62 protein-coding genes, 1 other RNA gene and 1 riboswitch (2 of these 64 cut by a window edge) are annotated in these 56,483 nt (G+C 54.8%); of the genes, 58 read left to right on the top strand and 5 right to left on the bottom strand.

Features of this window, described 5'->3' with window-relative positions:
* The 8 genes from H7U36_RS08900 to H7U36_RS08865 form a co-directional block, all read left to right on the top strand.
* Positions 1-423, top strand: partial view of a DNA polymerase Y family protein gene (locus H7U36_RS08900; RefSeq protein ID WP_205156033.1) — the 3' end only. 954 nt of this gene lie to the left of the window's left edge; 423 of the gene's 1,377 nt are visible here — the last part of the coding sequence; its start codon lies beyond the left edge, outside the window; its stop codon occupies positions 421-423.
* A complete protein-coding gene (locus H7U36_RS08895) occupies positions 410-1,006 on the top strand; it encodes a HipA domain-containing protein (protein ID WP_205156032.1) in 597 nt (198 codons plus the stop codon). Before H7U36_RS08900 ends, H7U36_RS08895 begins: the two co-directional genes overlap by 14 nt.
* Before the next feature lie 134 nt (positions 1,007-1,140).
* On the top strand, positions 1,141-2,010 hold the full coding sequence (locus H7U36_RS08890; protein ID WP_033126393.1) for a YitT family protein: 870 nt from the start codon (positions 1,141-1,143) through the stop codon (positions 2,008-2,010).
* Positions 2,011-2,143: 133 nt separating this feature from the next.
* Positions 2,144-3,355, top strand: a complete 1,212-nt coding sequence (locus tag H7U36_RS08885) for a carboxylate--amine ligase (RefSeq protein ID WP_205156031.1) — start codon at positions 2,144-2,146, stop codon at positions 3,353-3,355.
* 28 nt (positions 3,356-3,383) lie between these two features.
* On the top strand, positions 3,384-4,100 hold the full coding sequence (gene cuyB, locus H7U36_RS08880; protein ID WP_033126391.1) for a cysteate racemase: 717 nt from the start codon (positions 3,384-3,386) through the stop codon (positions 4,098-4,100).
* A gap of 44 nt (positions 4,101-4,144) precedes the next feature.
* On the top strand, positions 4,145-5,677 hold the full coding sequence (locus H7U36_RS08875; RefSeq protein ID WP_243127164.1) for a Mur ligase family protein: 1,533 nt from the start codon (positions 4,145-4,147) through the stop codon (positions 5,675-5,677).
* 39 nt (positions 5,678-5,716) lie between these two features.
* A complete protein-coding gene (locus tag H7U36_RS08870; protein WP_205156030.1) occupies positions 5,717-6,553 on the top strand; it encodes a class I SAM-dependent methyltransferase in 837 nt (278 codons plus the stop codon).
* The gene (locus H7U36_RS08865) at positions 6,543-6,872 is read left to right on the top strand and encodes a cupin domain-containing protein (protein ID WP_138303120.1); all 330 of its coding nucleotides are present in this window, start codon (positions 6,543-6,545) and stop codon (positions 6,870-6,872) included. Before H7U36_RS08870 ends, H7U36_RS08865 begins: the two co-directional genes overlap by 11 nt.
* Before the next feature lie 50 nt (positions 6,873-6,922).
* On the opposite strand, the gene H7U36_RS08860 is transcribed toward H7U36_RS08865, so the two are convergent.
* The gene (locus H7U36_RS08860) at positions 6,923-7,816 is read right to left on the bottom strand and encodes an RpnC/YadD family protein (RefSeq protein WP_243127172.1); all 894 of its coding nucleotides are present in this window, start codon (positions 7,814-7,816) and stop codon (positions 6,923-6,925) included.
* 199 nt (positions 7,817-8,015) lie between these two features.
* Here H7U36_RS08860 and H7U36_RS08855 point away from each other — a divergent pair, with 199 nt between their 5' ends.
* From H7U36_RS08855 to H7U36_RS08780, 16 genes are all read left to right on the top strand, one after another.
* Positions 8,016-8,552 (top strand): GNAT family N-acetyltransferase, encoded by a 537-nt coding sequence (locus H7U36_RS08855; RefSeq protein WP_138303119.1) that lies wholly within the window; start codon positions 8,016-8,018, stop codon positions 8,550-8,552.
* 55 nt (positions 8,553-8,607) lie between these two features.
* The gene (locus tag H7U36_RS08850; protein WP_138303118.1) at positions 8,608-9,087 is read left to right on the top strand and encodes an MGMT family protein; all 480 of its coding nucleotides are present in this window, start codon (positions 8,608-8,610) and stop codon (positions 9,085-9,087) included.
* Positions 9,059-9,379, top strand: a complete 321-nt coding sequence (locus H7U36_RS15585; protein ID WP_330637073.1) for a DUF3781 domain-containing protein — start codon at positions 9,059-9,061, stop codon at positions 9,377-9,379. The genes H7U36_RS08850 and H7U36_RS15585 overlap by 29 nt, the downstream gene beginning before the upstream one ends.
* Positions 9,380-9,404: 25 nt before the next feature.
* Positions 9,405-9,779 (top strand): DUF3795 domain-containing protein, encoded by a 375-nt coding sequence (locus tag H7U36_RS08840; RefSeq protein WP_138303117.1) that lies wholly within the window; start codon positions 9,405-9,407, stop codon positions 9,777-9,779.
* Positions 9,780-9,782: 3 nt separating this feature from the next.
* Entirely contained in the window at positions 9,783-10,511 is a 729-nt protein-coding gene (locus H7U36_RS08835) for a GNAT family N-acetyltransferase (protein ID WP_138303116.1), read from the top strand.
* Between the two features lie 40 nt (positions 10,512-10,551).
* Positions 10,552-10,881 (top strand): inorganic diphosphatase, encoded by a 330-nt coding sequence (locus tag H7U36_RS08830; protein ID WP_033126385.1) that lies wholly within the window; start codon positions 10,552-10,554, stop codon positions 10,879-10,881.
* Positions 10,878-11,660: a class I SAM-dependent methyltransferase gene (locus H7U36_RS08825; RefSeq protein WP_138303115.1), complete on the top strand. Its 783-nt coding sequence runs from the start codon at positions 10,878-10,880 to the stop codon at positions 11,658-11,660. The genes H7U36_RS08830 and H7U36_RS08825 overlap by 4 nt, the downstream gene beginning before the upstream one ends.
* Positions 11,661-11,688: 28 nt before the next feature.
* Positions 11,689-12,240 carry a DUF1697 domain-containing protein gene (locus tag H7U36_RS08820; RefSeq protein WP_138303114.1) on the top strand — a complete coding sequence of 184 codons (552 nt, stop codon included), beginning with the start codon at positions 11,689-11,691 and terminating at the stop codon, positions 12,238-12,240.
* A 74-nt stretch (positions 12,241-12,314) separates the two neighbouring features.
* Complete coding sequence (locus H7U36_RS08815) at positions 12,315-12,845, top strand: helix-turn-helix domain-containing protein (RefSeq protein ID WP_138303113.1); 531 nt, start codon at positions 12,315-12,317, stop codon at positions 12,843-12,845.
* A 25-nt stretch (positions 12,846-12,870) separates the two neighbouring features.
* Positions 12,871-13,584, top strand: coding sequence for a transglutaminase-like domain-containing protein (locus H7U36_RS08810; RefSeq protein WP_138303112.1), 714 nt, complete (start codon positions 12,871-12,873; stop codon positions 13,582-13,584).
* A gap of 330 nt (positions 13,585-13,914) precedes the next feature.
* On the top strand, positions 13,915-14,256 hold the full coding sequence (locus H7U36_RS08805; protein ID WP_330637072.1) for a GNAT family N-acetyltransferase: 342 nt from the start codon (positions 13,915-13,917) through the stop codon (positions 14,254-14,256).
* A 30-nt stretch (positions 14,257-14,286) separates the two neighbouring features.
* A complete protein-coding gene (locus tag H7U36_RS08800; protein ID WP_191493863.1) occupies positions 14,287-14,817 on the top strand; it encodes a dihydrofolate reductase family protein in 531 nt (176 codons plus the stop codon).
* A gap of 24 nt (positions 14,818-14,841) precedes the next feature.
* Entirely contained in the window at positions 14,842-15,297 is a 456-nt protein-coding gene (locus H7U36_RS08795) for a GyrI-like domain-containing protein (RefSeq protein ID WP_033126377.1), read from the top strand.
* Between the two features lie 204 nt (positions 15,298-15,501).
* On the top strand, positions 15,502-15,912 hold the full coding sequence (locus H7U36_RS08790) for a type II toxin-antitoxin system RelB family anti-toxin (RefSeq protein ID WP_191493987.1): 411 nt from the start codon (positions 15,502-15,504) through the stop codon (positions 15,910-15,912).
* A gap of 12 nt (positions 15,913-15,924) precedes the next feature.
* The gene (locus H7U36_RS08785) at positions 15,925-16,305 is read left to right on the top strand and encodes a GNAT family N-acetyltransferase (RefSeq protein ID WP_191493988.1); all 381 of its coding nucleotides are present in this window, start codon (positions 15,925-15,927) and stop codon (positions 16,303-16,305) included.
* Between the two features lie 203 nt (positions 16,306-16,508).
* On the top strand, positions 16,509-16,907 hold the full coding sequence (locus tag H7U36_RS08780) for an arsenate reductase ArsC (protein ID WP_138303108.1): 399 nt from the start codon (positions 16,509-16,511) through the stop codon (positions 16,905-16,907).
* 144 nt (positions 16,908-17,051) lie between these two features.
* Here H7U36_RS08780 and H7U36_RS08775 read toward each other — a convergent pair whose 3' ends face one another.
* From H7U36_RS08775 to H7U36_RS08760, 4 genes are read right to left on the bottom strand one after another with little or no spacing between them, the layout of a single operon-like run.
* Positions 17,052-17,357 carry a hypothetical protein gene (locus tag H7U36_RS08775; protein ID WP_138303107.1) on the bottom strand — a complete coding sequence of 102 codons (306 nt, stop codon included), beginning with the start codon at positions 17,355-17,357 and terminating at the stop codon, positions 17,052-17,054.
* Between the two features lie 47 nt (positions 17,358-17,404).
* Complete coding sequence (locus H7U36_RS08770) at positions 17,405-18,172, bottom strand: ABC transporter permease (RefSeq protein ID WP_138303106.1); 768 nt, start codon at positions 18,170-18,172, stop codon at positions 17,405-17,407.
* Positions 18,169-18,888, bottom strand: a complete 720-nt coding sequence (locus H7U36_RS08765; protein WP_138303105.1) for an ABC transporter permease — start codon at positions 18,886-18,888, stop codon at positions 18,169-18,171. The genes H7U36_RS08770 and H7U36_RS08765 overlap by 4 nt, the downstream gene beginning before the upstream one ends.
* The gene (locus tag H7U36_RS08760; RefSeq protein WP_138303104.1) at positions 18,888-19,643 is read right to left on the bottom strand and encodes an ABC transporter ATP-binding protein; all 756 of its coding nucleotides are present in this window, start codon (positions 19,641-19,643) and stop codon (positions 18,888-18,890) included. The genes H7U36_RS08765 and H7U36_RS08760 overlap by 1 nt, the downstream gene beginning before the upstream one ends.
* 295 nt (positions 19,644-19,938) lie before the next feature.
* On the opposite strand from H7U36_RS08760, the gene H7U36_RS08755 reads away from it, so the two are divergent.
* The 34 genes from H7U36_RS08755 to H7U36_RS08590 all read left to right on the top strand — a co-directional run.
* A complete protein-coding gene (locus H7U36_RS08755; RefSeq protein ID WP_033126371.1) occupies positions 19,939-20,643 on the top strand; it encodes a response regulator transcription factor in 705 nt (234 codons plus the stop codon).
* A complete protein-coding gene (locus tag H7U36_RS08750; RefSeq protein ID WP_033126370.1) occupies positions 20,644-22,044 on the top strand; it encodes a sensor histidine kinase in 1,401 nt (466 codons plus the stop codon).
* Positions 22,045-22,176: 132 nt separating this feature from the next.
* Positions 22,177-23,451: a 3-isopropylmalate dehydratase large subunit gene (gene leuC, locus H7U36_RS08745; protein ID WP_033126369.1), complete on the top strand. Its 1,275-nt coding sequence runs from the start codon at positions 22,177-22,179 to the stop codon at positions 23,449-23,451.
* On the top strand, positions 23,451-23,942 hold the full coding sequence (gene leuD, locus H7U36_RS08740) for a 3-isopropylmalate dehydratase small subunit (RefSeq protein WP_033126368.1): 492 nt from the start codon (positions 23,451-23,453) through the stop codon (positions 23,940-23,942). Before leuC ends, leuD begins: the two co-directional genes overlap by 1 nt.
* Before the next feature lie 27 nt (positions 23,943-23,969).
* Positions 23,970-25,280: a Na+/H+ antiporter NhaC family protein gene (locus H7U36_RS08735; RefSeq protein WP_033126367.1), complete on the top strand. Its 1,311-nt coding sequence runs from the start codon at positions 23,970-23,972 to the stop codon at positions 25,278-25,280.
* 45 nt (positions 25,281-25,325) lie between these two features.
* Positions 25,326-26,819, top strand: a complete 1,494-nt coding sequence (gene thrC, locus H7U36_RS08730; RefSeq protein ID WP_205156029.1) for a threonine synthase — start codon at positions 25,326-25,328, stop codon at positions 26,817-26,819.
* Positions 26,820-26,864: 45 nt separating this feature from the next.
* Complete coding sequence (locus H7U36_RS08725) at positions 26,865-27,200, top strand: hypothetical protein (RefSeq protein WP_191493779.1); 336 nt, start codon at positions 26,865-26,867, stop codon at positions 27,198-27,200.
* Between the two features lie 505 nt (positions 27,201-27,705).
* Positions 27,706-29,316: a phosphoenolpyruvate carboxykinase (ATP) gene (pckA, locus tag H7U36_RS08720; protein WP_033126365.1), complete on the top strand. Its 1,611-nt coding sequence runs from the start codon at positions 27,706-27,708 to the stop codon at positions 29,314-29,316.
* Positions 29,317-29,526: 210 nt separating this feature from the next.
* Positions 29,527-29,982 carry a type II toxin-antitoxin system RelB family anti-toxin gene (locus tag H7U36_RS08715; protein WP_242842855.1) on the top strand — a complete coding sequence of 152 codons (456 nt, stop codon included), beginning with the start codon at positions 29,527-29,529 and terminating at the stop codon, positions 29,980-29,982.
* A 101-nt stretch (positions 29,983-30,083) separates the two neighbouring features.
* On the top strand, positions 30,084-30,464 hold the full coding sequence (locus H7U36_RS08710) for a VOC family protein (protein ID WP_205156028.1): 381 nt from the start codon (positions 30,084-30,086) through the stop codon (positions 30,462-30,464).
* Positions 30,461-31,153, top strand: coding sequence for a response regulator transcription factor (locus tag H7U36_RS08705; RefSeq protein ID WP_205156027.1), 693 nt, complete (start codon positions 30,461-30,463; stop codon positions 31,151-31,153). Before H7U36_RS08710 ends, H7U36_RS08705 begins: the two co-directional genes overlap by 4 nt.
* Before the next feature lie 118 nt (positions 31,154-31,271).
* Positions 31,272-32,186 (top strand): ATP-binding cassette domain-containing protein, encoded by a 915-nt coding sequence (locus H7U36_RS08700; protein ID WP_191428622.1) that lies wholly within the window; start codon positions 31,272-31,274, stop codon positions 32,184-32,186.
* Complete coding sequence (locus H7U36_RS08695; protein ID WP_205148387.1) at positions 32,179-33,012, top strand: ABC transporter permease; 834 nt, start codon at positions 32,179-32,181, stop codon at positions 33,010-33,012. Before H7U36_RS08700 ends, H7U36_RS08695 begins: the two co-directional genes overlap by 8 nt.
* A gap of 13 nt (positions 33,013-33,025) precedes the next feature.
* A complete protein-coding gene (locus H7U36_RS08690) occupies positions 33,026-33,940 on the top strand; it encodes a sensor histidine kinase (protein WP_205156026.1) in 915 nt (304 codons plus the stop codon).
* Positions 33,941-34,007: 67 nt separating this feature from the next.
* Positions 34,008-34,190, top strand: a non-coding RNA gene (ssrS, locus tag H7U36_RS08685) — 6S RNA.
* Positions 34,191-34,268: 78 nt separating this feature from the next.
* Positions 34,269-35,603, top strand: a complete 1,335-nt coding sequence (locus H7U36_RS08680) for a SpoIID/LytB domain-containing protein (RefSeq protein WP_243426733.1) — start codon at positions 34,269-34,271, stop codon at positions 35,601-35,603.
* Positions 35,604-35,725: 122 nt separating this feature from the next.
* Positions 35,726-36,544 carry a YihY/virulence factor BrkB family protein gene (locus tag H7U36_RS08675; RefSeq protein ID WP_033126360.1) on the top strand — a complete coding sequence of 273 codons (819 nt, stop codon included), beginning with the start codon at positions 35,726-35,728 and terminating at the stop codon, positions 36,542-36,544.
* 435 nt (positions 36,545-36,979) lie between these two features.
* Positions 36,980-37,999: a phenylalanine--tRNA ligase subunit alpha gene (gene pheS, locus H7U36_RS08670; protein WP_033126359.1), complete on the top strand. Its 1,020-nt coding sequence runs from the start codon at positions 36,980-36,982 to the stop codon at positions 37,997-37,999.
* Between the two features lie 102 nt (positions 38,000-38,101).
* Positions 38,102-40,522 (top strand): phenylalanine--tRNA ligase subunit beta, encoded by a 2,421-nt coding sequence (pheT, locus tag H7U36_RS08665; RefSeq protein ID WP_138303097.1) that lies wholly within the window; start codon positions 38,102-38,104, stop codon positions 40,520-40,522.
* Positions 40,523-40,632: 110 nt separating this feature from the next.
* Positions 40,633-41,658, top strand: a complete 1,026-nt coding sequence (queA, locus tag H7U36_RS08660) for a tRNA preQ1(34) S-adenosylmethionine ribosyltransferase-isomerase QueA (RefSeq protein ID WP_205156050.1) — start codon at positions 40,633-40,635, stop codon at positions 41,656-41,658.
* A gap of 459 nt (positions 41,659-42,117) precedes the next feature.
* On the top strand, positions 42,118-42,366 hold the full coding sequence (locus H7U36_RS08655) for an HPr family phosphocarrier protein (protein WP_138303096.1): 249 nt from the start codon (positions 42,118-42,120) through the stop codon (positions 42,364-42,366).
* A gap of 259 nt (positions 42,367-42,625) precedes the next feature.
* Positions 42,626-43,132 carry a DODA-type extradiol aromatic ring-opening family dioxygenase gene (locus tag H7U36_RS08650; protein WP_330637069.1) on the top strand — a complete coding sequence of 169 codons (507 nt, stop codon included), beginning with the start codon at positions 42,626-42,628 and terminating at the stop codon, positions 43,130-43,132.
* Between the two features lie 19 nt (positions 43,133-43,151).
* Positions 43,152-43,385 (top strand): hypothetical protein, encoded by a 234-nt coding sequence (locus H7U36_RS08645; RefSeq protein ID WP_205156024.1) that lies wholly within the window; start codon positions 43,152-43,154, stop codon positions 43,383-43,385.
* 22 nt (positions 43,386-43,407) lie between these two features.
* Positions 43,408-44,949: a nitrite/sulfite reductase gene (locus tag H7U36_RS08640; protein WP_205156023.1), complete on the top strand. Its 1,542-nt coding sequence runs from the start codon at positions 43,408-43,410 to the stop codon at positions 44,947-44,949.
* Between the two features lie 23 nt (positions 44,950-44,972).
* Positions 44,973-45,506, top strand: a complete 534-nt coding sequence (locus tag H7U36_RS08635) for a DUF3592 domain-containing protein (protein ID WP_205156022.1) — start codon at positions 44,973-44,975, stop codon at positions 45,504-45,506.
* Between the two features lie 55 nt (positions 45,507-45,561).
* A riboswitch (cobalamin riboswitch) is annotated at positions 45,562-45,773 on the top strand.
* A 107-nt stretch (positions 45,774-45,880) separates the two neighbouring features.
* Positions 45,881-46,384, top strand: coding sequence for a precorrin-2 dehydrogenase/sirohydrochlorin ferrochelatase family protein (locus tag H7U36_RS08630; RefSeq protein ID WP_205156021.1), 504 nt, complete (start codon positions 45,881-45,883; stop codon positions 46,382-46,384).
* A complete protein-coding gene (gene hemC, locus H7U36_RS08625; protein WP_205156020.1) occupies positions 46,381-47,280 on the top strand; it encodes a hydroxymethylbilane synthase in 900 nt (299 codons plus the stop codon). The genes H7U36_RS08630 and hemC overlap by 4 nt, the downstream gene beginning before the upstream one ends.
* The gene (gene cobA / locus H7U36_RS08620; protein ID WP_205156019.1) at positions 47,246-48,817 is read left to right on the top strand and encodes a uroporphyrinogen-III C-methyltransferase; all 1,572 of its coding nucleotides are present in this window, start codon (positions 47,246-47,248) and stop codon (positions 48,815-48,817) included. The genes hemC and cobA overlap by 35 nt, the downstream gene beginning before the upstream one ends.
* Positions 48,780-50,684: a cobalt-precorrin-5B (C(1))-methyltransferase CbiD gene (gene cbiD / locus H7U36_RS15415; protein ID WP_205156018.1), complete on the top strand. Its 1,905-nt coding sequence runs from the start codon at positions 48,780-48,782 to the stop codon at positions 50,682-50,684. The genes cobA and cbiD overlap by 38 nt, the downstream gene beginning before the upstream one ends.
* A gap of 3 nt (positions 50,685-50,687) precedes the next feature.
* On the top strand, positions 50,688-51,464 hold the full coding sequence (cobM, locus tag H7U36_RS08610; RefSeq protein WP_033126349.1) for a precorrin-4 C(11)-methyltransferase: 777 nt from the start codon (positions 50,688-50,690) through the stop codon (positions 51,462-51,464).
* Complete coding sequence (locus tag H7U36_RS08605) at positions 51,454-52,515, top strand: cobalt-precorrin 5A hydrolase (protein ID WP_205156017.1); 1,062 nt, start codon at positions 51,454-51,456, stop codon at positions 52,513-52,515. The genes cobM and H7U36_RS08605 overlap by 11 nt, the downstream gene beginning before the upstream one ends.
* Entirely contained in the window at positions 52,472-53,203 is a 732-nt protein-coding gene (gene cobJ / locus H7U36_RS08600) for a precorrin-3B C(17)-methyltransferase (protein ID WP_205148375.1), read from the top strand. Before H7U36_RS08605 ends, cobJ begins: the two co-directional genes overlap by 44 nt.
* Positions 53,196-55,169, top strand: a complete 1,974-nt coding sequence (gene cobK, locus H7U36_RS08595) for a precorrin-6A reductase (protein ID WP_171031511.1) — start codon at positions 53,196-53,198, stop codon at positions 55,167-55,169. The genes cobJ and cobK overlap by 8 nt, the downstream gene beginning before the upstream one ends.
* Positions 55,166-56,483 carry the 5' portion of a cobyrinic acid a,c-diamide synthase CobB gene (locus H7U36_RS08590; protein ID WP_205156016.1) on the top strand. Its footprint extends 134 nt past the window's final position, so 1,318 of the gene's 1,452 nt are visible here — the first part of the coding sequence; it begins with the start codon at positions 55,166-55,168; the stop codon falls past the right edge of the window. The genes cobK and H7U36_RS08590 overlap by 4 nt, the downstream gene beginning before the upstream one ends.

Raw genomic sequence — 56,483 nt, 5'->3', positions numbered from 1 at the left:
ACCGTGATCTATCAGGCGGCTATGGAGCTCTTTGACGAGCTGTGGGACGGACGCCCCATCCGCCTCCTTGGCATCCGCACCTCCAAGCTGGTGAGAGAAGACGAGCCCTGGCAGATGAGCATCTTTGACCTGCCCCAGGCGCCGGCGCAGACGGGACGAAGGATGGCTAACAACGGACCTGGAAAGAAGGATCCCGGACAGAAAACCCCCGGAAGGGCAGGAGGCGTGCGGGGAGACGAGATGGCAGAGGCCGGGAAGCCGGAGAGGAGCTCCGCAAACGCCCTGAAGCAGGAGAAGCTGTCCCGGGCCCTGGATCAGATCCGCCAGAGATTTGGGGAGGACGCGGTGGTGCGGGGCAGCTTTCTCAAAAAGGCGGATACGGAGAGACGGAACACTCTATCTCCACAAGGTGGGAAAATATGAGATCCCCGCAGACCAGATTTTGACGGCCCTGGATATTCCCCATATCCACTATCAGCTCTCTACTGAGGAGGAGACAGACTCCTATCTGACGGAGGAGAGAAAACAGTGGATCAGGGGAGTGGGGGAAGCGGTGGTCAACTCCCGGATCTTTACATCGGAGGATGTGTCCCTTGTGACATTTGAAGAGTTCCGGATCTACTGTGAAAATAATGGTATGAACGCTTTCAGGGAAGCATTTGAATTTAACAATGAATTTTATATAGGGATGCAGATTGCAGACTATCTTCTCAATAATAATGACCGGCATGAGCAGAACTGGGGCTTTCTCATGGACAATGCCACGGGAAAGCTGACCAGGTATTGCCCGCTTTTTGACCACGATCACGCATTTTCTTCCTATGAAAATATCCTGTCCCAGACGACGGAATTTACTTCCACCTTAAAGGAGGCGGCCCGGGAGGCATGGGATCAGCTTCCCATGGACCTTCGGGTACTGGATGAGATGGACAGGCCAGAGCTTTTAAGTGAGCAGCAGTGGAGAGACGTGCTGGGGAGAAAAGAGGAGCTGGAACGCGGACTGTGATGACACAGGTGATTGACAGACCTGCGGCAGACCGATATAATGAATAAGTAAAAGAGCAGCAGCGAATTATATTTTTATAGTTTGCAGCTGCTTTTTTGTTGTGACATAGTGTGTATGAAAGGAAGGCAGAATAAATGAAAAGCATTAACTGGAAAGAGACGGGCATAGACATACTGGTGGATATCTTCGCGGGTATGGTCATTGCCATTGGAATTTATAACTTTGCCCTCAACGCGAACTTCCCGGTGGCGGGATTTTCCGGGATGGCTATTATCCTGTATCATCTGCTGGGAATTCCGGTGGGGGCGGGAACCATCCTGCTGAATGTGCCGGTAGCGGTCTTCTGCTACAAATTTCTGGGCAGGACATTCTTCCTGAAATCCGTCAAGACGACAATTATCTCCTCTATCCTGATGGACTATGTGTCGCCCCTTCTCCCGGTATACGACGGGGACAGACTTCTGGCGGCTCTGTGCATGGGAGTGCTGACAGGGCTGGGCTACGCCCTGATTTTCATGAGGGGCTCTTCCACAGGGGGGCAGGATTTCATCAGCATGTCCATCAAGAAAGTAAAGCCCCACATGACGCTGGGCGTGATCACCTTTGTGCTGGATATGCTGACCATCCTGCTGGGAAGCGTGCTCGTGTTCAAGGATGTGGACGGCTTTATTTACGGACTTATCGTGACCTACCTCATGGCCACGGTCATGGACCGGATCATGTACGGCATCGACGAGGGAAAGATGACCCTGATCGTCACAGACAAGGGCAGGGAGGTTTCCGGCAAGATCGACGAATATCTGGACAGAGGATCTACCATCATCAAGGGAACCGGCAGCTACACGGGTCAGGAGAAGGACATTGTCATGTGCGCCAGCAACAACAAGGAAATGTACACCATCAAGAGGCTGGCCAGACAGGTGGATCCCAAATCCTTCACCATCATTATGGAGTCAAACGAGGTAGTGGGAGAGGGATTCAAGGAAGAGCTGGAGGAGCTGTAAACAGGATCCATGGAGACGGATGTCAAAAGGGGCATAAAAGGGCATATAAAAGGGGCCCATTACTTGACAAGCCAGGGTGTTCCTGCGTTATAATATGCTGGTATAAATCTGTACGGAGAGAAGGTCAGAAAGCATGGAATTTAAAGAGAGAACATTCCTTCCCGTCCTCCTTGGCGGGGATATCAATACCTACAGCGTGGCGCGGGCTTTTTACGAGCAGTACCAGGTGAAATCATACGTCTTTGGAAAGTATCAGACAGGACCCAGCTTCAACAGCCAGATCACAGTCTATGAGGGAAATCCGAAGATCGATACAGACGACTATTTTCTGGAGAGGATCAGCCGTTTCGCCGGAGAACACAGCGATAAGAAGATCCTGCTTATCGGCTGCGGGGACAGCTATGTGGCGCTGGCAAGCCGGCATAAAAAGGAGCTCCCGGACAATGTCATTGCCCCTTACATTGACTTTGATCTGATGGACAGCCTGCAGCAGAAGGAGCGGTTTTACCAGCTCTGTGAGAAGCACGGTGTGGACTATCCGAAGACGATTGTGTACAAGAAGGAGATGGGGCTTGACTTTGCCTGTGATTTCCCGTATCCGGTGATCCTCAAGCCCTCCAACAGCATTGCCTACTGGGAGCATCCCTTCCCGACCCAGAACAAGATCTACAAGCCGGGAAGCAGGAAAGAGCTGGAGGAGATCATCACCCAGATTTACGATGCGGGATACGACGATGACCTCATTATCCAGGACATGATACCGGGAAATGACGAGTACATGCGGGTCCTCACATCCTACTCAGACCAGAACGGGAAGGTGAAGATGATGTGCCTGGGACATGTGCTCCTGGAGGAACACACCCCTCACGGCCTGGGCAATCACGCGGTCATCATCACAGAGCCAAACAGAGAGCTCATGGGAAGGGTGAAAAACCTTCTGGAGGATCTCCACTATGTGGGATTTTCCAACTTTGATATCAAGTACGACAGAAGAGACGGCACCTACCGCTTCTTTGAGATCAACACGAGGCAGGGGCGCAGCAACTACTACGTGACAGGCTCAGGCTTTAATGTGGCGAAATATTTCGTGGAGGACTACATTTATAACCGGGAGCTGCCCTACGAGGAGGCCACCGAGGAGCACCTCTGGATGACGGTACCAAAGGGCGTTGCCTACAAGCATGTGAAGGATCCTGCCATGGTGGCGAAGATGAAGAAGCTTGTGAAAGAAGGCAAAATGGTCAACCCTGTCTTCATGCGGGGAGATTTAAAGCCCATGCGTTTTCTGCGGATGCTGAAGACCCACTGGAAGCAGTACGGCTATTTCAATAAATATTACCAGTAGACTGGCAGGGATAAGTAGAGGAGAGCCAATGGAAGAAGGAAAAGGAAAAAAGATACTCGGCGTGATCGGGGGCATGGGACCGGAGGCCACCAGCTATTTCTACGAGAATGTCATCACCCACACAAAGGCGCAGAAGGACCAGGATCATCTGAACATGGTGATCTTGAGCCACGCCGACATACCGGACCGCACGGAGGCTATCAAGAGCGGAGAAAGCCAGAGACTGATCCGCATGCTGCAGGAGGATGCGAGGACACTGGAAAAGCTGGGAGCGGCCAACATTGCCATCACCTGCAATACGTCCCACTATTACTATGACCAGATCCAGAAGGCTGTGTCCATCCCTATCATCAACATGATCCATGAGAGCGTGGCGTATGCGGTGAGGGAGCTGCCGGATGTGAAGCGGATCGGTATTATGGGGACAGACGGGACCATCGGCTCCCGGATCTATCACAAGGAGTGCAGAAAGCTGGGGGTGACGCCGGTGAAGCCCTCGCCGGAGAGGCAGAAGGACGTGATGTCTCTCATTTACGATGACATCAAGAGCGGAAAGCGGGGAGACAGAGCTAAATTTGACCGGGTCATGAGTGAGTTCATGAGAAAAAACTGCGACGCGGTGATCCTGGCCTGCACGGAGCTGTCTGTATTTAAGGGAAAGCACGAGATACCTACCATGTGTCTGGACGCCATGGACGTGCTGGTGCGGGAGGCCATCCTGCGCTCAGGGGCGGAGTATCAGTAGAAACCAGTCATACATAAGAAAATCATTGAGGGAGATTGTTAAAAATGGGAAAGATGCAGTATTATACCGTAAAGGACTATGTGGAGCTGCTTGAAACAAGGGGTATGCTCCTGGAGGCAGACGTGGAGGGAGCGCAGGACCATGTGATCCGCACACTCACCTACAACTCAAAGGAGGCCGGAGCAGACACCCTGTTTATCTGCAAGGGGGCGGCCTTCAAGCTGGCCTATCTGCGGGAGGCCCTGGAGAGGGGAGCAGTCTGCTATATCAGCGAGAAGGCCTTTGACCTGGAGCGGCAGGTGCCCTGTATTCTTGTGAAGGATATCAGGGAGGCTATGTCCGTTCTGGCCAATTTCTTCTACAACCGTCCCTGGGAGGACCTGGTGGTGACAGGTATCGGGGGGACGAAGGGAAAATCCACCTCCGCCTACTATATGAAAGCAGTGGTGGACGACTACATGGCGGCCCAGGGGAAGAAGGAGAGCGCCGTCATTTCTTCCATTGATATCTACGATGGCAAGAGCCGGGTGGAGTCCCACATCACAACGCCGGAGGCAGTGGAGCTGCAGCAGCACCTTCGCAACGCCCTGGACTGCGGTATTGAGTACGCTCAGATGGAGGTCTCCTCCCAGGCGCTGAAATATCACCGGGTGGACGATATGCGGTTTGACGCGGCCATTTTCCTCAATATCTCGGAAGACCACATCAGTCCCATTGAGCACAAGGACTTTGAGGACTATTTCACATCCAAGATGCGTATGTTTGCCAAGGCAGACCGGGCTTTTGTCAACCTGGACGCGGATTACATCGACCGTATACTGACATACGCAAAGGACGCGAAAGAGTTTTATACCTTCAGTACAAAGAAGCCGGAGGCGGATTTTTACGCCTACAACATCCGCAAGGACGGACACGAGACGCTGTTTTTTGTGAAATGCGCTGACTTTGACGAGGAGTTTGTCCTTACCATGCCCGGGCTTTTCAATGTGGAAAACGCCCTGGGCGTTATAGCGGCGGCCACAAAGCTGGGGATCCCCAGGGAGTATATCCACTCCGGCCTCAAGAGGGCCAGGTCCAGCGGCCGCATGGAGCTCTATGCAAGCAAGGATAAGACGAAGATTGCCATCGTGGACTACGCCCACAACAAGCTGAGCTTTGAGAAGCTGTTCTCCTCCATGAAGGAGGAATACCCGGATTACGATATTATCTCCATCTTCGGCTGCCCGGGAGGGAAGGCCCTGATCCGCCGCCGGGATCTGGGAACTGTGGCAGGCCAGTACGCAAAGAAGGTTTACCTTGTGGCGGAGGATCCGGGATATGAGCCGGTGGCTGACATATCTGCTGATATAGCCCAGTACGTAAAGGCCCAAAACTGTCCCTATGAGATGATCGAGGACCGGGGCGAGGCCATAAAGGCCGCTATCGAGAGCTCTCAGGGGAAGACGCTCTTCCTCATTACCGGAAAGGGTGCCGAGACAAGGCAGAAGTACGGCAGCGACTATCTGGACTGCCCCTCTGATGTGGACTATGTGAAGAAATATCTGACAGAGTACGACGAGAGAGCAGAGGGCAAATAGGAGGGACAACAGGAGCCAGGAAAATAAGGGGCGGAGAAAATGGAGATAGCTGACAGGAGGATAGACGGGGGAAAGCCCTTTGACTGGGGCAGAACGTCTGAAGATTACGCAAAATACAGGGACATCTATCCACCGGAATTTTATCGGAGGATCCTGGACCGGGGACTGTGCAGGGACGGCCAGCGGGTGCTGGACCTGGGAACCGGGACAGGAGTGCTCCCGAGAAATCTGTATGCATATGGGGCAAGGTGGACAGGGGTGGACATTTCCGAAGAGCAGATCCGGCAGGCCCGGCTCTTATCAGAGGATATGGACATCCGCTATCTTGCTGCATCGGCAGAGGAGCTGGATTTCCCGGATCGGTCCTTTGACGTGGTCACGGCCTGCCAGTGTTTCTGGTATTTTGACCACGGGAAGCTTATGCCGGAGCTCTGCCGTCTGCTGGAGCCTGGCGGACGGATCCTGATCCTTTACATGGCCTGGCTGCCCTTTGAGGACCGGATTGCCGGGGAGAGCGAAAGGCTGGTCCTGAAATACAGCCCAAACTGGAGCGGTGCCAAAGAGACCATGCGGCCCATCAGGATACCGGATGTCTACAAAGAGAAGTTTGAGCTTGTGTATCACGAAGAATTTCCCCTGCAGGTTTCTTTTACCCGTGAGAGCTGGCATGGGAGGATGCGGGCCTGCCGGGGAGTTGGCGCTTCACTGACAGAGGCGGAGATTGCCCTGTGGGAGGAAGAGCACAGGAAGCTCCTTGAGAAGATTGCCCCTGAGAATTTCGAGATCCGGCACTACGGGGCTGTGGCTGAACTGAAAAAAGACAGGATGGATAAGAAGAAGGTCCGGCCTGGAAGGAGGAAGCAGTATGCTGATTGACTTTAACGCGATAGAGGAAATCCGGGTGCCCGGGATGAACGGCGGCACAGGCGAGATGTCCGCCAGGATGTTTATGGATCAGGGGGGAAAGATCATTCCCTGCCGTATTCACGCGGGCGGCTCCATAGGCATGCATCCTCATCCCACAAGCGATGATATAAACTATATCCTCTCCGGGACAGGGAAAGCTGTCTGTGACGGAAATGAGGAGCTGCTTGCTCCCGGCGTCTGTCATATCTGCAGGAAGGGCTCCGCGCACAGCATTGTCAACACCGGGAAGGAAGATCTGGTCATGCTGACCATTGTGGTGGAAAGATAAATCATACTTGTAATGAGGAGGGCAGGAAATTCCTGCCCTCAAGTCATATCTTATGTCTGCTTTGCCAGCTCCTGCACTGTCTCCGGGTCCACCTCCAGCTCCCTGGCAATGGCCTCAACAGATTTGCCCTTTGCCAGCTTCTTCTGGACCAGCTCCCGGAGCAGATCTGTCCTACCATCCTGGTAGCCGTCCTCGTACCCCTCCTGGTGCATGGCCTTCTCATATTTCTCCTGATCAAATGTCTCCAGAACCATCTGGATCACCTCCGATTTTTGCTCCAGCAGAATATCCCTCAGCACATTGTTTTCAATGCACGTATCCACTGCCTCTGAAACTGCCTCCCTGAGGGGGAGTGGCCGTTTCAGGTTCTCCCGGACTGTGTCCACGAAGATGGCGTACTCCTTCAGACGGCGGCACTTCTCCATCAGAGCCCTGTTGTGCCCGTAGTTGATGTTCAGCATCACGGTCTCGCACTCCAGGGCGGGCCGCCTGCCCTCCGGGTCTGCCTCAAAGAGATCGCTGAGCCGGAGCACCATCCTGTCAGGCTCCTCCCTTGTCCCGTTGTAGAACACGATGTGCTGGGGAAAGGGGAGTCTCTTGACTGCGCTGCTGTAGATGTTGATGCCATTTTTTACCACGTGCTTTTCGTACAGCCTTGCCAGATACAAAAGTCCCCGCAGGGGCATGTTCGGGTTGTAGGTGCTCTGGTGCTCGTACAGGCTTAAGGTGCCGCTGACGAGGAAGGAAAGGTCGTTCTTCATGGACAGATACAGGACGTTTCCCAGCGTGTTGATCTCCAGGGCGCCGGGGTCTGAGTAGTCCGTTCCGTTGACGGCGTTGTACAGGTCCAGAAGGTCAGCGGGCCGCTGGAAAATAAAGCGGAAAAGCCGGTCCTTGTACTGCCTGTCAGCCTGGGGATATTCTTCTGTTTTGGTCGAATACATTTTCAAATGCTACACTTCCATTAAAGAATGTCATTTTGAAATGACACAGGGGAAAAAGAATTTTCCGCCAAGTGGTTTACATTATACCTGACATAAAGCGGCCTGACAATAGGGCAAGGATAAAATTAAAGAAATCTTAAGACCGTCTCATTGCATGAGAGGGTGTGCTTTTATATAATGAGGGCAGGAGGTGGGAGGCATGGCGTTAAGACTGGTGAAGGGAAGTTATAAATATCGAGATCAGATGATCGAGATGCTGAAAGAGTGGATAGCTTATAATAATGCTCATCCTGAGGCTAATAAATCTCCAGCTGCTATCTTTAAAAATGATTACCATGATTTTGATTATTATTTGAGTCATCTGGAATATGCAGAGCCGCATGGCGGACTGGTTCCGGATTCCACTTTTTTCTGCCTGGATGATGAAAGAAATATCATGGTGGGCGCAGTCAATATCCGTCACGAGCTTAACGAGTATCTGCTGCAATATGGCGGTCATATCGGTGATGGCATAAGACCTGGCGAAAGAAGAAAAGGGTATGCCACTAAGATGATCAGTCTGGCTTTAGAAGAATGTAAGAAGCTGGGGATAAGGAAAGTGTTGATGGTATGCGATAAAGAAAATACAGGCTCGGCAAAATCAATCCTAAAAAATGGCGGCGTTCTGGAGAACGAAATCATGCAGGGGGAACATGTTATGAAGAGATACTGGATCGATCTGAGGGAAGGAAATTAATCCGGTATGCAAAGACTGAGACACGGAGATGTTTTGAAAAAAAGAGGTGGGGGACATGGCAAATGAGGAGAAAAAGGATTTTAACGCAATGCTGCACAGGGAAACGGATATGCCCAAAATACAGATAGTCACGGATGAGGCCACTATAAAGAAATACGGCGGGGAGAGGATGTATTTTGCTCCGCCGGTCACCTATGACGAGATTATGAAAAAGGTTCCTTTCGGGAAAGTGATCACGGTCGGCGCCGTCAGGGAATACCTGGCAAAAAAGAACAACGCTGATTTTACAGACCCCATCACAGCCGGGATCTTCGTATCTATCGCGGCCTGGGCCAGCCATCAGCGCCGTGAAGACAAGACGCCTTACTGGCGGACCCTGAAGGCAAAGGGGGAACTGAACGCGAAATATCCCGGAGGCGTTGAAGCCCAGAAAGAGAAGCTGGAAGCAGAGGGGCACACCATCATCGAGAGAGGAAGGAAGAACATCAGATACTATGTGAAGGACTATGAGAAGTTCCTATTTGAGATTGAATAGAACGGAAGCTGACAAACCAGGGAGCTGCCACGGTCTGTCTGGGAGCCTCTGTGTTTGCGGCTTTATGCTGCCTGACCTTTGTGGCCGTACAGAGGTATCACCGTCCAAGGATTATCAGGTTGACAGAACGATAAAGACTAACTGTGTAGTGGACTGGTGTACAGAAAAGATCAGCTCTGACGATGCCCTTATCACTCGAAGAGGAAAAAACTGGTATGTGCAGGCAGACCATTGTATCATAACTGTAAACGCACACAGCTACACCATTATCACTGCTCACAGGGAGAGATAATAAGAGATAAAAGGAGAAACTGGATATGAAACGGGAACTGGGAATAGCAAGATGCGGTCTTGCCTGCTGTCTCTGCGGGGAGAATACAAGCTGTCATGGCTGCAATTCTGGAGAATGTCCGGATAAGGACTGGTGTGAGAATAGGAAATGTACTCTGGAGAAAGGCATTTCTCACTGCTCTGAGTGTGACCGGGACTGCAAAAAGGGGCTGCTCGGGAAAATCAAGCCCTATGGGTTTACACTGTTCATCAGGCGATACGGCGTGGAAGAATTGCTGGACTGCCTTGAGAGAAATGAAAAAAACGGGGTTGTATACCACCGGGAAGGCGTATTCGGGGATTACGATGACTTTGAAGATGTGGAAGAGCTGATCCATTTTATTAAAACGGGAGAGCGGTAAACTTTGAGAGAGATAATAACAAATAAAGTGGAGGAATACCTGGCCAGGGAATACTGGTGCAGCCCATCCAGGCTGCATGCGGGCGGCGTCGTCTATACCGTCCATGGGACGGCTAACCGGCCCTGTATTAAGATCATGGCGTACAGAGACACGGTGGTTGTCTGCACGTCAAAGGATCTGGCCGGACGGGTAAGGACCCTGGTGGAGAACAAAAGCAGAGATGAGATTTTTGAGCTGCCGCTGGTTTACGGACAGACGATCCACTATGTGCCGGACCGGAATGACAGAGGCGAAGTGCTGGCGCCGGCAGCCTTTGACAGTACCTTCCTTTACGGAGACGAAATTTTTTCGCTGAAGGGCCTGCAGGGATTTGACAATTCTCTGGCTTTTGATGACAGGGGGTATACACCCACGAGGGCTGCATACATTGCAAGAGATCACGATAAAATTATCGGTGTGTCCGGGGCGGCGCCAGTGTCACCGGAGGGCCTGTGGGAAGTGGGAGTGGATGTCCTGCCGGAATACAGAAATTCCGGAATGGGGACATACCTGGTGGCAAAGCTGACCCGTGAGCTCCTGAAGCGGGATATGGTTCCCTTTTATTCGGCTTCGGTGACCAATATAGGTTCCCAGATGGTGGCGTCAAGATGCGGATACATTCCTGCATGGGTGGACACGTATGGGACTGTTCTGGATGGGGGTTCGCCGTATGGCGATCTGCTACATATATAATGCATCGGATAAATAGAAACGAATATCGAGGGAGAGGAGCATGCTGGGAAAAATCGTGAAAGTGACGGTGGACAGACCTCTGGGGAGCTGTCATCCGAAGCATCCGGATATCTGCTATCCTGTCAACTATGGATATGTGAAAGGGGTTATGGCTGCTGATGGAGAGGAACAGGACGTCTATATCCTGGGCGTGGATGTCCCTGTAAATGAATTTACAGGCAGAGTCATTGCCATCATCCACCGCCGTGACGATGTGGAGGATAAATGGGTGGCAGCGCCGGAGGGACAGACATTTTCGGCGGAGGAGATAGAAGCCCGGGTGGAATTTCAGGAACAGTATTTTGAGTCGGAGGTGATTGCAGTATTATGAGTCGTACATTTGAATTTGACGGAGAAAAATACAAAAAAGCGTCCAGACACCAGAAGGAGTGGGGCAGCAGCCTGATTGGAGAATTATCTTTGCGGGGCGATGAGAAAATACTGGATCTGGGCTGCGGAGACGGCGTGCTGACAGAGCAGCTGTCAGAGCTGGTGCCGGATGGAAAAGTTGTGGGAATAGACGCGTCTGCGGGAATGATCGCCGAGGCGCAAAGCCGGTCAAAGCCGAACCTGACGTTTGTGCAGATGGATATAAACGACATGGATTTTCAGAACGAGTTTGATGTCATTTTTTCCAATGCGGCGCTCCACTGGGTCAAGGATCACGGCAGACTCCTTAAAAACTCATTCAGGGCATTAAAGGATGGCGGCCGCCTCCTGTGGGATTTTGCAGGGGACGGAAACTGTTCCAACTTCTTTGCTGTCATCCGCAAAGAAATGGAAAGCGAAGAGTACAGGCAGTATTTTAAAGAGTTTGAGTGGCCCTGGTATATGCCGTCCAGGGAGGAGTATGCAAAGACAGTGGTCGCCTCCGGCTTTTCTTCCTATGGTATTACTGAGGTCAACAGAGACAGATTTTTCTCCGATGCGGATGAGATGATCAGGAGGATAGACCAGCCCAGCATCGTGCCTTTTATCAAGGTTCTTCCCGAGGGAGCAAAGGAAAAGTTTCGCGATGAGGTTGTCAGGGCTATGCTGGAGAGGGCGTTGCAGGCAGATGGGACCTGTTTTGAAACCTTCCGACGCATCCATGTAAGGGCGGATAAGTGATGAGAGGCTGAGGAAAAGGAGGAATCTTATGGAAGACGAGAAAAGATTTGCCGCATTTCTGCGCGGTATCAACGTAAGCGGTAAAAACAAGATCCCAATGGCAGATCTGAAGAAGGGCTTTGAAAAGCTGGGGGTTGGAGGAGTGAAGACATACCTGAACAGTGGGAACGTGGTTTTCTCCTGTAAGGAGGGCGATACGGGCAGGCTGGCAGGGCAGATTGAAGAGATGGTGCAAGATGAGTTTGGGGTAAATGTCCCGGTATTTGTTATTTCCGGTGAGGAGCTGGAGGATATTCTGCAGCATGCACCTGACTGGTGGGGCGATGAAAATCAAGACATCTATGATAACCTCATTTTTATACTGCCGCCGCTTACATTTACGGATGTGCTCCGTGAGATTGGGGAGCCAAAAGAAGGCTTGGAGCGGGTCATGGATTACAAAAACGCCGTCTTCTGGTCCTTTGTCCGAAAGGATTACCAAAAGACAAACTGGTGGTCAAAAACGGCAAGCTCTGGCATTGCCGGAAGACTGACGATCAGAACGGCCAATACAGTCAGGAGGATAGACGGGGCATGTTAGCGCGTGTTGCTTGCGGCAACGGCCGGTTTTTCATACAATAACGATAACAACAAAAAAGAAAGAAGGTTATCCAGATGCTGAATGAAAACATAAAAATCATCAGAAAGTCGAAGGGGCTTTCCCAGGAAGAGCTTGCCGTCAGGCTGAACGTGGTGCGCCAGACCATTTCCAAGTGGGAAAATGGGTTGTCTGTTCCAGATGCCGACATGCTGATCTCCATATCGGAAGTGCTGGAAACTCCAGTGAGCACTTTGCTTGGAGAAACGGTTGCCAGGCCGGAGGCCGACGATTTAAAGGCAATCTGCGAAAAGCTGGAGACGATCAATTTGCAGCTCGCCCGGAGGAAGGATGCGGCGCGAAAAATACTCCGGGGACTGCTTCTTGGCCTGTGCGCGGTCATCGTGCTCATCTTTGCTGCCCTGGCCGCGCTAAACAGTCCATACCTGGGCTGGGATTACAGTGACCCGGAACTGAGTGTTGCCGGAGTGGTTTTTCATGCGTTTGAGTGGCTGTTTGTCAGACTGGCGCCGTTTGTCCTTGCGGGGGCAGCAGCCGGGATTTTTCTGACGCGGAAGAGGGGTAGCTCCGGGTTGGGAGCAGTGTGAGTCTTTGTAAAGGGAAGTAAAGTCTATGGAGCAATACCTGAGAGAAACTCCTATGTTAAACTTTTTGGCTGCAAACATACAGAGGTTGATAAGTGACAGACAATGGGAAAATGCGGATGCGTATCATCGTATCAGGAAGATATATGATTTTGTCCGCGATGAAATTTTATTTGGATACAACGTGGATGACAGTATTCCGGCGTCGAGAGTTTTGTCTGATGGATATGGGCAGTGCAATACAAAAGGAACCCTTTTTATGGCGCTGCTGCGCGGCGTGGGGGTTCCCTGCCGGGTACATGGGTTCACGATCGATAAAAAACTGCAAAGAGGCGCAATGACTGGTATCGTATACAAAAATGCACCTGAAAATATTTTTCACAGCTGGGTGGAGGTTTACCTGGAGGGTGTTTGGTACGAGCTTGAGGCGTTTATCCTGGATCAACAGTATCTTTCCCGGCTGCAGGAGATAAACGCCGGCTGCCGGGGCGCTTTTTGCGGATATGGCGTTGCGGTAAAGGATTTTCACAATCCGGTGATTGATTTCAATCGAAATAATACTTACATTCAAAGCGAGGGGATCAATCAGGATTTCGGGATCTATGACTGCCCGGATGACTTGCTGAAAGAGCATCATCAGGAAATGTCGGCTTTCAAGGCCTTTCTATATAGAAATCTGGGAAGGCACCTGATGAACTACAACATTAAAAAAATCAGAAACCAGAAAGCTTCGGTGGAGTAAAATGTCACCGGTACAGTGACGATATATAAAAATAAGATAAGCTGGCTGTTTGTCCTTTCATCCTGCCAGGGTTGTACTGGAGATTTTTGGGGATATGATGTGATGGAAAAGCAGGTGAAAATTCTATGAAAGTGTTCCTGGTCATTATTTTGGTATTGATCATATATATTCCGGTCATTATGCTGATTTCATTTGTGCGGGCGCTTTTTTGTGTGAGAAAAGGGAAAACATATGCCAAAGAAAAGTTTTGGGATACTTTCCTGAGCTTTTTCCTGGAATTGTTAAATCCCATGAACTGGTTTTTGTAAAGTAAAGGGAAATTGGATGCACATGGAAGCCTATCTTGATCATGAAACCGAATATGGCTGGTATCTCTGCCTGGATGGCGGACATATTGTGGGCGGTCTTGGAGTCATTGAAAATGATTTTCACGACAGGAAAGACCTTGCGCCCAATGTGTGTGCGGTGTATACGGAGAAGGAGTACCGCTGTCAGGGAATTGCAGGGCGCTTACTTGACATAGTTGTAAAGGATATGAAGTCTAAGGGGATAGCCCCGCTTTATCTGATCACAGACCATACAACCTTCTATGAGAGATATGGCTGGGAATTTTTTTGCATGGTTCGGGATGAGGACGGATGCAGTGTGACAAGAATGTATATCCACAGATAATTTTCCATCTGTGACGCGATAGGAGAGCTTATGAAAAAAATCAGTTTGTTCATAGCGATGAGCCTTGACGGATATATCGCAGACAGTAAGGGCAGCGTTGACTGGCTGGCCGGACAGGGCAATGAGGATGAGAATGTTGACACATATTCTGAATTTGTGAAAGATATCGATACGGTAATAATGGGCTGGAATACCTATCATCAGATCGTTACGGAGCTTTCGCCAAAAGAGTGGGTTTATAACGACCTTACAACCTATGTTGTGACGCACAGCCCCAAAGCATCTTCTGATAAAATCCATTTTACCAATGAAAATCCCGTCCTGCTGCTCAAAAAACTGAGAGAAGAAGGCGGAAAAGGCATTTGGATATGTGGCGGGGCAAACCTGATCCAGCAGTTGGTCAGAGAAGATATGGTTGATTGCTATCATATTACTGTTATCCCAACAATTCTGGGTTCAGGTATTCGGCTTTTTGAAAAGACTGACCGTGAAATCAAGCTGAGGCTGCTCAAAACACGATCGTATAATGGTATGACGGACTTAATCTATACAAAAAGATGAATTGTGATTTGAGGGAGGGTAAGAATGGTCAAGGTGATAAAGGAAGAATTTGCTGTCATTGGGAAAGAGGGATCAACATCGGACGGCGATGGATTTATCCAGAAATTGTGGGATGATGCAAATGGTCATTTTAGCGAAGTGGCACATCTGGCAAAGAGGGACTCGAACGGGGGGATTGTGGGAATATGGGGCGCTATGTCTGATATTTCCCGCTCATTTAAACCGTGGGAGGATAGATTTAGCAAGGGCTTGTATCTGGCAGGAGTGGAATGCGTGGACCATGCGGAGGCTCCTGATGGATGGACCAAGTGGACAATACCGGGTTATGAGTATATAGTTGTTGAAAACCATAGTGGAGCGTTTGAGGAAACCCTCGGACAGATGAAGGAGGAGGGTATTTCTCTGGTCGGAGCAGTTCACGACTATACTGACCCGGCAACAGGAAAGGGCTATCTGTATTTTCCCATAAGAGAAGTATAGCAAAGTCTATGGTGTTGGACGGAAAATTGGAATTTACGGAGGGGATATTGTACGTTAGATAGTAAAAGGATACCCTGATTTATCAATGCTGGCTGCTAAACTGTCTATAAACTATCGGACGAGAGAACTAAACCAGCAGTTGGTTGAGTATAGAATGGAGGAAATGATATTATGCAGTCATCAAATCAAAGGAGTGTAAACACAATGAAAAAACAAACTTTTGGATCTATGATTGCAGCCTTCCGTAAAGAGCAAGGTATGACCCAGCTTGAACTGGCTGAGAAAATGGGCGTTACAGATAAAGCTGTATCAAAATGGGAACGAGATTTATCTTTTCCGGATGTAAATTCGCTCCCCAAACTCGCCGAAATTTTCAATGTGTCTATTGACGAACTCATGCAGGTAAAGGAAGAGATGAAAGAGAATACAGACGACAACCATAAGGGCTCTGAAATTGTTAATATTGCACTGAAGGGCATCGCGTTGGCAATGGGTATTGCAGTTGTTGTTCTGTCATTTATAAACGAACTTGAAACCCGCAGTGCAGTCAGTATGTTGGGGATAGGTTTGGCTTGTTTGGCTCTAGTACAGTTTTCGCAAAAGAATGACATATAACGGAGGAGACAGATGGAATACGTAGTAGACGACAGGAAGCTCACGGCTTCCGTTTTCCTGGACTTTGTAAATCAGGTCTGGCAGGGAGATTATGATATGGAACGCACGCGGCAGGCTCTGTCCAGGACGCTGAATATCACAGCTTACGATGATGGAAAGCTTATCGGCTGCCTGCGCATTCTCACAGATGGCTACTTTTTCGGGACGATCACAGAGCTGCTCGTACTTCCTAAGTATCAGAAAAAGGGGATAGGCAGCAGGCTTCTTGAGCTGGCCCGGGAGAACACTCCCAGCATGCTGTTTTTTGGAGCTCAACCGGGGGTGGAAGGATTTTATGAGAAGAATGGCTGCCAAAAAAGCCTGCAGTCCTACATCATAGAAAAAAGGCCGTAAATTCTGGGGGGAATTTCTGTCGCAGATTAAAGAAGAGGCAGACCTGGATGAACTGTCGGATAAGGAGAAAAGCCGGCACGCTGCAGAGGTACTGAAAAGGATAGCTGCTGAGCAAAAGATTGAGCTGCGGCTTCGAAAGAAAGGCTGCCAATCATGAGACGCCGACAGAGGCAAAACAATTGAATTAAAGGAGAGACTTTGCGATGACAAAAGTAGCATTTATCTGTGTGCATAATTCCTGCCGAAGCCAGATTGCCGAGGCTCTCGGAAAATATTATGCTTCGGATGTATTTGAGAGCTATTCCGCAGGGACTGAGACAAAACCTAAGATCAACCAGGATGCTGTGCGCATCATGAAACAGCTCTATGGGATTGACATGGAGAAGACCCAGCGGAGTAAGCTTCTGTCGGACATCCCTCCGGTTGATGTCGTGGTCACAATGGGATGCAACGTGAATTGTCCGTATTTGCCCTGCAAACACAGGGAGGACTGGGGGCTTGAGGACCCCACTGGGAATACCGATGAAGTGTTTGTCGAGGTGATAAAAAGCATTGAGCAAAAGATATTCGAATTGAAGGAGAGGCTCAGCGAAGTAAAATAGTCGAAGTAAAGTAGCGATATAAAGCAATGACAGGGAACTGTGTATAAGAAGCGCAGGCAGCCACCGGACTGCCTGAGCTTCTTATATAAAAGATGAAAGGGTCTTACCTGCCGGACAGCTCCGGCCGACTTTGTCACGCCGCTGTCACGCCGCCGTTGCTGCCATCATCCCCAGGGCCACTACCCCGAAGATGGCGTAGATGAGATTGATGACCACACAGATTTTCATCAGTGTGTTCTGTACCTGGTATTTTGTGTAACATACAAGAGTAAAAATACCGGAAAATATCATGAAAATCGCATAGCATGCTATGATTATGCCGGCGGCCGGGATCTCCAGCGCCCAGGGCTGGGTGCGGAGGGGAAGGATGGTCCATGGGATAAAGACCATGATGGCGCAGAGGGCGGTCAGGATGGCCGCCTTTGTCGGGTCTGTCTTGGGGGTACGCATAGTAATATCACTCCTTTTTCGTTCTTGGTTTTGTTTTCCTTATTCCTTTATTTTCTCTCCCCGTGTCCGAAGGCCAGACAGGCGATGAGCAGGCACAGGATGGATATGGCTGCCGCCGCAGGGATCCAGGGAACCAGGTCGATAGTGCTGTCCGGGTTTGTGGACAGCTTCATGTAGTTTGATGTGACTACATAGAAGGGGTAGCAGGGCGGGTAGAGGAACCAGATTTTCGTGTTCAGCAGAAGCACGGAGGAAACCATGGTGGCCAGCCCCAGTCCGATGGAGAACACAGGCGTGGTCAGGCAGACGGACATCAGCCAGTACAGAGACATCATGGGCAGGGAGGAGAGAAAGAGCGTTCCCGATACCTTCAGCACCATGCCGGTCTGAGCCGTCAGATCAGCGTTCACGTAGGAGGAGGCAATCCGGGCGCAGAGGAAGTAGAGCCCCGTCATGGCCGCTGCCTGGACAAGGGCCAGGAGCACAAGGACAAGGAACTTGGCAAGGCACAGAAGCCTGGGGCTTATGGGCAGCGCCAGCATTTTCAGGAGCCCCTTGTTTTTCTGTTCCAGCTGCTGCAAAAGGACTGTGCACACGATGATGCTGGCGGGAAAGATGAACCAGGCAAAGCCCATAAAGCTCTGGATGAAAAAATTGTTCCCCGGCGTGATGCCCGCCATCACAGGTGTGAGGCTCATGTCCGCGTTGATGATATTGGGGATCCACAGGATCACCAGGGGAACAAAGAGAAGGGGAAGGATAAAGGAGCGCCGGATTTTTTTGACCTCGGCAGCAGTAAGTGTAAATAAATTCATAGTGAGTACCTCCTTATGCGGATAAAAATACAGGCGATCAGGCCAAAGAGCAGAAGCTCCGCACCCGATGCGGCGGCGTAGGCGGTCCAGTCGCTTCCCGCGCTGGCCAGGTCCCTAAAGGGCGTGACAAAGGGAACCAGCGTGAGCAGGAAGGGGCCCTCCGGCAGGACGGTTCCCATGGACATGAAGATGACGCCGATGCCAAGGCTCACCCACATGCTCTGGCAGGCGGAGGCCACCAGCAGCATAAAGAGCAGGGTGGGCAGTGTGAGGAGAGCGGCAAATCCCATATTTTTCAAAAGCTCCGGGATAAAATCTCCTGTCATCTCAAACCAGTGCATGGTGCAGAAGGCGTAGGAAGCGCTCTCCAGGGCCAGGAGAAATAAAAATCCCAGAGTCAGGAGGAGAGCCTTCCCGAAAAACAGGGACTCTCCTCTGAGGGGCAGGGTCAGCATCCTGCGGATGGCGTGGTCCGCGTACTCTGTGTGGTACATCAGGCAGGCGCCGCAGATGATAAGGATCAGGTTCAGCATGGTCACCATCTGCAGGTTGGCGTTAAGGAGGATGGACAGGGGCGAGCCCTCCAGGGAGGTGAAAAGCTCTGTCCGAAACCCTGTGTTGGCTATGGGCACGAGGGCCGCCACCAGGCCTCCCACAAAAAAGGATGTAAAAAATCCTGTGGATTTCAGTTTTTTCAGTTCGATACCAATCGTCATCACATAGGCCTCCGTTTCCTGTTGTCTTCATCCACCAGCGCCAGGAAGGTCTCCTCCAGATTGTCGGAGGGGAGCCCCTTCATGGCCGCCGTCTCCCGCAGCTTTTCCATGCTCCCCTCAAAGAGGAGATGGCCCCGGTTTAATATCCCCACGTCGTCCGCCATGAGCTCAATCTCCGGCAGGAGGTGGGAGGACACGAGGACCGTGCAGCCAATCTTCCCGGGCAGGGACCGGATGAGGGTGCGTATCTCATGGATGCCCACCGGATCCAGCCCGTTGGTGGGCTCGTCGAGGATGAGAAGGGGCGGGCGGCCGATGAGGGCTCCCGCAAGGCCCAGCCGCTGCTTCATGCCGAGGGAGTATTTCTTTGCCGGGCGATCTCCGAACCGGGTCAGGCCTGTCAGCTCCAGGGCGTCCTCCACAGCGGAGGGCTTAAGCCCAAGGATGCGGCGGATCAGGTCCAGATTTTCCCGGCCTGTCAGATTGCCGTAGAAGGAGGGCTCTTCGATGAGGGAGCCGGTCTTTCGCAAAATCTCCATCCGGTCCCTGGGGTAGGACATCCCGTCAACGGTGAATGTGCCGACTGTGGGGCGCACAAGCCCCAGGAACATTTTCATGGTGGTGGACTTTCCGGCCCCGTTTGGCCCGAGAAATCCGTATACAGTTCCCTTCCTTATATGAAGGTTCAGCCGGTAGACGGCTGTGAAATTTCCGTAAGTCTTTGTCAGTTCATGTGTCTCGATGATCGGTTTCATAGCTTTGTGTGCCTCCTTTGTCTTTCTGGCTCTATTGTACCGGGCCATCCTTACAGGCACATTTCCTCTGCCTTACATTTACCTTACAAAGAGGGAAGCGATGGAGTGAGAGCGTGGAAATATGGTATAATGACCACATCGTGGTCATTGTACCTGCGCATAAAGCGGTTTCTGCGGAACCGCAGAAATCCGCTGCGCATCAGCCAGAGGCCCGTGGCCGCTGTGCGGCCATGGTATAATAACCACACTGTGATACACTTTCATCAAAAACAGAGCAGGAAAGGAAATGAAAACTATGGACACAGAATATCTGAAGGGCAAGCGTATCCTTCTTGTGGACGATGAGGAGGAGCTGCTGGACATGGTTTGTTCTATATTAAAAGAGGAAGGATACCTCCATATCCGGAGGGCCGGGACCGTGAGGGAGGCCCTGGAGGCGGCTGCGGATTTTCAGCCGGAGCTGGCCATCCTGGATGTGATGCTGCCTGACGGGGACGGCTTTTCCCTGTTTGAGAGGCTGAAGAAAATGGGGGACTACCCGGTGCTCTTCCTCACGGCCCGGGGTGAGGACGAGGACAAGTTCAGGGGCCTGGGGCTGGGGGCCGACGATTACATGGTCAAGCCCTTCCTCCCCAGGGAACTGATCCTGCGGGTGGGAGTGATCCTGAGGAGAAGCTATAAGAACGAGACACCCCTTGTCCGCCTTGCCGGCAGCCAGATTGATTTCCAGCGGGCGGAGGTGGTGAAAGAGGGAGAGCGTATTTCCCTGACAGCCAAGGAGTTTGAGATCCTATCCGCCCTGTGCAGGAATGCGGGGAAGATCGTAACCATCGATGCTCTCTGCGAGGCGGCCTGGGGAGACAATCCCTTTGGCTACGAGAATTCCCTCATGGCCCATATCCGCAGGATCCGGGAGAAGATAGAGAGGGATCCCTCCCACCCGGAGTCGCTGGTCACAGTGAAGGGCCTGGGATACAAGCTGACAGTGGAGGGAAGATAGATGAAAAATGCGCTGAAGCTTCTGCGCCGGCTGGTGGTGGGCATGTTTCTTGTCTGCCTGCTCTTGCCGGTGCTGGATCTGGTTATCCTTTTTTCTTTTACTGTGAAATACAGCAGCAACGGCTCTCCCTACACCATGGCGGAGGAGGTGGCGGAGGGGCTCTCTGAGACGGAGGATGGCTACTCCCTCTCTCCCCAGGTGCAGGAGAGCCTGAAGCAGGCGGGAGCATGGGCCATGCTCATCCAGAGCGGCACCGGACAGGTGGTCTGGCACACGGAGAACCTTCCGGCCGAGGTGCCCCTCTCCTACAGAGCCTCGGACATCGCCTCCCTCACAAGGGGCTATGTGCAGGATTACCCTACCTTTCCGGCCAGCCGGGGCGAGGATGTGGTGGTGGCGGGGTATCCGAGGGATTCCTTCTGGAAGCACATGTACCCGGCCTGGGATATGGGGCTTATCAAAGACCTCATTCCCTTTGCCGCAGCCGTCATCCTGGCGGACATCATTGTGATCATCCTCATCTACCTGGTGACGGACATGAAGCTTCTGAAGTCTGTGGGCCCCATTGTGGACGGCATTGAGCAGCTCTCCCGGGGACGGACCGCCTACATCCGCAGGAAGGGGCTTCTGTCTGAGATCGCCCAGAGCGTGAACAAGACCTCGGAGATCCTGCAGACAAGAAACCGGGAGCTGCGAAAAAAAGAGACGGCCCGGGCCAACTGGATCGCCGGCGTCTCCCACGATATCCGCACCCCTCTTTCCATGGTCATGGGCTACGCCGCTCAGCTGGCGGACAGCCCGGGACTTACGGAGGAGGAGCGGCGGAAAGCGCAGGTCATCTGCCGCCAGAGCCAGCGGATGAAAAATCTCATCAACGACCTGAACCTGGCCTCCAAGCTGGAGTACAACATGCAGCCCGTGGACAGGGAGCAGGTCAGCCTGGTAGCTCTCATGCGAAAGACGGTGGTGGACTTCCTGAACATGGACGCGGAGGGGAAATATCCCATAGAATGGCTGACCAGGGAGGATGCGGCGCCCTGCTTTGTGTATGCGGATGCCGCTCTCCTGGCGAGAGCGGCCGGCAATCTCATTCAGAACAGCATGAACCACAACCCGGAGGGCTGCTCCATCTATGTCACGGTGGAGCGGCAGGAGACCACCTGCTCTGTCGCTGTGGAGGATGACGGGGCCGGCATCACGGAGGAGAAGCTGGAGGAGTTAAATAACGCGCCCCACTACATGATGTGTGATGAAAACGTGACCGGACAGCGGCACGGCCTGGGCCTCCTCATTGTCCGCCAGATCGCCCAGGTACACGGCGGGGACATGGAGGTCGGCCACAGCGCCCGGGGAGGCTTTGCCGTCAGGATCCGGCTTCCCCTGACGGAGCGGAAGGCGTAGGCTGCGGCTGCGCCCGCAGAAGAGGAGCCATAAAAGAGGATAAGGATTGATTATTGCGCTTGACACTTTATCATGGTAAAATAACGGTTAAGACCATTTAGGGTTAAGAGAAAACGAAGGAGGCATACGATCATGGGTATGACAATGACACAGAAAATACTGGCCGCTCATGCGGGGCTGGATCATGTGGAAGCAGGCCAGCTCATCATGGCGGATCTGGATGTAGTCATGGCGAATGATATCACGGGTCCTATGGCGATCCCGGTATTTAAGCAGATGGCTGATAAAGTATATGACAGGGACAAGGTGGTGCTGGTACCGGACCATTTCACTCCCAACAAGGACATCAAATCCGCGGAGAACGCAAAGGCTCTGCGGGAATTTGCCAGGGAGCAGGAGCTGACCCACTACTATGAGGTGGGACAGATGGGCATTGAGCATGCCATCCTGCCTGAGAAGGGTATCGTGGTGGCAGGAGAGTGTATCATCGGCGCGGACTCCCACACCTGTACATACGGAGCTCTGGGAGCATTTTCTACAGGAATGGGAACCACGGACATTGCCACAGGAATGGCCACAGGACAGATCTGGTTCAAGGTGCCAAGCGCCATCAAGTTCGTGCTGACCGGAAAGCCGTCCAAATATGTCAGCGGTAAAGACATTATCATCCATATCATCGGAAGGATCGGCGTGGACGGTGCTCTCTATAAATCCATGGAGTTCACAGGGGACGGCATCGCAAGCCTGTCCATGGACGACCGCTTTACCATGGCAAACATGGCCATCGAGGCGGGCGCAAAGAACGGCATCTTCCCGGTGGACGCTCTGGCGGAGTCTTACATCAAGGAGCACTCTGACAAAGAGTATAAGATCTATACAGCGGATGAGGATGCGGTGTACGAGGACGTGGTGGAGATCGACCTCAGTAAGGTGCGCCCCACAGTGGCATTCCCGCACCTTCCGGGGAACGCCAGGACCATTGATGAGGTGGAGGCTATGGAGCCCATCAAGATCGATCAGGTGGTTATCGGTTCCTGTACAAACGGACGGATGGAGGACATGCGTAGGGCGGCGGCTGTCTTAAAGGGACACAAGGTGCACCCGGATGTGCGCGTCATGGTCATCCCGGCCACCCAGAAGATCTACAAGCAGTGCATTGACGAAGGTCTTGTTGACATCTTTATCGATGCCGGATGTGCTTTTAATACACCAAGCTGCGGACCCTGCATGGGCGGACACATGGGCGTCCTGGCAGCAGGAGAGAAGTGCGTTTCCACCACAAACCGGAACTTTGTCGGCAGAATGGGACACGTGGACTCCCTCATCTACCTGGCATCGCCGGAGACAGCGGCGGCAAGCGCCATCGCGGGCTACATCGCTAATCCAGAGAAAGTAGGTGAAAACTAATGAAAGCAGAAGGAAGAGTTTTTAAATACGGAGACAACGTGGACACAGACGTGATCATCCCGGCCAGATACCTGAATTCATTTGACCCCCAGGAGTTGGCAAGTCACGCCATGGCGGACATTGACCCGGATTTTGTGAATAAGGTACAGCCCGGCGACCTGATTGTGGCGAACAAGAACTTTGGATGCGGTTCCTCCAGGGAGCACGCGCCTCTCTGCCTGAAGACAGCGGGCGTGAGCTGCGTCATTGCGGAGACCTTTGCCAGGATTTTCTACAGGAACGCCATCAACATCGGACTGCCCATCATCGAATGTCCCGAGGCGGCTCAGAACATCGAGGACGGCGATCAGGTGGAAGTGGACTTTGACAGCGGAATGATCTACAACCGGACAAAGGGAACCCAGTTCCAGGGACAGCCCTTCCCGGAGTTCATGCAGAAGATCATCGCTGCCGGCGGCCTGGTAAACTATACAAACAACAATAAAAAATAAAATTTATAGAAGGATACAGTTATTGTTATGGAAAAGAAAGGAAGAGCAGTCGCCCTTCTGCCCATCGGAGTTTTCCTTGTGATCTTCCTGGGCTCGGGCGTGCTGACGGGGGATTTTTACTCCATGCCCACCATCGTGGCGTTTCTCATCGCCCTGTGTGTGGCATTTCTGCAGAACAGAAAGGTCAGCTTTGACGAGAAGATCCATATCATCGCAAAGGGAGTGGGAGACGACAACATCATCACCATGAGTCTTATCTTCCTCTGCGCAGGAGGCTTTTCCGGCGCTGTGACAGCGGCCGGCGGGGTGGAGAGCACGGTAAACCTGGGGCTCTCCGTTCTGCCGCCTGGCGTGGCGGTGGCCGGACTTTTCGTCATCGGATGCTTTATTTCCGTGTCCATGGGCACCTCCATGGGAACCATCGCTGCCTTGGCGCCCATCGCTGTGGGCATCAGCGAGAAGACCGGCTTTGCCATGGCTATCTGCATCGGCGCTGTAGTCTGCGGCGCTATGTTTGGAGACAACCTGTCCATGATCTCAGACACTACCATCGCGGCGGTAAAGACACAGGGCTGTGAGATGAAGGACAAATTCCGGGAGAACTTTCTCATCGTGCTCCCGGCTGCTATCCTCACAGTGCTCATCTTCCTGTTTATCACAAGAGACGGCAACGCCATGGTAATGGAGGATCTCTCCTTCAACATATGGAGGGTAGTGCCCTATGTGCTGGTTCTTGTGGGGGCCCTCATAGGGATCAATGTGTTCGTGGTGCTGATCGGCGGCACCATCCTCTCCGTGGTGGTGGGGATCGCCACGGGCAGTCTCGCCTGGGATCAGATCTTTCTGGCCATCGGCGGGAACACAGTTATAGGCGGACAGGAAATCAGCGGCGTCATCGGCATGTATGACATTACGGTCATCTCCATTATCGTGGCCTGCATTGTGTCTCTTGTGAAGGAGTACGGCGGCATCCATTTTATCCTCCAGTGGATCCACAGGATGATCAAGGGGGAGAAGGGGGCGGAGCTCGGCATCGCAGGGCTGGCTCTCCTTGTGGACGCCTGCACGGCCAACAATACGGTGGCCATTGTCATGGCGGGGCCCATTGCAAAGGAAATCTGCGAGGAGTACGGCGTCTCGCCCAGACGGTCCGCCTCCCTGCTGGATATATTTACCTCCGTGGGGCAGGGGCTGATCCCTTACGGGGCCCAGCTTCTGTCGGCGGCTACACTGACGGCGCTGACACCCTTTGACATCCTGCCCTATCTGTATTATCCCATACTGATGGCAGTGAGCGCAGTCCTGTTTATCCTGTTTCGGAGCAGGAAGGAAGCATAGAGCAATCCTTTTCTCAAAAGAGGAAGAGGTAGAAAGGTGAAGAACATGAATTTACAGTACATGAGCACGAGAAACCCGAAGATCACAGCCACAGCCTCCCAGGCGGTCTTAAAAGGGCTTGCGGACGACGGCGGACTCTTTGTCCCCGAGAGGATTCCGGCCCTCCCGGTGTCCTTAGGGGAGCTGAAGGGGATGACCTACCAGGAGACAGCCTACGCAGTGATGAAGGAGTTCCTCACAGACTACACGGAGGAGGAGCTGAAAGCCTGCATCGCCAGGGCCTACGACAGCAAGTTTGACACAGAGGAGATCGCCCCCATCGCGAAGGTGGACGACACCTACTATCTGGAGCTGTTCCACGGCCCCACCATCGCCTTCAAGGACATGGCCCTCTCCATTCTGCCCCACCTGATGACCACAGCGGCGAAGAAGAACGGAGTGGAGGGCGAGATCGTCATCCTCACCGCCACCTCCGGGGATACGGGGAAAGCCGCCATGGCCGGATTTGCGGACGTGGAGGGGACCCGCATCATTGTATTCTATCCCCAGGGCGGGGTGAGCCGCGTGCAGGAGCTGCAGATGGTGACCCAGAAGGGGGACAATGTGGACGTGGTGGCTATCCACGGCAACTTTGACAATGCCCAGAGCGGTGTGAAGGAGCTCTTTGGAAATCAGGAGCTGGCAGGAAAGCTTGCCCGGAAGGGCTGCCAGTTCTCCTCTGCCAACTCCATCAATATCGGGCGCCTTGTGCCCCAGATTGTGTACTATGTGTACGCCTACGGCAAGCTCCTGGAAAATGGAGAGATCGAGGAGGGGGAGAAGATCAACATCACTGTCCCCACTGGCAATTTCGGGAACATCCTGGCTGCCTGCTACGCAAAGCACATGGGACTGCCCGTAGGGAAGCTGATCTGCGCCTCAAACGAGAATAAGGTGCTCTTTGACTTCTTCCAGACAGGAACATACGACAGGAACCGGGAATTCATGCTGACTACCTCACCTTCTATGGACATCCTTATCTCCAGCAACCTGGAGAGGCTTATCTACCAGATCTGCGGCCGGGACGGCAAGGCAGATGCAGAGCTCATGAGACAGCTTCAGACAGAGGGCAGATATACCATCACAGAGGAGATGAGAGAGCAGCTCTCTGACTTTGTGGCAGGCTATGCCACAGAGGAGGAGACAGCTGAGACGATCCGAGAGATCTATGAGAGGACAGGCTACGTGATGGACACGCACACAGCCGTGGCTGCCCATGTCTGCCAGGCCTACAAAGCGGACAGCGGTGACGGGACGAAATGCCTGGTGGCCTCCACAGCAAGCCCTTACAAATTTGTGAAGAGCGTCCTTACGGCCATCGGCAAAGAGGCGTACAGCCAGAAGGAGGAGCTGGAGCTGCTGCCGGAGCTGGAGCGCATTTCCGGGGTAGAGATGCCAAATGCCATAAAGGAGATCCTGAACGCAAAGATCCGCCACCATAGGGAGTGCGACGCGGACAAGATGCAGGAGACAGTGGAGGAGATCCTGGGCATCAGATAGCAGCCTTTTGAGAAAAGCAGGGAAGGACAGATAGATATGAACAGTATGGGAAGTTTTTTTGGCATTGTGGGGATCGGCGCAGGCATTTACTGTATATACGGGTATCTGCTGATGGTCAGGAGGCGTCAGATTCCGAAGGGGATCATGCTTCCAAAGGATGAGGATCCGAAGAGGTGCAAAGATGTGGAGGCCTACATTAAGATGACCTCCGCTCAGCTCCTTCTGGTGGGGATTCTCCTTGCGGTCTACGGCGTACTGGAGCTGATCAACACCTATGTGGCCTCCATTGCCATACCGGTTTTTGTGGCCATTGTGCTCGTTATGGCGGCTCTTATCTGGTTTGCAGTCCGGACAAAAAAAGCCAACACCACATATTTCTGAAATGTCTGACATTTGGCGGGTTTTGGACATCATATACAGGAAAGCCGGGATGCAGAAAAATCCTCTTCATAGGAGGCGTGGTTCTGGAGCAGGGGACTGCGGACAGACCCTTTTATTCAGCAAAAACGGCTGAAAAACGTGCCCCTTACTCTGGGGGCGGAGTGATCCCGCAAGCGCAGGTGAGGAGCCTGTGGTGGCGACGAAGAGCATATTTGTGGAAAAAATGAAGAAAATGGGACGTGGCCTGGAAGAAGGAAACTTCTTCTGAAGAGTGGGAAAATGCAGGATTTGATTTGAAATCCTGCATTTTTTATCGGGAAAAGCGGCATTGTTTTTCTTAAAAAACAGAAAAATAAAAGATTAAGAATGGAAAAATTCATGTCATTGTTACTCTCTTAACATTTTATTGTTGATTTTTCATACTGTTTCCTGTATAATGTTGGCATATCGGGATTGCCGGATTACAGGCAACATATACTATAGAAAGAAAGAGGTTGAGCGTAACATGTCAAATATCGATTTAACTAAGTACGGTATCACCGGAACAACAGAAATTGTTCACAATCCTTCCTATGAAATGCTTTTTGAAGAGGAGACAAACCCGAACCTGGAAGGCTTTGACAAAGGCCAGGTCAGCGAGCTGGGTGCAGTCAACGTTATGACTGGTATCTACACAGGCCGTTCTCCTAAAGACAAATACATTGTTATGGACGAGAACTCCAAGGACACTGTATGGTGGACTTCAGACGAGTATAAGAACGACAACCACCCGGCTTCCCAGGAAGCATGGGACGCAGTGAAAGAGATCGCAAAGAACGAGCTTTCAGGCAAGAGACTTTTCGTTGTAGATGCTTTCTGCGGCGCTAACAAGGACACTCGCATGGCCATCCGTTTCATCATGGAAGTGGCATGGCAGGCTCACTTCGTTACCAATATGTTCATTCGCCCCACAGCAGAGGAGCTGGAGAGCTTTGAGCCCGACTTCGTAGTTTACAACGCTTCCAAGGCAAAGGTTGAGAACTATGAGGAGCTTGGCTTAAGATCAGAGACAGCCGTTATGTTCAACATCACAAGCCGCGAGCAGGTAATCGTGAATACATGGTACGGCGGAGAGATGAAGAAGGGTATGTTCTCCATGATGAACTACTATCTGCCGCTGAAGGGCATCGCTTCCATGCACTGCTCTGCAAACACAGATATGAACGGCGAGAACACAGCGATCTTCTTCGGACTTTCCGGAACAGGTAAGACCACACTCTCCACAGACCCGAAGAGACTTCTCATCGGCGATGACGAGCACGGCTGGGACGACAACGGCGTGTTCAACTTCGAGGGCGGATGCTACGCAAAGGTGATCGACCTGGACAAGGACTCCGAGCCGGATATCTACAATGCCATCAAGCGCAACGCTCTTCTTGAGAACGTGACGCTGGATGCGGACGGAAAGATTGACTTTACAGACAAGAGCGTGACAGAGAATACACGTGTTTCCTACCCCATCGATCATATCGAGAAGATTGTTCGCCCGGTTTCCGCGGCCCCGGCAGCGAAGAACGTGATCTTCCTGTCAGCTGACGCTTTCGGCGTGCTTCCTCCGGTATCTGTCCTGACAGCTGAGCAGACAGAGTACTACTTCCTGTCCGGCTTCACAGCAAAGCTTGCAGGAACAGAGAGAGGTATCACAGAGCCTACACCTACATTCTCCGCATGCTTCGGCCAGGCTTTCCTGGAGCTGCATCCGACAAAATACGCAGAGGAGCTTGTAAAGAGAATGAAGGCCAGCGGAGCAAAGGCTTACCTGGTAAACACAGGCTGGAACGGAACAGGAAAACGTATCTCCATCAAGGATACGCGTGGAATTATCGACGCTATCCTGGACGGATCGATTCTGACAGCGCCCACAAAGAAGATTCCTTACTTCAACTTTGAGGTTCCGACAGAGCTTCCGGGCGTAGATCCCGCTATCCTGGATCCCCGCGACACATACGCTGACGCTTCTGAGTGGGATGCAAAGGCAAAAGACCTGGCACAGAGATTTGTCAAGAACTTTAAGAAATACGAGAGCAACGAGCTTGGAAAAGCGCTGGTTGCAGCTGGTCCTCAGATCGAGGAATAATCACAGATGTAAATATGGCTCCCCGGCAGTACGCCGGGGAGCTTTTTTTGTGACAGTGTGTTGTGACAGCGACGGGCCAAAGTCCGTGCCTGCCTTTGCTGTTACCAGAATGGAAACAGGGAAAAACCAGAGCGGTGCTGTCCACAGGGCTGCCGATGCTGTATAGTGGAGTCAGCAAAAACAGCCGGATAGGCAAGGAGGAGATGACAGATGATGGCGCTGGGAGATAATATCAGAAGGCTTCGGGAGGAGAGGGGGATGACTCAGCAGCAGATGGCGGATAAGCTGTATGTGTCCAGGCAGACCGTGTGCCGCTGGGAGAACGGCTCCAGATGCCCGGACCTGATCACGGCGAAGAAGATTGCCACGGAGTTCGGGGTGAGTCTGGACGCGCTCATATCCGATGACGATATGGAGGATCTTGAACGGATTTCCGGGGCGGGAAAGTTTATAAAATACAAGAGAAAAGTGAAGCTTCAGGAATACCAGAGAAAGATACTGGAATTTCTCCAGGTGCTGGGAGGCGTGTACCTGTCCATCTCCCTCATCCTGCGAGTCCGCTTTGACATGCGGATGCCTGTCTGGAGCGTCGTGCTGGGCGTGTGTATTGTGGCAGGGGCATTTGCCCTGAACCGCAGGCTGGTGAAGCGGATGAAAGACCTGTGAGGAGCAGACGGGCCAAATGGAAAGAGAGAGCGGGAAACGGTTGTCCCGGCAGACCACATGGGGTATACTCTTTCTATGGGAAAACGAAAAGGAGGCTGCATATGAGACTGAAAAATGTGCTGATAGCTGTCCGGGATCTGGAGCAGGCCAAAAAATTTTACAGGGAGCTGTTCGGCCTGGAGGTGGCCCTGGACGGGGACGAGAATGTGATGCTCACAGAGGGGCTTGTGCTCCAGGACAAAAAGGTGTGGGAGGCGTGCCTGGGAGAGGAGATTATTTCCCACAACAACGCTGCGGAGCTCTACTTTGAGGAGAGGGATCTGGAAGGGCTTGTGGAAAAGCTCAAAGCATACGGGGAGGAAATCCGGTATGCGGACCGCCTCCGGGAGCTGCCGGGAGGCCAGAAGCTGCTCCGGTTCTATGACCCGGACGGCCATCTCATCGAGGTAAGGACACCGGCAGAAGGGGAGGCGGCGTTATGAGTCTGATCGCGGTCATTGACGATGATGAATATATCGGAGATATGCTCAGGAGGGCGCTGGAGGGCGAGGGCTATCAGGTGGCCCGGGCCTACTCCGGCACGGAGGCCCTCCTTCTTCTTGAGAAGACAAATCCGGATCTGGTGCTCCTGGACCTGATGATGCCCGGCCTTGCGGGGGAGGAGGTGCTGAAGAGGATCCAGGGGATCCCTTTGATCGTTGTCAGCGCAAAGGCGGATGTGGAGAACAAGGTGGATCTTCTTCTTGGCGGGGCGGCGGACTATGTGACCAAGCCCTTTGATATTCGGGAGCTGCTGGCCAGGATCGCGGTGCAGCTGAGGCAGGCGGAGAGTACCGGGGCCGGGGAAGACGTTCAGGGACAGATTCTCGTGTTCGAGGATCTTCGCATGGATACGGCCGCCTGGAAGGTGTGGGCGGGGGAGGAGCTGCTGCACCTGACGCCCACGGAGTTTGCCATCTTAAAACAGCTCATGGCCCGCCCTTCCCAGGTGATCACCAAGGCCCGGCTGCTGGATGCCATCAGCCTGGACACGCCGGACTGCACGGAAGGCTCCCTGAAGATCCACATCAGCCATCTGCGCAGAAAGCTGAAGCGGGATACAGACCGTGACTACATTGAGGCTGTGTGGGGGATCGGGTTTAAGATGCGCCAGGGACAGGAGGAATGTTAACTGAAAATGTTAACTGTTTCTTTACCCTTTCCTTAACCGGAAGCTTACCGGCCCTGTGCTATCATGAGTTCAGAGCTCAGAAGAGCTCTGGAATGAATGATGACAAGGAGGTGATTTTATGGAATATGTGCTGACCACGGACAATCTGACCAAGCAGTACCGGAGCTTCAAGGCCCTGGGCGGACTGTCCATGCATGTGGAAAAGGGGGCCATCTACGGCTTTGTGGGGCGAAACGGGGCTGGAAAGACGACACTGATCCGCCTCATCTGCGGCCTGCAGACACCCACTTCAGGCACCTACACACTGTACGGGAAGAAAAATACGGAGGGGAACCTTTCGCGGGAGAGGAGACGAATGGGGGCTGTGGTGGAGACTCCCTCCATCTATGGCGGCATGACGGCGGAGGACAATCTGAAGGAGCAGTACCGGGTGCTGGGACGCCCCTCCTTTGAGGGAATAAAGGAGCTGCTGGAGCTTGTGGGCCTGGGCGACACGGGAAAGAAGAAGGCAAAAAACTTTTCCCTGGGCATGAAGCAGAGGCTGGGCATAGCCGTGGCTTTGGCCGGGGATCCGGATTTCCTTGTGCTGGACGAGCCGGTGAATGGACTGGATCCCCAGGGGATCATTGAGATACGGGAGCTGATCTTAAAGCTGAACAGGGAGAGAAAGATCACCTTCCTCATCTCCAGCCACATTCTGGACGAGCTGTCCAGGCTGGCCACCCACTACGGCTTTATCGATGCAGGACACATTGTCCGGGAGGTGAGCGCAAAGGAGCTGGAGGATAGCTGCCGGAAATGTACCCGCGTGGAAGTGACGGACATCCAGGCCCTTGTCCGGGTGCTGGAAAAGAGGCAGATGGAGTACAAGGTCACCTCGGAAAACAGCGCCGATGTGTTCGGCAAATGGGATGTGACGGAGATGGTTCTGGCCCTGGAGGCCGAGGACTGCAAAGTGCTGGCACTCACGGAGAAGGACGAGAGTCTGGAGAGCTACTACATCAACCTGATGGGAGGTGAGAGCCATGCGTAAGCTTCTGCGGGCGGATTTCGCCAGGCTCTGGAAGGATAAGGTCTTCTGGATCGCTACAGGGGTGGTGATGCTGTTCAGTGCGGCCATCTGTCTTGCCCAGTATAACTCCATGGTAAACTATGATATGAATATGTCGTATGCGCTGCCGAGGATCTACGTCAATTCTTATATAATGCTCTGCATTGCCCTGGCAGCGTTCACGAATTTGTTTCTCGGGACAGAATACAGTGACGGCACGATCCGGAACAAGCTTGTGACAGGGTGCTCCAGAAGCGGTATCTATCTGTCCGGCTATCTGACCTGCGCGGCGGGAGGGCTTTTGATGCAGGCTGCATTTATGGCGGTAGCTACCATCATGGGAGTGCCCATGTTCGGGTTTAAAACAGCATTCCTCAGACCGGTCGGAACCTACACCCTGGTGGGGGCGCTCCTCATTTGCTGTGAGGTTGCCATTTATACCATGGTCTCCATGCTCTGCCAGAACAGGGCAGCGGTGGCAGTGCTCTGCCAGGTGGTGACCTTTGCTCTGCTCATGTACAGCACCTACCTGATGAACGCGCTCTCCGCACCGGAATTCTATGATGCCGCCACAAAGGCGGCGGACGGGAGCTTCATCATGGAGACAGTCCGAAATGAGAGATATCTGACAGGACAAGAGAGGAAGATTTATGAGTTTCTCACAGAGTTTATCCCCATGGCCCAGGGATATGTGGTTGCGGGACTGAACTCGGCTCATCCCGCCCTTTTGGGCCTGTACTCCGTAATCGTCGGGGGTTTCAGCACAGTGGCCGGGCTGCTCGGCTTCCGGAGAAAGGATCTGAAGTAGAGGAGGAAGAAGTATGTATCTGCTGGGAGGCGTCTGCTGCCTGCTCCTGCTGGTCTGCGCGGGACTGGGGATAAAAATAGTTTCCATGAGAAGAGGGGCAGATGAGCTGCGTCTCCAGTGCGGAGCACGGCTTGAGGAGGACACCAATGTGGGGGTCGACATCGGCGCCATGGACGGGAGGATGAGGGCCCTTGCCGCGGAGCTGGACAGGCAGATGAAGGATCTGCGTCAGGCGAGGCTGCGGTACGAGCAGGGGGACGCGGAGCTGAAAAAGGCGGTTACCAACATTTCACACGACCTGCGCACGCCGCTCACCGCCCTTTGCGGCTACATGCAGCTGCTGGACGGGGAGCAGGTCTCCCCGGAAGTGCGGGAGTATCTGGACGTCATGAAAAACCGCATCCAGGCCATGACAAAGCTGACGGAGGAGCTGTTCCAATACTCCGTCATTGTCTCCACGGAAAAGTATAGGGAGCGGGAGAGGATTTCCCTGGGAGCTGTCCTGGCCGAGAGCGCTGCCGGATTTTACGGAGTCCTGAAGGAAAAAGGGATCACGCCGGATATACGTATGCCGGAGGAAGAGGTCTTTGTGTATGCCAACCGGGATGGACTTTTGCGGATTTTCGGCAATATTATCAGCAACGCCGTGAAGTACAGCGACGGAGACCTGAAGATCACCCTGCATCCGGACGGTCGAATTACCTTTGCCAACCACGCGTCAGGACTTGACGAGGTGGAGGCGGCCAGGCTCTTTGAAAGGTTCTATACGGTGGAAAACGGCAGCGGGAGCACTGGCCTGGGGCTGTCCATCGCCCGGACTCTGACAGAGCAGATGGGCGGGCAGATTGGCGCCTGCAGGGAGGACGACTGTTTCGTGATCTGGGCTGCTTTTTTGCGGACGGAGGACGGAAAAGAAAAATCTGTGTAAAGAACAGGTAAATACAGGAAGTATATTTTAGTTGAAAAGATGGAGACAATAGAGTATAATGTCTTTAGGAAACCTGGGATGCTCGACAATTCCTGTAATTTTGAACCTACAAAACTTTAAACGGGACTCTTATTATCTCTGTAATATGTCAGGCCTCCGTACTAGCAGTGGAAGACAGAAAAACAGATGCGGACGCCCACCTGGCTGCGGCTAGGAGTCAAAATACAGGAACCGGCATTTTGGGGATGTACAAAAGATGAAAGGCAGCTGCGTATATGCAGCTGTCTTTTTTCATACATTTAAGAAAAAGGTGCAAAAAGGGACAGCTTTGAGAAGAACATCATTCAGAAAAAGAAGAAAGAGAAATGTTTATGGAAGATATGTAGCAGCCATTTTCATCTGGCTGCTTTTCATAACCGGGATCGTCCACATGATTTCCCGGGAGGAGGGGGGCTTTGGAGGCACGGACACGGAGAGCAGGCTGGACGTGCCGGAGGGAGAGCTGCCGGAGCCTACCTCCGGGAGCACGATCCGGGTGCTCCTCATGACAACGGGCTATGGCGGCGAGATCCACAATGAAGTGAGAGTCTCCTCGGACGCGGGACTGCGGGTGAGCTGCGCAGGGGAGAGTATTGAGTGGAACAAGGCGGATATATATCAGATCCTCCCGGACGATGCCCGGTTCCAGAAAGGGAATATACGGATCGAGTCTCTGGGCCAGGGAGGGCAGATCAGGCTGGAGAGCGTAGAGAGGGGCTGCGGTGTCCCCTCCTACAGCGGGGCCCTGGAGCTGCGGGCGGCCTCCGGCGGTATAGCGGTAATCAATGAGCTTCCCGTGGAGACTTACCTGTGCGGCGTGGTGCCAAGCGAGATGCCCGCCTCCTACGAGCTGGAGGCCCTGAAGGCCCAGGCGGTGTGCGCCAGGAGCTACGCCTTCCGGCAGATGACCTCCTACGGCTATCCGGAGTATGAGGCCCATGTCAACGACAGCACGGATTTTCAGGTGTACAACAACAGTGAAAGGCAGGAGAGCAGCACCCGGGCCGTGACTGAGACGGAGGGACAGGTTGTCAGGTATAAAGGGGAGATCGCCACCACATACTATTATTCAACCTCCTGCGGCAGGACCACCAGTCTGGAGGCCTGGGGAACAGACCCCGGGGAGGGAGGCGGATACCTGCAGAGCGTGAATGTCTGTGGGGACAACGGGGATTATGAGAAGGATCTGCCCTGGTACAGATGGACGGCCCAGGTACCGGTCCAGACCCTGTCCGCTCTTGTCAGCACAAATACAGGGGTGAATGTGGGTACCCTCTCCGGCGTGGAGGTGACAAAGCGGGGGCCCGGAGATGTGGCCCTGCAGATCGTGGCCTCCGGGGACGCGGGCAGCGTCACGGTGGACACGGAGAACAAGATACGCGCGGCCCTGGGCGGGAGCGGCTACACCATCACGAAAAATGATGGCAGCACCAGCCAGAGTACGTCCCTTCTGCCCAGCGCATTTTTTGCCATAGAGAGGAGCGGCGACACCTTTGTCATCAGCGGAGGGGGCTTCGGCCACGGCATCGGCATGAGCCAGAACGGGGCCAATGAGATGGCAAAGCAGGGGGCGGATTACAGGGAAATCCTGCAGCTGTTCTACCGGGATGTGGAGATCGGATGAGGGATGGACAGAGGAACGGCGGAGAAATCAGCTTGAATATTTTGCGGGCAGATGGTATGATTTCTCTATAAAAATGGCGGGTGAGCCGCTGCCTGCCTGAAAAATGACAGCGGGGGAGGACTATGATCAGGAAGATTTTTCAGAAAGCGATAGATGTGTCCGAGGAAGTGGGAAAAGACCATGTGGGGGCTTACGCTGCCCAGACGGCTTATTTTTTTATGCTCTGTATGATCCCCATCATCCTGCTGCTTTTGACTCTGGTGCAGTATACGCCGGTCACAAAGGCAGATGTGATGACCGCGGTGGTGCAGGTGTTTCCCTCCTCTGTGGACTCCCTGATCGTCTCTATTGTCAATCAGGTCTACAATCAGTCCATGGGCATCATCCCTGTGACCGCGTTGGTGGCACTCTGGTCTGCGGGCAAGGGCGTGCTGGCCATGACAGGCGGACTGAACTGCATTTACGGCTGTCATGAGACGAGAAACTATGTTTTCCTGCGGATACGGTCCACCATCTACACGGTGCTCTTTATCGTGGTCATCCTTTTGCTTCTTGTGGTCTCTGTCTTTGGAAACACGCTGAACATTTTTATCACGAGCCACGTGAAATTCCTGAAGCCGGTGGCGGACTGGCTGATCCAGCGGCGGACCGTCATCACGCCGGTGGTGATGATGGGATTTTCCCTGCTTATCTACAAGTTCCTCCCCAACCGGAAGGATACCTTCCGCAGGCAGATTCCGGGATCTGTGTTTACAGCCCTGGCCTGGATGGTTATCTCCTGGGTGTTCTCCGTGTATGTGGATATTTTCCAGGGGTTTTCAGATATGTACGGGAGCCTCACAACCATTGTGCTGATCATGCTCTGGCTCTACTGCTGTATGTACAGTATCCTGCTGGGAGGTGAGCTGAACAAGCTGACAGCTGACAAAATGTTTTCCTGACGCAAGGGAAAAATGTCCGCCTGCGGGCAGGGTTTTCCTTGACATCCCGTTTTCTTGTGTTAAAATGAAAAAAGCGATTGAAATATCAGAAAGGCTTTGACCGTGCAAGTAGAGACTCATTTTCCGGCAGAGAGGGGAGATCGCTGGCTGAAAGTTTCCCCGGGTTCAGATGAGGATCGAATTTCCCACGTGAGCCGCGCATCTGAACAGGGCTGTCTGATCGGCCAGTAGGGTGTGCCGTCTTTGTGCACGTTACGCATGTCTGAGAGTCCGCCGCGCAAAGCGCAGCGGGAAGCAGGGTGGTACCGCGGGTTTGTATGTCTCGTCCCTTTTCAGGGATGAGGCTTTTTTTATTGAATGTTGAACGGAGAACCGAGTCCTCCATTCGATCAAAACGTCCCTGTGTTACATTTCATAAAGAAAAGGAGAAAAATGATGAAAGAGAAATTACAAAGCATTAAAGAAGAGGCGATCCGTCAGATTGAAGCTTCCGATGTGCCTGAAAAGCTCAACGAAGTGCGGGTGAAGTTCCTGGGCAAAAAAGGAGAGCTGACCGCAGTTCTGAAGGCTATGAAGGATGTGGCACCGGAGGAGCGCCCCAAGGTAGGGCAGATGGTCAACGAGACGAGAGCGGCCATTGAGGAGCTCCTGGAGGAGACAAAGAAGAATATGGAGAGGAAGATCCGGGAGGAGAGACTGAAGCAGGAGGTCATCGACGTCACACTTCCCTCGAAGAAAAATATGGTGGGACATAGCCATCCCAACACCATCGCCCTAAACGAGGTGGAGCGCATTTTCATCGGTATGGGCTACGAGGTGGTGGAGGGCCCGGAGATCGAGTACGACCTCTACAACTTTGAGAAGCTGAATATCCCCGCCGACCATCCGGCCAAGGATGAGCAGGACACCTTCTACATCAACAAGGATATTGTGCTGCGGACACAGACATCCCCTGTGCAGGCCCGCATCATGGAGCAGGGAAAGCTCCCCATCCGTATGATCGCGCCGGGACGCGTGTTCCGCTCCGATGAGGTGGATGCCACCCACTCTCCTTCCTTCCACCAGATCGAGGGACTTGTGGTGGACAAGAAGATTTCCTTCTCTGACCTGAAGGGCACCCTGGAAGTCTTCGCAAAGGAGCTGTTCGGGCCGGAGACAAAGACGAAATTCCGTCCCCATCACTTCCCCTTTACGGAGCCCAGCGCCGAGATGGACGTGACCTGCTTCAAGTGCGGCGGAAAGGGCTGCCGCTTCTGCAAGGGCTCCGGCTGGATCGAGATCCTCGGCTGTGGTATGGTGCATCCCCATGTGTTCGAGATGTGCGGCATTGACCCGGATGAGTACACAGGCTTCGCCTTTGGTGTCGGCCTGGAGCGAATCGCTCTTCTGAAGTATGAGATCGATGACATGCGGCTTCTGTACGAGAACGATATCCGGTTCCTGAAGCAGTTTTAGATACAATACACACAATAGTACACCAGTTAGTGTAATTTCAGACGTAATACTTTTTAAAAGTGTTACGTCCCCTGTTAAACTATTAACGTAAAGGAGAATACAATGAATACATCATTATCATGGATAAAAGCATATGTGCCGGATCTGGATGTCACTGCGCAGGAGTACACGGACGCCATGACCCTTTCCGGGACAAAGGTAGAGAATTATGAGAAGCTGGACGCGGATCTGGACAGGATCGTGGTGGGCCAGATCGATAAGATCGAGAAGCATCCGGACGCGGACAAGCTGATCGTGTGTCAGGTGAATGTGGGCGCGGAGTCTATACAGATCGTGACAGGCGCGCCCAACGTTCACGAGGGAGACAAGGTGCCTGTTGTCCTGGCGGGAGGCCGCGTGGCGGGAGGCCACGAGCCGGGAAGCCGTGTGGCTGGCGGCATCAAGATCAAGAAGGGGAAGCTGAGAGGCATTGAGAGCAACGGTATGATGTGCTCCATCGAGGAGCTGGGCTCCAGCCGGGACATGTATCCGGACGCGCCGGAGAACGGCATCTACATCCTGCCCCAGGATACAGAGGTGGGCGCGGATGTGGTGAAGCTGCTGGGCCTTGACGACGTGGTCTTTGAGTACGAGATCACATCCAACCGGGTGGACTGCTACAGTGTCATCGGTATCGCGAGGGAAGCGGCGGCCACCTTCCGCAAGAAGTTTTGCCCGCCCCAGGTGACACCGACCGGAAATGAAGAGGATGTGAACGACTATATCAAGGTGACCGTGAAAGACACAGACCTGTGTCCCAGATACTGCGCCAGAGTTGTAAAAAATATCAAGATCGGCCCCTCACCCAAGTGGATGCAGAGAAGGCTTGCCTCTGTGGGTATCCGTCCCATCAACAACCTGGTAGATATCACCAACTACGTGATGGAGGAGTACGGACAGCCCATGCACGCCTATGATCTGGACACCATTGCCGGACATGAGATTATTGTGAAGCGCGCCGAGGAGGGGGAGAAATTCACCACTCTGGATGGACAGGAGAGGCAGATGGATCCCTCTGTGCTGATGATCTGCGACGGGGAGAAATCCGTGGGCATTGCCGGTATCATGGGCGGCGAGAACTCCATGATCACCGACGATGTGAAGACGATGCTCTTTGAGGCGGCCTGCTTTGACGGCACCAACATCCGCAAGTCCAGTAAGAAGGTGGGCCTGCGCACAGACGCTTCCGGCAAGTTTGAGAAGGGGCTGGATCCCAACAACGCCCAGGCTGCCATTGACCGTGCCTGCCAGCTTGTGGAGGAGATGGGAGCCGGCGAAGTGGTCGGCGGCATGGTAGATGTTTACAGCAGGAAAAAAGAGCCTGTCCGCGTGCCCTTTGACGCGGATGCGATCAATGCTCTCCTGGGAACAAACATCCCCAGGGAGGATATGCTCTCGTATTTCCGCATGATCGATCTGGAATACGATGAAAATACAAACGAAGTGATTGCCCCCACTTTCCGGCACGACCTGTTTCGCCTTGCGGACCTGGCGGAGGAAGTGGCAAGGTTCTACGGGTATGACAATATCCCCACCACGCTTCCCAAAGGCGAGGCCACCACAGGAAAGCTGTCCTTCAAGCTGCGCATCGAGGAGGTGGCCAGAAACGTGGCGGAATACTGCGGCTTCAGTCAGGGCATGACCTACTCCTTTGAGAGCCCGAAGGTGTTTGACAAGCTCCTGCTCCCCGAGGACGCGCCGGAGAGAAAGGCCATCAGCATCATGAACCCCCTTGGGGAGGACTACAGCATCATGAGGACTATGTCTTTAAACGGCATGCTCACGTCCCTGGCTACAAACTACAACCGAAGAAATAAAAATGTAAGGCTTTATGAGCTTGGAAATATTTACCTTCCCAAGGCTCTGCCCCTGACAGAGCTGCCCGAGGAGAGAATGCAGTTTACCCTCGGCATGTACGGGGAGGGAGACTTCTTCAGCATGAAGGGCGTTGTGGAGGAGTTCCTGGAGAAGGCAGGCCTCTCCCAGAAAGAAATCTATGACCCCAAGGCAGGAAAAACCTTCCTGCACCCGGGACGCCAGGCCAACATCATTTACGATGGAACTGTGATCGGCTACCTGGGCGAGGTTCACCCGGATGTGGCGGACACCTACGGCATCGGCGAGAGGGCCTACGTGGCTGTTATCGATATGCCTGAGGTCGTATCCCGGGCAAACTTTGACAGGAAGTACGAGGGAATTGCCAGGTTCCCGGCCGTGACCCGAGACATCAGCATGGTGATGCCCAAGGAGATCATGGTAGGACAGGTGGAGAAGGTCATTGAGGACAAGGGAGGACAGTACCTGGAGAGCTATGCTCTCTTCGACCTCTACGAGGGAGCCCAGATCAAAGACGGGTATAAATCTGTCGCCTACTCCATTGTGTTCCGGGCAAAGGACAGGACTCTCGAGGAGGCGGACGTGTCTAAGGCCATGGACGCCATCCTGGGCGCTCTCGAGGAGATGGGAATCGAGCTGCGCAAATAAAGCTGTCGCGGACAGAGAAGATGTGATACGATACAGGGGGACCGATCCGGCTCCCTGTATCGCTATGTTATGCACTGTACCGCGTAGAAAGGAAGAATAGATATATGGAAATGAGACGACAGGATTTCAGCTTCGATCTGCCCCAGGAGCTCATCGCCCAGGATCCGCTGAAGGATCGGGCCAGCTCCAGGCTCCTTGTGCTGGACAAGGAGACCGGAGAGACCTCCCACCATGTGTTCCGGGAGATCAAAGATTACCTCCATCCCGGGGACTGCCTTGTGATCAACGACACAAAGGTTATCCCCGCCAGGCTGATCGGCTCCAAGATTGGAACGGACGCAAAGATAGAAATTTTATTGTTGAAAAGAAAAGAGGATAATGTCTGGGAGACGCTGGTGAAGCCGGGGAAAAAGGCGAAGCCGGGCGCCAGGATCAGCTTTGGAGAGGGGCTTCTGATCGGGGAGGTCATCGATGTGGTGGAGGAGGGAAACCGCCTGGTGCGCTTTACCTACGAAGGTATTTTTGAGGAGATACTGGACCAGCTGGGACAGATGCCCCTGCCTCCCTATATCACCCATCAGCTGGAGGACAAGAACCGTTACCAGACAGTCTACGCAAAGCACAGCGGATCGGCGGCAGCTCCCACGGCAGGGCTGCACTTTACGCCGGAGCTTTTGCGGGAGATAAAGGACGAGGGAGTGGACATTGCCAGTGTCACCCTTCACGTGGGACTTGGCACCTTCCGCCCTGTGAAGGTGGACAATATCCTGGAGCACCACATGCACTCGGAGTTTTATCAGATCGAGGAGAGCGAGGCCGAGAAAATCAACCGGGCAAAGGAGAAGGGCGGCCGGATCATCTGCGTGGGGACCACCAGCTGCCGGACCATCGAGTCCGCGGCGGACGAAAACGGGCACCTGCGGGCCGGGAGCGGATGGACTGATATCTTCATCTATCCGGGCTACAAATTCAAGATACTGGACTGCCTGATCACCAACTTCCACCTGCCTGAGTCCACCCTGCTGATGCTGGTCTCCGCCCTGGCCGGGAGGGAGCATGTGCTGGCCGCCTACGAGGAGGCGGTGAAGGAGAGATACAGATTTTTCTCCTTTGGCGACGCCATGTTCATCAAATGAAAATATGTAAATTATTTATGGAAAATGTAGAATAGAAGACAGTGACGTGATATAATAGTTATGTTACCGCCCCTATACCTTGGTACGGAAAGGGGGTGCGCTTCTATGGAGCTGTTGATATCTTTTCTTGTCACTGTCATGGCGGGTGTGGTTTGCCACCTTATCTGCAAATGGCTAGACAGTGATGAATAGTGGTAACTAGCCTGCGGATTAAGCCTCCGCGCCGGAAAAAGGAATAGAAGACCCCGGAGTCTGGTACACTCCGGGGTCTTCGCATGCGCCTCACATGGAGACTTGATATCTTTTCTTGCCTACTGGCATTATAGCATATGTCTCTTCGGAACGCAATATGTCTCCCTGAGGAAAATTTACACGATTTTTTTGAAAAAATATACCAAAATCATTCGAAATAGTGTATATTACGAAAGTAGCATTTTTGAATGTCGGAGGTACAAAAGTATGTTTGAAATGAAAGTAAGATTTGCTACGCCGGAGCAGATCAAGAGCTTCTGCTCTGTATGCCAGAAGATGACATCAGATATTGATGTGGTGAATGTGGCTAATCCCTACGACAGGATTGACGGAAAATCCATTATCGGCCTTATGACTCTTGAGCTCAATGTGCCGCTGCTCGTGCAGATTCACGGTGAAGACGAGACGTGCGCGGGAGAAAAGTTCTCAGAGTTCGCGCTGGACAGCGCAAAGTAGGCTGGTTTTAAGAATTCCGAACACAAAGCGTCTGCGCAGGCTCCGCCTAAGAGGCGGCATGACCTGTAACGGCGCTTTTTTTGTTTCCTGCAAAAGCTTTTTTGTTAAAATGCATTCCTCGATAATGCGGCCTGTGCGGCACGCCCCAAATACAGTCCTCAAAAAATACAGCCCACAATGACATTCCCGCCTCATGGGGGTATAATAGAGCTGTGAACAGGACGGAGTACCCATTCAGAAGGAGAAGGGAGGAATTTGTATGGCAGTGGCAGACGGGATCATGGTTCCCCATCCGCCCCTCATCGTCCCGGAGATCGGGCAGGGGGAGGAGAGAAGGGTGCAGGAAACTACTGACGCCTATCGCGAGGCTGCGAGGACTCTGGCTGCCTGGCGGCCGGACACAGTGGTCATTCTGTCGCCCCACACGGTGATGTACGCGGACTATTTTCACATCTCCCCGGGAGACGGGGCAATGTATCCAGAGAACAGCCGGGAGGCTGAACCGCCGGATCGCGGTTGTGGGCAGCGGCGACCTCTCCCACAAACTGAAGGCGGAGGGGCCCTATGGCTTTGCGCCGGAGGGGCCAGGATACCGTATGAGGGACCGGGATGCCACAGACGTGGAGCGGATCTATGCCCTCCGGGAGCGGGCAGCAGCGTATCTTCGGCATGTATACACAGGAAATTGTTAGATTTCACAACTCTGTGCAAAGAAATGTGCTATACTGGAAAGCAACACCCGGCAGCAGCCGGGGACAGGCAATGAAAGAGAGAGGAAGACAGCCATGAGGCAGGAACGGTTTAAAATGGAGAGAGAGGGTCTTGTGGAGGAAGGCCAGGAGGTGGAGATCAGCGAGAGGAGCCCCAGCACGGGGCGGTACACCTATCTCGTGGAGCCATCGGTGGCCATGTCCGGCATTTACCGGACCAACGAGAGGATCAAGGCGAGAAAAGGAAGGATCGCCAGGATCGAGCACACCCAGAAGGGATTTTATCTGGTTGTGGAAGTAGAAGAATAAAAATAGCAGGAGGATTTAGAGAATGGAACGAAAAGCACCTGTATTGGGGAAAGAGGAGCTGGAGGAGTTCAGACAGAGGACAAAGGATTTCTATGAGGGAAAGATCACGAAGAATGATTACAAGGGATACTCCGGAAGATATGGAAGCTACGCCCAGAGGGGCGGAAAATGCAGCATGATCCGTCTGCGCATGGCGGGCGGCAGGCTCACAAAGGACAAGCTTTTGTACATTGCGCAGAGCATTGAAAAATATCAGGTAAAGAGGGCCCATCTGACGACCTGTCAGACCATCCAGCTCCACGATCTGGACGCGGACGCGGTCTGCGGCATCATGGAGGGAGCCATGGAGCACGGGATCATCACCCTGGGAGGCGGCGGAGATTTTCCGAGAAATGTCATGGCGCCGCCCCTGTCCGGCACTGAGAGAGGGGAGTATTTTGACGTGCTTCCCTATGCCGGGAAGGCGGAGGAATTTCTCCTGTCCTTCCTGGACGCGAAGAAAATGCCAAGGAAGCTGAAGGTCTGCTTTTCCAGCAGCCCGGCCAATGTGACCCACGCCACCTTCCGGGATCTGGGATTTGTGGCCAGGCCGGACGGAAAATTTGACGTGTACAGCGCAGGAGGGCTGGGAAACCAGCCGAAGATCGGCCTTCTGATGGCAGAGGCGGTGGACCCGTCCCGGATCCTCTACTATATCCTGGCCATGCGGGAGGTGTTCCTGGAGCACGGCAACTATGAGCAGAGGGGAAAGGCCCGCACCAGGTATATGAGAGACAAGCTGGGAGACGAGGGCTACAGACAGGCCTTCCTGGAAAAGCTGGCCCAGGCGGAGGCCGGGGAGGATCTGACCATCCGGGTGGAGACGGAGGAGATCACCAAGAAGCCGGACGGGACGAGAGTGTCCGGCAGCCGCGTCCTGGAGCAGAAGCAGGCCGGGCTCTACTCTGTCCTCTATCACCCCCTTGGAGGATGCCCGGATCCGGCCGTCTTTGGCAGACTCTACGATGTGATCAAAGACATGGAGGCAGTGGAGCTGCGCATCGCGCCGGACGAGACCCTCTACATTGTCAATCTGACAGGAGCGGAGGCGGAGCAGGTGCTGGACGCAACCCAGGACAGCGCCCGGACGCCCTTTGAGTCCTCCGTGGCCTGCATCGGGGCCTCTATCTGCCAGGCGGGCGTGCGGGACTCCCAGACTCTCCTTGAGGAGGCGGTAGAGGCGGTTCGGAAGGCGGAGCTTCCGGCATTTGCCCTTCCAAGAGTCCACATTTCCGGCTGCCCCTCATCCTGCGGCACTCACCAGATCGGGCAGATCGGCTTCCGGGGCGGCGTGAAGATGATCGATAAGACACCCCGGCCGGCCTTTGAGGTGTTCTTCTTCGGCTGTGACAGGCAGGGGGAGGAGCGGTTCGGACAGGCGGCAGGGATCATGCTGCAGGAGGACATTCCCGCTTTCCTCGTGGAGGTGGGAAAAGAGGCGGCGGCCTCCGGACTTTCCTACGTCGAATGGGAGAAGGACAACAGAGACAGACTGCTTGAGATCGCCGGAAAATATACGGCGTAGACGGATGATAAAGGAGGAGGTCTATGAATGAGGGAGTGAATGTGGGGCTGCTGATGTTCCTTACGCTGGCAGTCCCGGGACTGCTCTTTATACTGGCGGGGATCCTGGTCCTTGTGCTGGAAAAGAGAAAGAAGAGTCGCTGCACGGCCATGACAATGGGGACAGTAGTCCGGTACAGCTATGTAAACGGAACGCCGAGCCCTGTGGCGGCCTACAGGATTGGCGGCGTCTCCTACGAGAAGAAGCGCAGGTTCCGGGGCGTAGTGGAGGTGCGCAGGAACCTCTCCCCAAAGGACTGGACAGAGGAAAATCAGAGCTGCTACATCAGTGAGAACGATGTGCTCCACATCCGGGGCGGCGCTGTGCTGAACCTGAGGGCCATGGCCGAGAGCCTGTACCCCATGGGCTCCTCTATCCCGGTGTGGTACGACCCGGAGAAGCCCCAGAGAGCCTATGTGGAAAGGATCCCGGTCAAGGGCTCCCTTGTAGGATGGATTTTTATCTGGGTCGGACTGGGATTTGCGGTTCTGGGGACCTTTCTCTCCCTTGTGCTGTAACCTGGGAGAAAGGCCCGGGGAGAGGGACTGCGGGAAAGGCAGTTGACGGACAGCCTCAAACAGTATAGAATAGAACATGTTATTTTGAAGAGAGAACAGGGAATGTGGTGAAAATCCACAGCAGCTCACTCTACTGTGAGGAATGACGAAACCCGGCGTATGCCACTGCCCGGGCCGGCGGAAGCCATCCGCCGGCTGACGGGTGGGAAGGCAGGGGAGTAGGCTTTAGTTCCGAGCCAGGATACCTGTTGTAATACAGCAAACGTGATCTTTCGGTGAGGATTTAAGATTACACTGTGGGAGATTGCGCTCGTGCGCAGTCTCATTTGTTTTAATTGGGGAAATTTTTGCTCTGGATAGAGGGGGAGAAGAAAATGGGACTTCACTTTCCGGTATTTCTTGATATTGAGGACAAAAAAATACTGCTGGTGGGAGCCGGGCAGGTGGCGGTCCGCCGGATCCGCACCCTCCTCCTCTTCGGGGCGGACATCGCGGTGATAGCCCGGGAGGTGCCTGAAGGGCAAAGACAGGAGCTGGAGGAATTCCTGGAGACGGGAAAGGTCCGCCTGATCCGGAAGTGCCTTGAGAAGGCGGATATCACGCCAGAGTATCTCCTTGTCATCTGCGCTGCCGGCGACCCGGAGGCGGACCGCATCGCGAAGGAGAGGTGTCAGGAGCTGGGCATCCCGGTAAATATCGCCTCTGACAGGAGACTAAGCGATTTCTATTTCCCGGCTGTTGTGACCGGGGAGAATCTTGCGGTGGGGATTGCCGGGGATGGGGAGGATCACGGCAGGACAGCCAGGGCGGCGGCCCTGATCCGCAGCTGCCTTGCGGGGGAGGAAGAGACAAAAAAGGACAAAGGAGACAGGACATGAGGATCACAGTGGGAAGCAGACAGAGCCGTCTGGCCGTGCGGCAGGCGCAGATCGTCATGGAAGAACTGAAGAGACATCACCCGGAGGCGGAGATCAGCCTGGTCACCATGAAGACCACCGGGGACCGGATCCTAAACAGGACGCTGGGCCAGCTTGGGGGCAAGGGACTCTTTATCAAGGAGCTGGACCTGGCTCTCCAGGAGGGACGGATCGACCTGGCTGTCCACAGCCTGAAGGACATGCCCATGGAGACCCCGGCGTATTTTCCAGTCCTGGCCTGCACCAGGAGGGAGGATCCCCGGGATGTGCTTGTGCTGCGCAGGGGACTGGAAAATCTGAAAGAGGGCAGCGTCATCGGCTGCTCCAGTCTGCGGAGGAAGCTGCAGCTTGGGGCTCTGTACCCGGAGGCGCAGATAAAAAATATCCGGGGCAATGTGCTGACCCGGCTGGAGAAGCTGGACGCGGGGGAGTACGACGCCCTGGTGCTGGCGGCCGCCGGCCTCATCCGCCTTGGCCTTGAGGAGCGCATCAGCCGTTTCTTCAGCGCGGAGGAAATCCTCCCCTCGGCGGGGCAGGGCATCATGGCTGTCCAGGGACGGCCGGCGCTGCGGGAGATGGCTGCCTGTACAAACGACAGGGAGGCCGCCCTGGAGGCCGCGGCGGAGCGTGCCTTTGTCCGGGAGCTGGAGGGGGGCTGCTCCTCCCCGGTGGCGGCCCACGCCAGGGTCTGTGGAGATACCTGCCGCTTAAGGGGGCTGTACTACGACGAGCAGTCCGGCGAATACAGCATCGGGGAGAGGACTTTTAATATAGAAGAAAATGATCCGGCCCAGGCGGCGCGGACGGGAAGGGAGCTTGCTCATGAGCTTAGAGACAGATACGCAGGAAAATCGTAGAGTGGGAAAGGTGTACCTTGTGGGGGCAGGCCCCTCAGATGTGGAGCTGATCACTGTGAAGGGAAAGCGCCTCCTTGAGGAGGCGGATGTGATTGTCTACGACAGGCTGGTGGGCAACGGCATTCTCATGTGGGGAGGCAGGAATGCCCGGTATATCGATGTGGGCAAGCGATCCGGCCATCACCCGATCCCCCAGGATGAGATCAACCAGATCCTTGTGCGTGAGGCCCGCAAAGGGCAGAGGGTGGTGCGGCTGAAAGGGGGCGACCCTCTCGTCTTCGGCAGAGGCGGCGAGGAGGCAGCTGTCCTTGAGCAGGCCGGCATTCCCTTTGAGATCGTGCCCGGCATCACCTCCGCCATTGGCGTTCCATCCTATCTGGGCATCCCTGTGACCCATCGGGATCTGGCTTCTTCTGTCCACATTGTGACAGCGCACAAAAAGGACGGAAGCCTGCCGGACATCCACTACCGCTCTCTGGCCGAGGGAGGAGGAACAATTGTGTTTCTCATGGGAGTGAGCACCTTGGGTAACGTCATGGAGGGACTTTTGAGGGAGGGCATGTCTCCGGATATGCCGGCTGCCGTGCTGGAGAGGGGAACCACCGCTGCCCAGAGAAAAATTGTCGGCACTGTGGGAACGATAGCCGGAAAGGCAGCCCGGGCGAAGGTTCAGTCCCCGGCCATCATTCTGGTGGGCTATGTGGCCGCCTTCCAGGCTATGGACTGGTATGAGAGCCGTCCCCTGGCGGGGCGTAAGATCCTTGTCACAAGGCCCAGGGAGCGCGGCTCCCGACTGGCCGCCATGCTCCGAGGGGAGGGGGCGGAGGTGCTGGAGCTGCCCACTATCCGCATTGAGCCTGTGACAGAGAAGGAACCTCTGTCCAGGGCGCTGGCCGGGCTGGAGACCTTTTCCTGGATCGTCTTCACCAGTCCCTCCGGCGTCCGGGTGTTCCGGGAGGAGTTAAAAAAGAGAAGACAGGATGCCCGCAGTCTGGCACACCTGAGGATCGCCGCCATCGGCGAGGGAACAGCGGGGGAGCTGGAAGCATGGGGCTTCTACCCGGACCTGATACCCGAACAGTACGACGGAGACCATTTGGGAGAGGCGCTGGCGGCCAGTGTGCAGGCCGGAGAGCGGGTGCTTATCCCCCGGGCCAGAGCAGGCAATCAGGAGCTGGTGAGAAGACTAGAGGAAGCAGGCGCCCGGGTACTGGATCTGCCCATCTACGACACAGAGTACGAGTCCTTCCCCTGGATGGACTGTGAGAGGGAGTTTGAGACGGGGAACTGCTGGGCCATGTTCACAAGCGCCTCCACTGTCCGCGGCTTTGTGAGGACCGCAGGGGAGCTGGATCTGTCAAAGGTGACTGCCCTGTGCATCGGGGAGATGACGGCAGGAGAGGCGAAGCGTGCAGGCATGAGGACCTTCACAGCAGCCCGGGCCACCCTCCGGGATCTGGTGGACCTGGCCCTGCAGATGGCGGCAGAGGAGAGAGAAGATGGAGAAGGACAGAGTAATCCGGATGGAGAAAAATAAAAAAGGCCTGCGCAGGGGCTGGACCACCGGCACCTGCGCCCAGGCGGCAGCCGCAGCGGCCGCGGAGGCTCTCCTGGCGGGCGGCCTTCCACGAGATCGGGAGAGCTGGACCGTCACGGTCCGTCTGCCGGAGGGACAGCCTTTCGCCCTGCCGGTGCGGTCCGGAACGGAGGCGGAGAGGGATGACAAAGGCCGACTCACCTCTGTGACCTGTGCTGTGAAAAAGAACAGCGGGGACGATCCGGACGTGACCGACGGCGTTACAGTCTATGCCACCGTGTCCCTCCTTCCAGAGGACCGGATCGAGATCGACGGGGGAGCTGGTATTGGGAGAGTGACCAAGGCAGGGCTTGCCCAGCCTGTGGGGAGTGCGGCCATCAACCCTGTCCCCCGGGAGATGATCCGAAGAGAGCTGGTCCGCCTGAAGGAGGCGGCAGGCTGGGAGGGAGGATTTCGGGTTCTTGTGGAAATCCCCGGCGGGGAGGAGCTGGCAAAGCGGACCTTCAACCCAAGAATCGGCATTGTGGGGGGACTTTCCATTCTTGGAACCAGCGGCATCGTGGAGCCCATGAGCGAGAAGGCTCTCATCGATACCATAGAGGTGGAGATCAAAGTAAAGCTGGCGGAGGGAAGACGGTGCCTCATTGCCGCGCCGGGCAATTACGGCCTGGATTTCCTCCGTGAAAAGTGGGGAATTCTGCCCCGGGACACCGTCAAGTGCAGCAACTACATCGGCGAGACTATTGACCTGGCCGCGGAGCAGGGGGCTGAGGGCCTTCTCTTTGTGGGACACATTGGCAAGCTGGTGAAGATTGCCGGGGGTATCATGAACACCCACTCCCGCCAGGGGGACTGCCGGATGGAGCTTCTGGCGGCGGCAGCCCTGCGGGCCGGCCTTCCCGGGAAGAGAGCGGCGGCGCTGCTTGACTGCAACACTACGGAGGATGCCCTGCAGTCCCTCTCGGCAGAGGAGAGAGGGAAGGTGACGGCCAGTCTCCTGGAGAAGATCCATGCGTATCTGAAGATCCGCGCCGGAAGCAGCGCGGGACCTAGGATGCGGACCGGGGCTATCCTCTTTTCCAACGTGTACGGCCTGCTGGGGATGACCCGGTACGGGGAGGAGCTTCTGGAAGAGAGCCGGAAAAAAATGACACAGAGATATAGGAGAGAAACAGCTATGGAAGGAATTTTGTACGGCGTCGGGGTGGGCCCCGGCAACCCTGAGCTTATGACACTGCAGGCGGTGCGCGTCATCCGGGAGTGCGACCTGATCCTGGCCCCGGGGAAGGAGCCAAGGGAGACAGTGGCCTGGAAGATCGCGGCGGGAGCCGTGCCGGGGCTGGAGGAGAAGGAGGCCCTGGGGATCCATATGCCCATGACCAGAGACCCAAAGACCCGACAGGAGGCTCATGAGGCCGCCGCGGAGCGGATCCTGCAGGAGCTGGCAAAGGGGAGAAGGACGGCCTTTCTCACCCTGGGGGATCCCTGCATCTACTCCACCTACCTGTACGTCCATAAAAGGGTGCAAGACGCCGGATACCGGGCGGAGATCATCAGCGGCATCCCCTCCTTTATCGCCGCGGCCGCGGCCGTGGGGGAGGGCCTTGTGGAGAACGACCAGATGCTTCACCTGGTTCCCGCCTCCTACCCGGCAGATGAGGGAATGGATCTCCCCGGCACAAGGGTGCTGATGAAGGCGGGTAAGGCCGCTGCCCAGGTGCGGGATGAGCTGCTGGCCCGGAAAGAGAAGGGCTGGGCCGTGGAGAGATGCGGGATGGAGGGAGAGCGTATTTTTCACTCTCTGGATGAAATTCCTGATGATCTGAGTTATTATTCTATTATAGTGGCAAAAGAGGCAGGTGAATAGCAGATGGTACATTTCGTGGGAGCGGGTCCTGGAGACCCGGACCTGATCACAGTAAAAGGAAGAAGGCTTCTGGAGGGCGCGCAGACAGTGATCTACGCGGGCTCCCTGGTCAATCCGGCTCTCCTGGAGCTGTGCCCTGAGGACTGCCGGATCTACGACAGCGCCAGGATGACTCTGGAGGAGGTGATCCAGGTGATGGAAGAGCGCCATGAGGCGGGACAGGATGTAGTCCGGCTCCATACGGGCGATCCCAGTCTCTACGGGGCTATCAGGGAGCAGATGGACCGGCTGGATGAGCTGTCCATCCCCTATGAGGTGTGTCCCGGCGTCAGCTCCTTTTCCGGGGCGGCTGCGGCCCTGGGGCTTGAGTACACTCTGCCGGGCATTTCCCAGAGCGTGGTCATCACCCGCATGGAGGGGCGTACGCCGGTGCCGGAGAGGGAGAAGATCCAGTCCTTTGCGGCCCACCAGTCCACCATGGTCCTGTTCCTGAGCACAGGCCTTCTGGAGCAACTGTCAGAGGCCCTGATAGAGGGCGGCTACCCGCCGGACACCCCGGCAGCCATCGTGTACAAGGCCACCTGGCCGGATGAGAAGAAGATACTCTGCCAGGTGTCAGAGCTGGCGGAGGCAGCCCGGCGGGAGGATATCCGGAAGACCGCCCTCATCATCGTGGGGCGGGTGCTCTCAGGGGAGGCTTACCAGCGCTCCTGTCTGTATGATCCCGCCTTCACCACAGAGTTCCGGAAAGGAAAGGGACGGGATGAGGATGGAAAATAGGACGCTTCTTGTAAGCTACACAGACCGGGGAAAAGCGAAGATGGGAGAGATCCGCAGCCTGCTGGAGTCAGAGGGGCGCACAGTCCTTGCGCTGGAGCGGCCCAGGGGAGGCGCTTTTCTTCAGGAGCACTGGCAGCAGGTTCGGGAGATTGTCTTCATCGGCGCGGCAGGCATCGCGGTGCGGCTCATCGCCCCCTATATCCGGGATAAATTTACAGATCCCGCCGTGCTGGTGCTGGACGAGGGGGGACGGTTCGTCATCCCCCTCCTCTCCGGACATGTGGGAGGCGCCAACGACCTGGCCCGTTTTTTGGCCCGGACCACAGGGGCGGAGGCAGTGATCACCACGGCCACGGACGTGAACGGCCGCTTCGCGGTGGACGTGTTTGCAAAAAAATGTGGTCTTGTGCTGACTGACAGGACAAAGGCAAAGGATATTTCCGCCCGCATCCTGAAGGGGGAGAAGGTGGGATTTTACAGTGAATTCCCGGTTCTTGGCAGGGTGCCGGAGGAACTGACCCTGGTGGACAGCCGGCAGAAGCTGGGCCGCTTTTCCGCAGCCATTGCGGTGGAGGAGAGGGCGGGAGGGGAGGCCGGGGACCACATCCTCAGCCTTCTGCCTATCAACCTGACCGCCGGGATGGGCTGCAAAAAGGGTGTTCCCCGGCAGGAACTGGAAGGATTACTTCTTCGAGGACTGGAAGCTGTGGGCTGCCGCCCCGGCCAGGTGCGGCGCCTTGCCAGTATCGACCGGAAGGCACAGGAGCCAGGCCTTGCGCAGCTGGCGGAAAAATGGCAGATCCCTTTTGAGACCTGGACAGCCGGGCAGCTTGAGAAGGTGACCGCGGTCACAGGCGAGTCTCCCTTTGTGGAGTCGACAGTGGGAGTCGGTAATGTGTGTGAGCGGGCCGCCATCCTCGGAAGCGGCGGTGGACGGCTCGTGCTGGAGAAGACAGCGGAGCGGGGCATAACGCTTGCCCTGGCCGCGGAAGATTGGAGTGTGGATTTTGACAAAACTGTATGTGATCGGCCTGGGGCCGGGAAGCTATGAAGATATGACCATGCGGGCGTCGCGGGCTCTTGAATCCTGCGACGTGATCGCGGGCTACACGGTGTATGTGGATCTTATAAGGGACTATTATCCGGAGAAGGAATTTCTCACCACTCCTATGAGAAGGGAGGAGGAGAGGTGCCGTCTGGCGCTGGAGATGGCGGCGGCGGGCAAGACCACGGCCATGGTGTGCAGCGGGGACGCCGGCGTCTACGGCATGGCGGGACTGATCTACTCCATAGGGCAGGATTATCCCCAGGTGGATGTGGAGGTGATCCCCGGTGTGACGGCAGCCCTCTCGGGGGCGGCGCTTCTGGGGGCGCCCCTGATCCACGACTTTGCTCTTATCAGCCTGAGCGACCTTCTGACGCCCTGGGAGAAGATCGAGAGGAGGCTGCGCTGCGCGGCTCAGGCGGATTTTGTCATCTGCCTTTACAATCCTTCCAGCAGGAAGCGGGCGGATTATCTGAAAAAGGCCTGCCGGATCATAGAGGAATTTAAGAGCGCCGACACGGTCTGCGGCTACGCGGCCAACATCGGCCGGGAGGGGGAGACGTACCATATCTGTACCCTGGGAGAGCTGGAAAACGCTCGGACAGATATGTTTACAACAGTGTTTATCGGAAACTCACAGACAAAGGCATTAAAAGGACACATGATAACACCAAGAGGGTATGAAAATGGCTAGTATTTTAATTTTTGCGGGTACGACAGAGGGAAGAAAGATCGCGGAATACCTTCGGGGGCATGCGCCGGAGGTATATGTGTGCACGGCCACTGAGTACGGCAAGGAGCTTGTGGAGGACGGGGAAAATATCCATGTCCTGGCAGGCCGCCTGGACGTGGCGGGGATGGGGGAGCTGGCACAGGGATGTCAGGCAGAGCTTGTCATCGATGCCACCCATCCATTTGCCATGGAAGTGTCAAAGAACATCAGGGCCATGTGCGAGAAGGCGGACATTCCCTGCGTGCGGGTCCTCAGAGAGGGCTCCGCGGGGGGAGAGAACGCCGTGTGGGTGAAGAATATCAAGGAGGCCGCCGCCTATCTGGCGGACAAGAAGGGCAACATCCTGATCACTACGGGCAGCAAGGAGCTGGATCCCTACACCCGTATTCCCGATTACAGGAGGAGATGTTTTCTGCGGGTGCTCTCCACAAAGGAGGCGGTGGAGCACGCGGTATCCAAGGGCTTTGAGGGAAAGCACCTCATCGCCATGCAGGGCCCCTTCTCCGAGGGCATGAACGAGCAGCTTCTCGTCCACGTGAAGGCCCGTTATCTGGTGACGAAGGACTCGGGAAAGATTGGCGGCTTCCAGGAGAAGATGGAGGCTGCCAGGAAGGCCGGAGCCGTGCCGGTGGTCATCGGCAGGCCCCAGGAGAGAGGGATTCCTCTGAAGGAGGTCTTTCTCATGCTGGCGGAGAAATACGGCTTCCGGGATCCCAGGAAGATCACGCTCATCGGCGTGGGCCCGGGCACCGGGAAATGTCTCACCGCCGAGGCCCGGGAGGCCATTGAGAGCGCCGACGTGCTGATCGGGGCGGAGCGGATGCTGAAGGTGGCGGAGGACGTTGGCGTGGAGCGCCACGAGGAGTACCGGGCGGAGAAGATCCACGAGTTCATCCAGATGAACTCCCGGTACCGCCGGGTCGCTATCCTCCTCTCCGGTGACACGGGCTTTTACAGCGGAGCGGCCAGCTTAAAGGAGGAGCTGAAGGAGTACGATGTGACGGTTCTGCCGGGTATCTCCTCCGTCTCCTGCATGGCGGCCCGCATCGGCGTGGGACTGGAGGGGGTGCCTCTTTTGAGTATCCATGGGAGAAGCTGCAACTACCTGGATTATCTCCGGGAATACGGCCGTATTTTCCTGCTGGTGAGCAGCGGAAAGGAAATCCGGTCCGTGTTGACAAGGCTGTGTAAATATGGGTGGAAGCAGGCCAGAGTATACGTGGGCAGCCGCCTCTCCTACCCGAAGGAGAGGATCGTCCAGGGGCTGGCAGAGCGGCTGGCGAAGGCAGAGACGGAGTGGGACGGGCTGAGTGTAATCTACATTGAGCTGCCCCGTCACCGCCGCCCGGAGCCCTCTGATGCAAAGGATGAGGAATTTATCCGGGGAAAGGTGCCCATGACCAAGAGCGAGGTGCGAAGCGTGATCCTCTCCAGGATGGCGCCTGCAAAGGACGCGGTCATTTACGATGTGGGGGCCGGCACCGGATCAGTGTCCATCCAGCTCGCCAAAAAGGCTATAGACGGCACAGTATACGCAGTGGAGAAAAATCCGGAGGGTCTCTCTTTGATCCATAAAAATAAGGTTCACTTTCACGTGTCCAACATCCGGCCTGTCCACGGGGAGGCGCCTGAGGCTCTCCGTGACCTGCCCGCCCCGGACCTGGCCTTTGTGGGGGGCAGCGGCGGCAGCCTGCGCCCCATCCTGGAGACGATCTGGGAGAAAAATCCGGCGGCCAGGGTCGTGGTGTCGGCCATCACCATCAATACGGTGGCGGAGTGCATGGCCTGCATGCAGGCCTTTTCGGATCACCCGGCACAGATCCTGCAGGTGCAGGTGTCTAAGGGAAAGAAGGCCGGGCATTACCAGATGATGGAGGGCCAGAACCCGGTCTATATCGTCACATTTGAAGGAGAAGAAAAGAAATGAGAAAAAAAGCGCCCAGGCTTGTCATTGCCGCCCCCTCAAGCGGCAGCGGCAAGACGCTGGTGACCTGCGGGCTTTTGTCAGCCCTGAAAAAGGCGGGGCGCCGGGCGGCAGCCTTCAAGTGCGGCCCGGATTACATTGATCCCATGTTCCACGAGACGGTTCTGGGGACACCCTCCAAGAATCTGGATACCTTCTTCGCCGGGGAGGAGCTGACCCGGCAGCTCTTCCTGGAGGATGCGGCCCTGGCGGATCTCTCCGTGGTGGAGGGAGTCATGGGGCTCTACGACGGCCTGGGAGGAGTCACCACACAGGCCAGCACCTGGGACGTGGCCCGCACTCTGGAGGCGCCGGTCATCCTTGTGGTGGACGGGGCGAAATCCAGCGTGTCCGTCCTGGCTCTGATCCGGGGGTTTAGGGACTTTATGGAAGAGAAGCGGATCCGGGGCGTGATCTTCAACCGGGTCTCCCCCATGCGCTATCCGTCTCTGAAGTCTATGACAGAGGATCGGCTGGGCCTTTCCGTCTGCGGCTATCTGCCGAAGCTGGAGGGGATTGTCATGGAGAGCCGCCACCTGGGCCTTGTCATGCCCCAGGAGATAGAAGGGCTGAAGGAGCAGATGGACCGGCTGGGGCAGACCTGCCTGGAGACGCTGGACCTGGAGCTGCTGGAGAAGATCGGGGCGGAGGCGCCGCCCCTGGAGGAGACAAGAGAGCTCCTCTTCCCGAACCTGCATCTTGGGGAGGGAGCCTCCGCAAAGGGGCCTGCCATCGCCGTGGCCAGGGATCCGGCCTTTTCCTTCTATTATAAAGACAATCTGCGGCTCCTGGAAAAGCTGGGAGCCAGACTCCTCCCCTTTTCTCCCATGAAGGACAAAAGAGTCCCCGGGGAGGCGGACGCCCTTCTGCTGGGGGGCGGCTACCCGGAGCTCTACGGCGGGGAGCTGGCGGAGAATGGTTCCATGAGGGACTCCATACAGAGCAGCCTTCAGGCGGGGATGCCCTGTCTTGCGGAGTGCGGAGGCTTTCTCTATCTCCTGGAGGAGCTGGAGGACAGGGAGGGGAGAGCTCACCGGATGGCCGGCTTCCTTCCCGGGAAGAGCCATTACACAGGAAAGCTCTCCAGGTTCGGCTATGTCACCCTGACCTTGACGGAGGACGGGAAAGCTGCGACATCCGCAGAGAGCGGAAGATTTCCGGCTACGGCAGAGCACGGCGGACTCCTTGGGCCGGGGGAGAGTATCCAGGGCCACGAGTTCCACTATATGGATACGGAGGGCACAGGGGAGGCTCTCCTTGCCAGAAAGCCGGTCACAG

The sequence above is a fragment of the Faecalicatena fissicatena genome (assembly GCF_016900595.1).
GTDB lineage: Bacteria > Bacillota > Clostridia > Lachnospirales > Lachnospiraceae > Claveliimonas > Claveliimonas intestinigallinarum.
Note: the sequence above shows the minus strand (reverse complement) of the source record. Positions and strands in the feature narration are given on the sequence as shown.

Coding starts and splice junctions, on each gene's coding strand:
- queA (WP_205156050.1), top strand. CDS start 40,633: ATGAGACGACAGGATTTCAGCTTCGATCTGCCCCAGGAGCTCATCGCC.
- H7U36_RS08890 (WP_033126393.1), top strand. CDS start 1,141: ATGAAAAGCATTAACTGGAAAGAGACGGGCATAGACATACTGGTGGAT.
- H7U36_RS08800 (WP_191493863.1), top strand. CDS start 14,287: ATGAAAAAAATCAGTTTGTTCATAGCGATGAGCCTTGACGGATATATC.
- H7U36_RS08695 (WP_205148387.1), top strand. CDS start 32,179: ATGCGTAAGCTTCTGCGGGCGGATTTCGCCAGGCTCTGGAAGGATAAG.
- H7U36_RS08820 (WP_138303114.1), top strand. CDS start 11,689: ATGGAAGACGAGAAAAGATTTGCCGCATTTCTGCGCGGTATCAACGTA.
- H7U36_RS08855 (WP_138303119.1), top strand. CDS start 8,016: ATGGCGTTAAGACTGGTGAAGGGAAGTTATAAATATCGAGATCAGATG.
- H7U36_RS08735 (WP_033126367.1), top strand. CDS start 23,970: ATGGAAAAGAAAGGAAGAGCAGTCGCCCTTCTGCCCATCGGAGTTTTC.
- pckA (WP_033126365.1), top strand. CDS start 27,706: ATGTCAAATATCGATTTAACTAAGTACGGTATCACCGGAACAACAGAA.
- leuC (WP_033126369.1), top strand. CDS start 22,177: ATGGGTATGACAATGACACAGAAAATACTGGCCGCTCATGCGGGGCTG.
- H7U36_RS08850 (WP_138303118.1), top strand. CDS start 8,608: ATGGCAAATGAGGAGAAAAAGGATTTTAACGCAATGCTGCACAGGGAA.
- H7U36_RS08700 (WP_191428622.1), top strand. CDS start 31,272: ATGGAATATGTGCTGACCACGGACAATCTGACCAAGCAGTACCGGAGC.
- H7U36_RS08675 (WP_033126360.1), top strand. CDS start 35,726: ATGATCAGGAAGATTTTTCAGAAAGCGATAGATGTGTCCGAGGAAGTG.
- leuD (WP_033126368.1), top strand. CDS start 23,451: ATGAAAGCAGAAGGAAGAGTTTTTAAATACGGAGACAACGTGGACACA.
- H7U36_RS08860 (WP_243127172.1), bottom strand. CDS start 7,816: ATGTATTCGACCAAAACAGAAGAATATCCCCAGGCTGACAGGCAGTAC.
- H7U36_RS08760 (WP_138303104.1), bottom strand. CDS start 19,643: ATGAAACCGATCATCGAGACACATGAACTGACAAAGACTTACGGAAAT.
- cuyB (WP_033126391.1), top strand. CDS start 3,384: ATGGAAGAAGGAAAAGGAAAAAAGATACTCGGCGTGATCGGGGGCATG.
- H7U36_RS08765 (WP_138303105.1), bottom strand. CDS start 18,888: ATGACGATTGGTATCGAACTGAAAAAACTGAAATCCACAGGATTTTTT.
- H7U36_RS08885 (WP_205156031.1), top strand. CDS start 2,144: ATGGAATTTAAAGAGAGAACATTCCTTCCCGTCCTCCTTGGCGGGGAT.
- H7U36_RS08780 (WP_138303108.1), top strand. CDS start 16,509: ATGACAAAAGTAGCATTTATCTGTGTGCATAATTCCTGCCGAAGCCAG.
- H7U36_RS08710 (WP_205156028.1), top strand. CDS start 30,084: ATGAGACTGAAAAATGTGCTGATAGCTGTCCGGGATCTGGAGCAGGCC.
- H7U36_RS08770 (WP_138303106.1), bottom strand. CDS start 18,172: ATGAATTTATTTACACTTACTGCTGCCGAGGTCAAAAAAATCCGGCGC.
- thrC (WP_205156029.1), top strand. CDS start 25,326: ATGAATTTACAGTACATGAGCACGAGAAACCCGAAGATCACAGCCACA.
- H7U36_RS08875 (WP_243127164.1), top strand. CDS start 4,145: ATGGGAAAGATGCAGTATTATACCGTAAAGGACTATGTGGAGCTGCTT.
- H7U36_RS08650 (WP_330637069.1), top strand. CDS start 42,626: ATGGCAGTGGCAGACGGGATCATGGTTCCCCATCCGCCCCTCATCGTC.
- H7U36_RS08865 (WP_138303120.1), top strand. CDS start 6,543: ATGCTGATTGACTTTAACGCGATAGAGGAAATCCGGGTGCCCGGGATG.
- H7U36_RS08750 (WP_033126370.1), top strand. CDS start 20,644: ATGAAAAATGCGCTGAAGCTTCTGCGCCGGCTGGTGGTGGGCATGTTT.
- H7U36_RS08830 (WP_033126385.1), top strand. CDS start 10,552: ATGCTGGGAAAAATCGTGAAAGTGACGGTGGACAGACCTCTGGGGAGC.
- H7U36_RS08790 (WP_191493987.1), top strand. CDS start 15,502: ATGAAAAAACAAACTTTTGGATCTATGATTGCAGCCTTCCGTAAAGAG.
- cobK (WP_171031511.1), top strand. CDS start 53,196: ATGGCTAGTATTTTAATTTTTGCGGGTACGACAGAGGGAAGAAAGATC.
- H7U36_RS08725 (WP_191493779.1), top strand. CDS start 26,865: ATGGGAAGTTTTTTTGGCATTGTGGGGATCGGCGCAGGCATTTACTGT.
- H7U36_RS08870 (WP_205156030.1), top strand. CDS start 5,717: ATGGAGATAGCTGACAGGAGGATAGACGGGGGAAAGCCCTTTGACTGG.
- H7U36_RS08705 (WP_205156027.1), top strand. CDS start 30,461: ATGAGTCTGATCGCGGTCATTGACGATGATGAATATATCGGAGATATG.
- H7U36_RS08795 (WP_033126377.1), top strand. CDS start 14,842: ATGGTCAAGGTGATAAAGGAAGAATTTGCTGTCATTGGGAAAGAGGGA.
- H7U36_RS08655 (WP_138303096.1), top strand. CDS start 42,118: ATGTTTGAAATGAAAGTAAGATTTGCTACGCCGGAGCAGATCAAGAGC.
- H7U36_RS08755 (WP_033126371.1), top strand. CDS start 19,939: ATGGACACAGAATATCTGAAGGGCAAGCGTATCCTTCTTGTGGACGAT.
- H7U36_RS08690 (WP_205156026.1), top strand. CDS start 33,026: ATGTATCTGCTGGGAGGCGTCTGCTGCCTGCTCCTGCTGGTCTGCGCG.
- H7U36_RS08805 (WP_330637072.1), top strand. CDS start 13,915: ATGGAAGCCTATCTTGATCATGAAACCGAATATGGCTGGTATCTCTGC.
- cbiD (WP_205156018.1), top strand. CDS start 48,780: ATGGAGAAGGACAGAGTAATCCGGATGGAGAAAAATAAAAAAGGCCTG.
- H7U36_RS08605 (WP_205156017.1), top strand. CDS start 51,454: ATGGAAAATAGGACGCTTCTTGTAAGCTACACAGACCGGGGAAAAGCG.
- hemC (WP_205156020.1), top strand. CDS start 46,381: ATGAGGATCACAGTGGGAAGCAGACAGAGCCGTCTGGCCGTGCGGCAG.
- H7U36_RS08645 (WP_205156024.1), top strand. CDS start 43,152: ATGAGGCAGGAACGGTTTAAAATGGAGAGAGAGGGTCTTGTGGAGGAA.
- H7U36_RS15585 (WP_330637073.1), top strand. CDS start 9,059: ATGAGAAGTTCCTATTTGAGATTGAATAGAACGGAAGCTGACAAACCA.
- H7U36_RS08640 (WP_205156023.1), top strand. CDS start 43,408: ATGGAACGAAAAGCACCTGTATTGGGGAAAGAGGAGCTGGAGGAGTTC.
- H7U36_RS08840 (WP_138303117.1), top strand. CDS start 9,405: ATGAAACGGGAACTGGGAATAGCAAGATGCGGTCTTGCCTGCTGTCTC.
- H7U36_RS08815 (WP_138303113.1), top strand. CDS start 12,315: ATGCTGAATGAAAACATAAAAATCATCAGAAAGTCGAAGGGGCTTTCC.
- cobM (WP_033126349.1), top strand. CDS start 50,688: ATGGTACATTTCGTGGGAGCGGGTCCTGGAGACCCGGACCTGATCACA.
- cobA (WP_205156019.1), top strand. CDS start 47,246: ATGAGCTTAGAGACAGATACGCAGGAAAATCGTAGAGTGGGAAAGGTG.
- H7U36_RS08785 (WP_191493988.1), top strand. CDS start 15,925: ATGGAATACGTAGTAGACGACAGGAAGCTCACGGCTTCCGTTTTCCTG.
- H7U36_RS08715 (WP_242842855.1), top strand. CDS start 29,527: ATGATGGCGCTGGGAGATAATATCAGAAGGCTTCGGGAGGAGAGGGGG.
- H7U36_RS08775 (WP_138303107.1), bottom strand. CDS start 17,357: ATGCGTACCCCCAAGACAGACCCGACAAAGGCGGCCATCCTGACCGCC.
- pheT (WP_138303097.1), top strand. CDS start 38,102: ATGAATACATCATTATCATGGATAAAAGCATATGTGCCGGATCTGGAT.
- H7U36_RS08630 (WP_205156021.1), top strand. CDS start 45,881: ATGGGACTTCACTTTCCGGTATTTCTTGATATTGAGGACAAAAAAATA.
- H7U36_RS08825 (WP_138303115.1), top strand. CDS start 10,878: ATGAGTCGTACATTTGAATTTGACGGAGAAAAATACAAAAAAGCGTCC.
- H7U36_RS08810 (WP_138303112.1), top strand. CDS start 12,871: ATGGAGCAATACCTGAGAGAAACTCCTATGTTAAACTTTTTGGCTGCA.
- pheS (WP_033126359.1), top strand. CDS start 36,980: ATGAAAGAGAAATTACAAAGCATTAAAGAAGAGGCGATCCGTCAGATT.
- H7U36_RS08635 (WP_205156022.1), top strand. CDS start 44,973: ATGAATGAGGGAGTGAATGTGGGGCTGCTGATGTTCCTTACGCTGGCA.